The organism is Butyricicoccus sp. AM32-19 (genome assembly GCF_003480365.1).
Taxonomy (GTDB): Bacteria; Bacillota; Clostridia; order Oscillospirales; family Butyricicoccaceae; genus Agathobaculum; species Agathobaculum butyriciproducens.
On the sequence record NZ_QUIX01000016.1, the window covers coordinates 1 to 48,786 of the forward strand.

At 46.0% G+C, this 48,786-nt stretch carries 59 protein-coding genes and 1 pseudogene; 33 read left to right on the top strand and 27 right to left on the bottom strand.

Going from position 1 to position 48,786, the window contains the following annotated elements:
• From mobQ to DW806_RS11910, 6 genes are all read right to left on the bottom strand, one after another.
• The coding region (gene mobQ, locus DW806_RS11885) for a MobQ family relaxase (RefSeq protein ID WP_147358102.1) at positions 1 to 824 on the bottom strand (824 nt) is incomplete at its 3' end.
• Positions 825 to 963: 139 nt separating this feature from the next.
• On the bottom strand, positions 964 to 1,380 hold the full coding sequence (locus tag DW806_RS11890; protein ID WP_117594166.1) for a hypothetical protein: 417 nt from the start codon (positions 1,378 to 1,380) through the stop codon (positions 964 to 966).
• Positions 1,381 to 1,382: 2 nt separating this feature from the next.
• The gene (locus DW806_RS11895) at positions 1,383 to 1,580 is read right to left on the bottom strand and encodes a helix-turn-helix transcriptional regulator (RefSeq protein WP_117888473.1); all 198 of its coding nucleotides are present in this window, start codon (positions 1,578 to 1,580) and stop codon (positions 1,383 to 1,385) included.
• Between the two features lie 318 nt (positions 1,581 to 1,898).
• Complete coding sequence (locus tag DW806_RS11900) at positions 1,899 to 2,195, bottom strand: DUF3847 domain-containing protein (protein WP_006859672.1); 297 nt, start codon at positions 2,193 to 2,195, stop codon at positions 1,899 to 1,901.
• Complete coding sequence (locus tag DW806_RS11905; protein ID WP_118730094.1) at positions 2,188 to 2,529, bottom strand: DeoR family transcriptional regulator; 342 nt, start codon at positions 2,527 to 2,529, stop codon at positions 2,188 to 2,190. Before DW806_RS11905 ends, DW806_RS11900 begins: the two co-directional genes overlap by 8 nt.
• Positions 2,526 to 2,714 carry a hypothetical protein gene (locus DW806_RS11910; RefSeq protein WP_005930722.1) on the bottom strand — a complete coding sequence of 63 codons (189 nt, stop codon included), beginning with the start codon at positions 2,712 to 2,714 and terminating at the stop codon, positions 2,526 to 2,528. Before DW806_RS11910 ends, DW806_RS11905 begins: the two co-directional genes overlap by 4 nt.
• A 483-nt stretch (positions 2,715 to 3,197) precedes the next feature.
• On the opposite strand from DW806_RS11910, the gene DW806_RS11920 reads away from it, so the two are divergent.
• Complete coding sequence (locus DW806_RS11920; protein ID WP_009296084.1) at positions 3,198 to 4,004, top strand: helix-turn-helix domain-containing protein; 807 nt, start codon at positions 3,198 to 3,200, stop codon at positions 4,002 to 4,004.
• 61 nt (positions 4,005 to 4,065) lie between these two features.
• Here the strand turns inward: DW806_RS11920 and DW806_RS11925 are convergent, their stop codons facing one another.
• From DW806_RS11925 to DW806_RS11985, 12 genes and pseudogenes are all read right to left on the bottom strand, one after another.
• Positions 4,066 to 5,028, bottom strand: a complete 963-nt coding sequence (locus tag DW806_RS11925; RefSeq protein ID WP_118730095.1) for a DUF3658 domain-containing protein — start codon at positions 5,026 to 5,028, stop codon at positions 4,066 to 4,068.
• Positions 5,029 to 5,044: 16 nt separating this feature from the next.
• Positions 5,045 to 5,434 (bottom strand): TnpV protein, encoded by a 390-nt coding sequence (locus DW806_RS11930; protein WP_066548966.1) that lies wholly within the window; start codon positions 5,432 to 5,434, stop codon positions 5,045 to 5,047.
• Entirely contained in the window at positions 5,394 to 5,756 is a 363-nt protein-coding gene (locus DW806_RS11935; protein WP_005335920.1) for a helix-turn-helix domain-containing protein, read from the bottom strand. The genes DW806_RS11930 and DW806_RS11935 overlap by 41 nt, the downstream gene beginning before the upstream one ends.
• 191 nt (positions 5,757 to 5,947) lie before the next feature.
• Positions 5,948 to 7,306 (bottom strand): annotated as a pseudogene (locus DW806_RS11940) (recombinase family protein); the annotation flags it as partial.
• A gap of 86 nt (positions 7,307 to 7,392) precedes the next feature.
• Positions 7,393 to 7,788: a recombinase family protein gene (locus DW806_RS11945; protein ID WP_118623771.1), complete on the bottom strand. Its 396-nt coding sequence runs from the start codon at positions 7,786 to 7,788 to the stop codon at positions 7,393 to 7,395.
• Complete coding sequence (locus DW806_RS11950; protein WP_118730096.1) at positions 7,785 to 9,392, bottom strand: recombinase family protein; 1,608 nt, start codon at positions 9,390 to 9,392, stop codon at positions 7,785 to 7,787. Before DW806_RS11950 ends, DW806_RS11945 begins: the two co-directional genes overlap by 4 nt.
• On the bottom strand, positions 9,393 to 11,099 hold the full coding sequence (locus DW806_RS11955; protein ID WP_118730097.1) for a recombinase family protein: 1,707 nt from the start codon (positions 11,097 to 11,099) through the stop codon (positions 9,393 to 9,395).
• 15 nt (positions 11,100 to 11,114) lie between these two features.
• Complete coding sequence (locus DW806_RS11960; protein ID WP_118730098.1) at positions 11,115 to 12,749, bottom strand: recombinase family protein; 1,635 nt, start codon at positions 12,747 to 12,749, stop codon at positions 11,115 to 11,117.
• 214 nt (positions 12,750 to 12,963) lie between these two features.
• Entirely contained in the window at positions 12,964 to 13,206 is a 243-nt protein-coding gene (locus DW806_RS11965) for a DUF6870 family protein (RefSeq protein WP_058967012.1), read from the bottom strand.
• A gap of 511 nt (positions 13,207 to 13,717) precedes the next feature.
• Positions 13,718 to 14,200, bottom strand: a complete 483-nt coding sequence (locus DW806_RS11970) for a hypothetical protein (RefSeq protein WP_118564829.1) — start codon at positions 14,198 to 14,200, stop codon at positions 13,718 to 13,720.
• A 450-nt stretch (positions 14,201 to 14,650) separates the two neighbouring features.
• Positions 14,651 to 15,379: an ImmA/IrrE family metallo-endopeptidase gene (locus DW806_RS11980; protein WP_008816141.1), complete on the bottom strand. Its 729-nt coding sequence runs from the start codon at positions 15,377 to 15,379 to the stop codon at positions 14,651 to 14,653.
• Positions 15,376 to 15,702, bottom strand: coding sequence for a hypothetical protein (locus tag DW806_RS11985; protein WP_005934743.1), 327 nt, complete (start codon positions 15,700 to 15,702; stop codon positions 15,376 to 15,378). Before DW806_RS11985 ends, DW806_RS11980 begins: the two co-directional genes overlap by 4 nt.
• A 203-nt stretch (positions 15,703 to 15,905) precedes the next feature.
• On the opposite strand from DW806_RS11985, the gene DW806_RS11990 reads away from it, so the two are divergent.
• The 14 genes from DW806_RS11990 (at position 15,906) to DW806_RS12055 (ending at position 24,260) form a co-directional block, all read left to right on the top strand.
• Positions 15,906 to 16,334, top strand: a complete 429-nt coding sequence (locus DW806_RS11990) for a helix-turn-helix domain-containing protein (RefSeq protein ID WP_005934745.1) — start codon at positions 15,906 to 15,908, stop codon at positions 16,332 to 16,334.
• 68 nt (positions 16,335 to 16,402) lie between these two features.
• On the top strand, positions 16,403 to 16,939 hold the full coding sequence (locus DW806_RS11995; protein WP_005934746.1) for an ImmA/IrrE family metallo-endopeptidase: 537 nt from the start codon (positions 16,403 to 16,405) through the stop codon (positions 16,937 to 16,939).
• 24 nt (positions 16,940 to 16,963) lie between these two features.
• Positions 16,964 to 17,788, top strand: coding sequence for a hypothetical protein (locus DW806_RS12000; RefSeq protein ID WP_118730099.1), 825 nt, complete (start codon positions 16,964 to 16,966; stop codon positions 17,786 to 17,788).
• Between the two features lie 33 nt (positions 17,789 to 17,821).
• Positions 17,822 to 18,130, top strand: coding sequence for a carboxylate--amine ligase (locus tag DW806_RS12005; protein WP_118730100.1), 309 nt, complete (start codon positions 17,822 to 17,824; stop codon positions 18,128 to 18,130).
• The gene (locus tag DW806_RS15915) at positions 18,127 to 19,116 is read left to right on the top strand and encodes a YecA family protein (protein ID WP_279220789.1); all 990 of its coding nucleotides are present in this window, start codon (positions 18,127 to 18,129) and stop codon (positions 19,114 to 19,116) included. The genes DW806_RS12005 and DW806_RS15915 overlap by 4 nt, the downstream gene beginning before the upstream one ends.
• Complete coding sequence (locus DW806_RS12015; RefSeq protein ID WP_118730101.1) at positions 19,113 to 19,538, top strand: UPF0158 family protein; 426 nt, start codon at positions 19,113 to 19,115, stop codon at positions 19,536 to 19,538. Before DW806_RS15915 ends, DW806_RS12015 begins: the two co-directional genes overlap by 4 nt.
• Positions 19,535 to 20,224, top strand: coding sequence for an AlkZ-related protein (locus tag DW806_RS12020; protein WP_118730102.1), 690 nt, complete (start codon positions 19,535 to 19,537; stop codon positions 20,222 to 20,224). Before DW806_RS12015 ends, DW806_RS12020 begins: the two co-directional genes overlap by 4 nt.
• A 4-nt stretch (positions 20,225 to 20,228) precedes the next feature.
• Positions 20,229 to 20,963, top strand: coding sequence for a hypothetical protein (locus DW806_RS12025; RefSeq protein ID WP_008982905.1), 735 nt, complete (start codon positions 20,229 to 20,231; stop codon positions 20,961 to 20,963).
• The gene (locus tag DW806_RS12030) at positions 20,953 to 21,432 is read left to right on the top strand and encodes a flavodoxin (RefSeq protein ID WP_008982904.1); all 480 of its coding nucleotides are present in this window, start codon (positions 20,953 to 20,955) and stop codon (positions 21,430 to 21,432) included. The genes DW806_RS12025 and DW806_RS12030 overlap by 11 nt, the downstream gene beginning before the upstream one ends.
• 34 nt (positions 21,433 to 21,466) lie before the next feature.
• Positions 21,467 to 21,886, top strand: coding sequence for a nuclear transport factor 2 family protein (locus DW806_RS12035; RefSeq protein WP_118564777.1), 420 nt, complete (start codon positions 21,467 to 21,469; stop codon positions 21,884 to 21,886).
• 62 nt (positions 21,887 to 21,948) lie between these two features.
• Complete coding sequence (locus DW806_RS12040) at positions 21,949 to 22,551, top strand: alpha/beta fold hydrolase (RefSeq protein ID WP_118730103.1); 603 nt, start codon at positions 21,949 to 21,951, stop codon at positions 22,549 to 22,551.
• Positions 22,552 to 22,756: 205 nt separating this feature from the next.
• Complete coding sequence (locus DW806_RS12045) at positions 22,757 to 23,284, top strand: hypothetical protein (protein ID WP_118564778.1); 528 nt, start codon at positions 22,757 to 22,759, stop codon at positions 23,282 to 23,284.
• Between the two features lie 65 nt (positions 23,285 to 23,349).
• Positions 23,350 to 23,727 (top strand): hypothetical protein, encoded by a 378-nt coding sequence (locus DW806_RS12050; protein ID WP_118564779.1) that lies wholly within the window; start codon positions 23,350 to 23,352, stop codon positions 23,725 to 23,727.
• A gap of 296 nt (positions 23,728 to 24,023) precedes the next feature.
• Positions 24,024 to 24,260: a DUF6061 family protein gene (locus tag DW806_RS12055; RefSeq protein WP_004843528.1), complete on the top strand. Its 237-nt coding sequence runs from the start codon at positions 24,024 to 24,026 to the stop codon at positions 24,258 to 24,260.
• Between the two features lie 151 nt (positions 24,261 to 24,411).
• Here DW806_RS12055 and DW806_RS12060 read toward each other — a convergent pair whose 3' ends face one another.
• The 8 genes from DW806_RS12060 to DW806_RS12100 form a co-directional block, all read right to left on the bottom strand.
• On the bottom strand, positions 24,412 to 25,020 hold the full coding sequence (locus DW806_RS12060) for an ATP-binding cassette domain-containing protein (RefSeq protein ID WP_005608342.1): 609 nt from the start codon (positions 25,018 to 25,020) through the stop codon (positions 24,412 to 24,414).
• Positions 25,017 to 26,957, bottom strand: a complete 1,941-nt coding sequence (locus DW806_RS12065) for a DUF1430 domain-containing protein (protein WP_005608344.1) — start codon at positions 26,955 to 26,957, stop codon at positions 25,017 to 25,019. Before DW806_RS12065 ends, DW806_RS12060 begins: the two co-directional genes overlap by 4 nt.
• Positions 26,958 to 27,407: a hypothetical protein gene (locus tag DW806_RS12070; RefSeq protein WP_004843525.1), complete on the bottom strand. Its 450-nt coding sequence runs from the start codon at positions 27,405 to 27,407 to the stop codon at positions 26,958 to 26,960.
• A 67-nt stretch (positions 27,408 to 27,474) separates the two neighbouring features.
• On the bottom strand, positions 27,475 to 27,819 hold the full coding sequence (mdcF, locus tag DW806_RS12075) for a broad-spectrum bacteriocin mediterrocin MdcF (protein WP_008402210.1): 345 nt from the start codon (positions 27,817 to 27,819) through the stop codon (positions 27,475 to 27,477).
• A 63-nt stretch (positions 27,820 to 27,882) separates the two neighbouring features.
• Positions 27,883 to 28,638 (bottom strand): DUF6040 family protein, encoded by a 756-nt coding sequence (locus tag DW806_RS12080; RefSeq protein WP_330378863.1) that lies wholly within the window; start codon positions 28,636 to 28,638, stop codon positions 27,883 to 27,885.
• Positions 28,556 to 30,277 (bottom strand): MobA/MobL family protein, encoded by a 1,722-nt coding sequence (locus DW806_RS12085; RefSeq protein WP_040893156.1) that lies wholly within the window; start codon positions 30,275 to 30,277, stop codon positions 28,556 to 28,558. Before DW806_RS12085 ends, DW806_RS12080 begins: the two co-directional genes overlap by 83 nt.
• 328 nt (positions 30,278 to 30,605) lie before the next feature.
• The gene (locus tag DW806_RS12095; protein WP_005608351.1) at positions 30,606 to 30,920 is read right to left on the bottom strand and encodes a hypothetical protein; all 315 of its coding nucleotides are present in this window, start codon (positions 30,918 to 30,920) and stop codon (positions 30,606 to 30,608) included.
• A gap of 140 nt (positions 30,921 to 31,060) precedes the next feature.
• The gene (locus DW806_RS12100) at positions 31,061 to 31,291 is read right to left on the bottom strand and encodes a helix-turn-helix domain-containing protein (protein ID WP_004843519.1); all 231 of its coding nucleotides are present in this window, start codon (positions 31,289 to 31,291) and stop codon (positions 31,061 to 31,063) included.
• Between the two features lie 171 nt (positions 31,292 to 31,462).
• On the opposite strand from DW806_RS12100, the gene DW806_RS12105 reads away from it, so the two are divergent.
• The 17 genes from DW806_RS12105 (at position 31,463) to DW806_RS12185 (ending at position 47,445) form a co-directional block, all read left to right on the top strand.
• The gene (locus tag DW806_RS12105) at positions 31,463 to 32,092 is read left to right on the top strand and encodes a helix-turn-helix domain-containing protein (protein WP_005608353.1); all 630 of its coding nucleotides are present in this window, start codon (positions 31,463 to 31,465) and stop codon (positions 32,090 to 32,092) included.
• An 86-nt stretch (positions 32,093 to 32,178) separates the two neighbouring features.
• Complete coding sequence (locus DW806_RS12110; protein WP_005608354.1) at positions 32,179 to 33,474, top strand: tyrosine-type recombinase/integrase; 1,296 nt, start codon at positions 32,179 to 32,181, stop codon at positions 33,472 to 33,474.
• 160 nt (positions 33,475 to 33,634) lie between these two features.
• Entirely contained in the window at positions 33,635 to 33,844 is a 210-nt protein-coding gene (locus DW806_RS12115; protein WP_008982901.1) for a hypothetical protein, read from the top strand.
• A 20-nt stretch (positions 33,845 to 33,864) separates the two neighbouring features.
• The gene (locus tag DW806_RS12120; RefSeq protein ID WP_110441594.1) at positions 33,865 to 34,386 is read left to right on the top strand and encodes an SRPBCC family protein; all 522 of its coding nucleotides are present in this window, start codon (positions 33,865 to 33,867) and stop codon (positions 34,384 to 34,386) included.
• A gap of 20 nt (positions 34,387 to 34,406) precedes the next feature.
• A complete protein-coding gene (locus tag DW806_RS12125) occupies positions 34,407 to 35,444 on the top strand; it encodes an O-acetyl-ADP-ribose deacetylase (protein WP_118730104.1) in 1,038 nt (345 codons plus the stop codon).
• A gap of 5 nt (positions 35,445 to 35,449) precedes the next feature.
• Complete coding sequence (locus tag DW806_RS12130; protein WP_118599744.1) at positions 35,450 to 36,982, top strand: hypothetical protein; 1,533 nt, start codon at positions 35,450 to 35,452, stop codon at positions 36,980 to 36,982.
• Positions 36,983 to 37,004: 22 nt separating this feature from the next.
• Entirely contained in the window at positions 37,005 to 38,513 is a 1,509-nt protein-coding gene (locus DW806_RS12135; RefSeq protein ID WP_118730105.1) for a Y-family DNA polymerase, read from the top strand.
• 30 nt (positions 38,514 to 38,543) lie between these two features.
• Entirely contained in the window at positions 38,544 to 39,062 is a 519-nt protein-coding gene (locus DW806_RS12140; RefSeq protein ID WP_110441591.1) for a ClbS/DfsB family four-helix bundle protein, read from the top strand.
• A gap of 36 nt (positions 39,063 to 39,098) precedes the next feature.
• Positions 39,099 to 39,521, top strand: coding sequence for a hypothetical protein (locus tag DW806_RS12145; RefSeq protein ID WP_118564765.1), 423 nt, complete (start codon positions 39,099 to 39,101; stop codon positions 39,519 to 39,521).
• A gap of 101 nt (positions 39,522 to 39,622) precedes the next feature.
• Positions 39,623 to 40,282, top strand: coding sequence for a vWA domain-containing protein (locus DW806_RS12150; protein ID WP_117570225.1), 660 nt, complete (start codon positions 39,623 to 39,625; stop codon positions 40,280 to 40,282).
• On the top strand, positions 40,279 to 40,938 hold the full coding sequence (locus tag DW806_RS12155) for an SIMPL domain-containing protein (RefSeq protein WP_118730106.1): 660 nt from the start codon (positions 40,279 to 40,281) through the stop codon (positions 40,936 to 40,938). Before DW806_RS12150 ends, DW806_RS12155 begins: the two co-directional genes overlap by 4 nt.
• A gap of 236 nt (positions 40,939 to 41,174) precedes the next feature.
• Positions 41,175 to 41,504, top strand: a complete 330-nt coding sequence (locus tag DW806_RS12160) for a plasmid mobilization protein (RefSeq protein WP_118730107.1) — start codon at positions 41,175 to 41,177, stop codon at positions 41,502 to 41,504.
• Positions 41,465 to 42,829 (top strand): relaxase/mobilization nuclease domain-containing protein, encoded by a 1,365-nt coding sequence (locus DW806_RS12165; protein ID WP_199677311.1) that lies wholly within the window; start codon positions 41,465 to 41,467, stop codon positions 42,827 to 42,829. The genes DW806_RS12160 and DW806_RS12165 overlap by 40 nt, the downstream gene beginning before the upstream one ends.
• A gap of 149 nt (positions 42,830 to 42,978) precedes the next feature.
• Positions 42,979 to 43,218: a helix-turn-helix domain-containing protein gene (locus DW806_RS12170; protein ID WP_118730109.1), complete on the top strand. Its 240-nt coding sequence runs from the start codon at positions 42,979 to 42,981 to the stop codon at positions 43,216 to 43,218.
• Positions 43,219 to 43,288: 70 nt separating this feature from the next.
• A complete protein-coding gene (locus DW806_RS12175; protein ID WP_118730110.1) occupies positions 43,289 to 44,680 on the top strand; it encodes an NYN domain-containing protein in 1,392 nt (463 codons plus the stop codon).
• A 29-nt stretch (positions 44,681 to 44,709) separates the two neighbouring features.
• Entirely contained in the window at positions 44,710 to 46,758 is a 2,049-nt protein-coding gene (locus DW806_RS12180) for an ATP-dependent DNA helicase (RefSeq protein WP_118730111.1), read from the top strand.
• A 75-nt stretch (positions 46,759 to 46,833) separates the two neighbouring features.
• The gene (locus DW806_RS12185; protein WP_118730112.1) at positions 46,834 to 47,445 is read left to right on the top strand and encodes a hypothetical protein; all 612 of its coding nucleotides are present in this window, start codon (positions 46,834 to 46,836) and stop codon (positions 47,443 to 47,445) included.
• A 276-nt stretch (positions 47,446 to 47,721) separates the two neighbouring features.
• On the opposite strand, the gene DW806_RS12190 is transcribed toward DW806_RS12185, so the two are convergent.
• Complete coding sequence (locus DW806_RS12190) at positions 47,722 to 48,297, bottom strand: SLOG family protein (RefSeq protein WP_117570213.1); 576 nt, start codon at positions 48,295 to 48,297, stop codon at positions 47,722 to 47,724.
• Between the two features lie 151 nt (positions 48,298 to 48,448).
• On the opposite strand from DW806_RS12190, the gene DW806_RS12195 reads away from it, so the two are divergent.
• Entirely contained in the window at positions 48,449 to 48,778 is a 330-nt protein-coding gene (locus DW806_RS12195; RefSeq protein ID WP_117570214.1) for a helix-turn-helix domain-containing protein, read from the top strand.
• The last annotated feature ends 8 nt before the right edge of the window (positions 48,779 to 48,786 follow it).

Sequence of the window (48,786 nt, forward strand, 5' to 3'; positions counted from 1 at the left end):
CCTTTGAGGTTTTGGATAAGCTGCCGGATGGACTTCATCAGATTGTTGGCAGCTCTGATTTCCCGGTTCAGGTTTCCGATATTCGTCTGGATACCTCGCTTTTCCATCTGCTGGACAGCAACTCCCTCATGGACAGTGGGGACTATATCAAGCCCCTGTCTGGCATAGGAACGTAAGTCCACACGCTCCGGGCGGTCATTGGCTTCCAGATAGCGGTTCTGGATGACCTCCCATTCATGCCGCCAGATTTCACAATACTTCTGGTCGTTCCAATCAACCGTATCCTCCTTGTGGCTTTTCCACCTGCCGGACGGAAGTTTTATCCGTTCTCCGCTTTCATCAAGGTCATAAACCTTGCGGCTCTTGGGAAGCCATTTCCCATGTTCGTCCATTGCCCTCATAGTGAGCAGGACATGGGCGTGGGGATTGTGTCCCGGCGGATGGGGGTCATGGATTGCAAAATCAGCAATCATGCCTTTGGAAACAAACTGCTGCTCACAAAACTCCCGTACAAGGACAGCGTACTGGTCAGGCAGTATCTCTCTGGGGATGGTAAGCACCCACCTCCTTGCAAGCTGGGAGTTCCATTGCTTCTCCACCGCTTCGGCGGCGTTCCATAAGGTATTGCGGTCTGCATATTCCTGTGGGGCATTTGCCGGGAGCAGGATTTCATTGTGGACGATGCCACGCTTTTCCGGGTAGTGCTTCACTTGCTGGTCGTATTCACAGAACAGCTTTTCGCCACTCTGGTAAGCAGCGGCGGCAACCGCAGACTGTCGCTGGCTGCGCTGAACAATCGTGATTTCGTTGTGTGGACAGGGCATTTCGTGTCCCTCCTTTCGGTAATTGGTGGATGGGGTGGCGTTTTACCACCTCATTTTGGGCAGAAAAAAAGCAGGAGAACTTTTTCAGATTCCCTGCTCGGTGTGCCGCTGTGTGGGCGGCGGGTATTTAGTAATACATTTACATAGTTTTGTGCAAGTACCAAAGTCGAACAATAAATACAACTTGTCCAATAGCATACGCCCCAATAATAGTGAAACATGGGACTACTGTCATATATCCAGTGAAAATCAAAACAAAAATAGAAACGGAAATCGTAACATTCATTACCTTGAAGCCACTTGCCATAGCAGCATTACTAAGCGAAATATTTCTCTCATCATTTTCCTCTATTTCCATTTCCTTGGTTTTCTTAACGAACAAATCGCACGCACCAGATGCAATCAGTAAAATTCCAATGAGAGATGTACCTACTACTATTAAGTCGGGGCGTGGAACAGGTATTATTTCATGTATTCCCAAACCGTACGTTAGCAATCCTCCCAGTAGAATAATCATTCCTGTAACTATCATTAAAATCAACAACCTTTTTTTCATAATCAATCCTCCTCGTAAATAAAAATTTCTTCGATACTCATGTCAAAATATCTGGCAATCTTAAACGCCAACTGAATAGATGGGTTGTAGCGTCCGTTTTCCAAAGAGCCGATGGTCTGTCGTGATACTTCCAATGCATTAGCTAAATCTTCTTGTTTTAATCCCCGTTGCTTTCGTAATTCTTCCAGCCGATTTTTCATGTCATCCTCCTTTCCAATGGAAAGTTTGCTTTCCGTGCTTTCATTATATCAAATAGCCTGTATATGTCAAGTGTACTTTCCATTTCTTTTTGAAATTTTATATACTTGTCGGCTGGGAACAGCTTGCAACGCAAGGTGTCCCCAGATGGCAAGTCCACAAAAGGGTAGCTGGCGGCAGCCAGCGCAGGGGAAGCGTAGCGTCCCCTGTTTGATTTGGCGCAGACCATGACTGCGGAAAATCACAGCCCTCCGGCGAGGAGCCTTCGGAGAACGCAATGCACCAACCTCTGGGTGGTGTATAATTGCGCCCTTAGTAAACTAAGGGGTTTCCGGCTTCTCCCGTTCCAGCAGTTTTTTCAATAGTTCCTGCGTGTCCTGCCTGTGAAAAATGAGTTTCAACAACAGCATGACATCATCATCTGTCAGGCGTTCCGGCTCTTGCAGAAAACTTTCCAGCATACCGCCACGAGTACAGAGCCGGTGCGTCCGTTCCTTTCGGGTAAGCTGCTTTAACTGGTGCTGCAATGCCTTTTCATCATTGATGGTTTTCCGCAGTTTCTTTTCGCTTTTCTCCAACTCCCGATTGAGTTTTTCCAGCTTTGAGGTATCAGGCAAGGGCAGCGTCCTCCTTTCCCGGTATCAGCACATAAATCCTGTTTGGTTCTCCAACGCCCTGACGCACCCGCATGATAAGTCCGGCGTTTTCCAGTTCATTCAAAGAACGCTTGACCGTCATAGAGCTGCGGGACAGGACTGCGGCAATGGCTGTGACAGGGAAGCAGACAAACAGGATTCCGTTCTCGTCCTCCTGCCCATTGGAGAGCATAGCGTCCAACATCCGGCAGTACATGATCTTTGCGGTGCTGCTGACTGGAAACCCTGTCAACGCTCTTGGAAAAGCCATACAGGGCGGCAATGGTGTGTCTATCGTCATAAATTCAAAATTCATTCGGTGTGTTCCTCCTTTTTCTTTGCTCGTTTGGATAAATAACGGGGGCAGTCAATCACAACCGCCCGGAAGCTCTGCCTGCACCCGTGCTGGCATTTCCGGCATAATTCGTTGTAAGTGACACGCCCCCGGTCATTGAGGTAAAAGGAAAGCTCATGCTTCCTCTTTTTGCTCATTCTCGGCATATTGCGCTTCCTCCCGTTTTCGTGTATGGTTTCGGGGCGATTTTCGGCAAAATTACAGCCATAGAGCCGCCTAAAATCTCCCGAAGTATCAGAGATAGGGTAGACTATCCCCCTATCAGATTGTCGTGTTTCGGTATCATTTCGGTGTCAGTTCGCCAGTTCTCCCCGGTGTCGTTCCTCCCCTGAATCTCACAGCGGCGTATCGCTCCCTTTGGTATGCTCGTTTCGGTCAGGGTTCCTCCACATCCCTGCCAAAAGTCATGGCACTACATCGCCGGGGAAGCATATCCCACACAGGCTGGTCATTCGATTGGAATAATCCATCGATGAACTACCTGTATCATAGAACATTTTTGTGCCCTGTGCCGTATGTCCACAAAGTAGGAATTCGGGGTAAAAATCAGAAATTTCCACGATTGCGGAAAGTGTGATATAATCCAGATAAGCGGCAGCAATGAAACCATTGGAAAGGAGCGTGCGCCCATGAAAGGAGCAACAAGCATACAGGAACGCCTTTGGGAACTCCGCAAGGACAAAGGCTTAAATCTGGAAGAACTATCAAAGCTGACAGGCATTTCCAAATCAGCTCTTGGAAGTTATGAAAAAGAGGATTTTAAGGAAATCAATCATGGCAACCTTATCACGCTGGCAGACTTCTATGGGGTCTCTGTTGATTATCTACTGTGCCGGACAGAGAACAGGGAGCAGATCAACACACCATTGACGGAGCTGCATTTGAATGATGAGATGGTGGCACTGCTGAAAAGCGGTCGGATTAACAACCGTCTGCTCTGTGAGCTTGCTACACATAAAGATTTCATCAAGTTTCTTGCAGACATTGAGATTTATGTGGACGGGATTGCTACCATGCAGATTCAAAACCTCAATGCACTTGTCGATACCGTCCGGCATGAAATCATTGAACGGTATCGCCCAGGCGAAGATGACCCGCATTTGAAAGTGCTGCAAGCCGCCCATATCAGTGATGATGAGTATTTCAGTCACATGGTTCTGGATGACCTCAACCTGATTATCCGGGATATTCGGGAAGCCCACAAAAAGGACAGTGAGAGTGCGCCCCAGACCACCGTTGCCGATGAATTGAAAGAAAATCTCGAAGCAGTCGAAAATTTCAAGGGCAGCCGGGATGAAAAGCTGGTTGTCCTTTACTGCAAGCAGCTCGGTATCAACTATAAAAATCTGTCAGACGAAGAATTTCGCTGGCTGATTCGGATTCTCAAAAAATCAAAGAAAATGGGAACGCCTATCAGCCAGAGGAAAAAACGGTAAAAAAAACCGCTGTTGCATGGTTGGGGTGCCTTCCATGTAGCAGCGGTTCTTGCTGTGGTTATTATTTCATTCGTTTTCTTAATATCCGGCGATAATTTGTTTCTCCCTTTGGTGCGTCCTGTATAATTTCCAACACACCATCTTCAAGCATTTTATCAATGCGATTAGAAATCCATACATCACTAATTCCAAGTTGATATTTTCCTAAAACATTACCTATAACAATAGCCATTTTGAATTGCTCTGGCTGTTCCGCAATTTCACGAAGAATGAAACTATCATATATATCTTCTGAAACACTTTGCAATTTACCATTTAGCATTGCACGCAAAGGTGCATTTTCATTTTGAAGTTGATTCCATTTCATAGCACAAGCTGAAAGAAATACAGGCTTAGCTTTTTCTTGTAGAGTTATATATTTTCCCCATTCGCCAGGAGAAACCTCACCCCATGCTATTTTGGATGTCATAGTATTTTCTTTTCCATATTCCCAGGCAGGTAACTTAACCAAATAAATTGTTGTCTGACAGTTTAATGGTCGAAGTTGTTTCATAAGCCAGTACATACCGCAAAGTTCATCCGGATTATAGCTATACCAAATACGAACTTCTTCCCCAGCTACATATCGTTCAATAACCGAAGACAATGTAGTTTTAATTTTCTGTATTTTTTCTTCAACCTGATAGTCTAAATCCTCTACAAACCAGACAGACAGCATTTTCTTGAGAACATTTTTCCGCTGTTCGCCAATTCCATTATCAGAAATATCTCCCACACTAAGAGCCATATCAAAACAATAAACATCACTGCTCTTGCCTCCCAATGGAATAGCATTCTCCCAATCAATATGTTCTTGTTCCTGTGCTTGAATTTGTGCTTCTTTCATTTCATCTGAAGATGGAACACTCCCATCTTCGTGCCTCATAAAGGCCGAAACTGCACTTCCTCTATACTTTCCCTTACCGTAAGTTTGGGCAATTTTCAAACTTCCACAGGCACTTTCACCAAATACAATTTCAATCATCTTATATACCTCCGATTTAATTACTCCCGTATGAATAAATTATATCATGCAAAACAATTTCTTCTGCCCGGTTGTGAATGTTATTACAACGCTGCACCCATTCCATTTGTTGAGTTCGCTTCAATTCCTCTGTCACGCCCTCGGTGGCTTTCATCTGCTCCATGATAGTGTCTAACCGTTCCTGTGCCTGTTCGTTCAGGTCTGCAAGATATGTCCACAATTCTCCGGTCAGTATCAATGTATTCAATCTGGCTGGGTGGACTTCTCTTAAATATTCCCGGTGCATCCGTCCGTACTTTCCGATAGGGCGGTGTTCCTCCGGCAGTTTCAAGTCCGGGATGTAGTAATCTCCGACAAGGATATAATCAATTCCGTTTTCCGTTATTCTTGGTTTCAATTCGCTCATGTTCCTTACCTCCTGTGGAAGCAGGCTCGTCTGGTACTAACTCAATCACATCGGTAATCTCACAATTCAGCGTTTCACAGATACGGGCTAATGTGTCCATGCTGATGTGCTTTCCCTCTTTGCTCATGTTGGCAATCATATTCGTTGTCATACCAGCGGCAAGCCTTAAATCCTCTTTCCTCATATCACGCTCTAACAGTGTGTGCCAGAGTGGTTTATAGCTGATGTGCATATTGTTTTCCTGCCTTTCTATCCATACCACCGGGGCGGTTGCCCCGGCAGGAACTTTTCTCTTATTATAACACCAATCTTGTGAAATCACAATTTATTCTTGTAGCCTGCCGCTGATACCGTCTGGATTGTGCTTTTCCTTTCTTTTTGTTACCTTTAATTAGCCATGAACTGCTTCATGCCCTGGGATTTTACTGATGTGCGATAAAGAAGTAATAGAAGTGTAAAAAATTTTGCCGTTCCTATCCGGCACTTGCGCATTGTGTCGGATAGGTCGGGCGGTTATTCGGGCAAGTCCACCTTGCCAACAAAAGAATAATAAATCTCAATGTCCTGTCTGCGGGTCTTGTTCTCGTCATAGCTGCACTCATGCACAACGATTTTCTCTACAAACTCCCGCAGCAGAGTAGGGGTAAGTTCTTCAAAGCTGGTATGCCGCCGGACAACATTCATAAACTTTTCTGCGTTCACGGTGGCTTCCTGTGCTTTGGAAAGCTCCGCTTGAATAGCAGCGGCTCTTTCTTTCAGCTCCCGTTGCTCTGCTTCATAGTCTGCCGACAGCTCTGTGAAACGCTCGTCTGATATGCGCCCGGTCACGCTGTCCTCATACAGCCGCTTGAAGATAGCGGATAACTCGGCTATGCGTTTCTCGGAGGCTTCCAGTTCCTTTTTCTTGGCGGCGTTCCTGCGTTTGCCCCCGTCCTCGTTCTGCTCAATCAAGAGTTTCATAAACCGGGCTTCATGCTTTGCCGCATAGCTGGTCACTTTCCGCAGATTGGAGAGTACACCAGCGGTCAAGAGGTCGGTGCGGATAAAGTGCGCCGTACAGTCATGGGTGCGTTTCTTGTAGTTGCCGCAGATATAACAGTCCTGCTTGCGCTTGTCCGTCTGGTATCGCTGCTGATACATCACGCTGCCGCAGTCCGCACAGAACAGTATGCCGGAGAACAAACCCACTTCATCATAGCGGTTTGGGCGTTTGCGCTGTTTGCGAAGCTCCTGCACCCGTTCCCATGTTTGGGTGTCTATGATAGGCTCGTGGTGGTTCTCGAAAATCACTTGCTTTTCCGGGGGATTTTCTACACTGTGCTTGACTTTGTAAGAAAGTTTTTCTGTCTTGAAATTTACCAGACAGCCTGTGTATTCCCGGTTTTCAAGGATATGCACTACGGTATTGGTCGCCCACTTGCACTCATAGCCGGGGTGGTAGCGGCGGGTGCTGCCCGTCCTGCGGTATTCAAGCGTTCCCGGCGTGGGGATTTGCTGCTCTGTGAGCATACGGGCTATCTTGGTCGGACCATTCCCGGCAAGACAGAGGTTGTATATCTGCTTGACTACGGGTGCAGCTTCCTCGTCAATAATGAAATTTTCATCCTCGTCCATGAGGTAGCCATACACAGGCTTGCTTGTGATGGGCTTGCCATTCATGCCTTTTGAGCGTTTTACTGCTTTGATTTTCTTGCTCGTATCTCTCACCAGCCATTCGTTAAAGATATTCCGCAGCGGGGCAAAGTCATTGTCGCCCTGTGCGCTGTCCACTCCGTCATTGATAGCGATGAAGCGGACACCTTTCTGTGGGAAAATCATTTCCGTGTACATTCCCACTTGCAGGTAGTTTCGCCCTAACCTCGACATATCTTCTTGTGTCAAGTAGGGACTAAAAAAATTTTGAGAATTTACAAGCCGTTCATAGGTGGACAACCACCCGTGAACGGCTTGCGTTTTCTCTATGCTCTTTTGCCGTTCTTTGTGCGACGTTTCTTATACGCCGTCTCAAACGCCTCCATCATTGGAGTGACCGGAAGCTCGTTGTCAGGCTTGGACAGATACTCGAACCGGATGCCGTTCTCCCGGAACTTTCGCTCAAACCTTATGAAAGAGGAAGTGTCCCGGCTAATCCGTGAGGTGTCACGGGTGAGGATCGTACCGATGTCCTGACGCTTGGCTTCGTTCAGCAGGAAGTTCATGATACCTTCCGTATGGACGCCGGAGATGCCGTCTGCCGCCACAGCAGCAGCCACCTCATAGCCTTTGTCCTTCGCATAGCGTTCCAGCTCTTCCCGCTGGTCTGCTGCCGCAAGCTGATCCGCACAGGCAACGCGGATATAAAGAAATACTTTCATTTGGCTTCTCCTTCTGATGTAGTGAGGAAGTCATTGAACTTCCAGACGATTTCTATGTTGTCAAGATCGTAAATGTAGACCGCAGAAATGAACGCGTGGGTCAGCTCATAGGTCAGAGCTTTGCAGTCGGCGTACTGTTCGCAGACCGCATCCAGCTTTTCATCTGAACAGGCGGTCTCGGAGTCAAGCTCCTTCATCCGCTCGTGACTGCGCTGGATTACTCCATCGTTTTCAGCAATCTTCACATCCGTTGCCGCCTTCTGCTGAATGTACGCCTCCTTCGTGATGCTTCCGGCTGCATACTTCTCGTAGAGCCTCAGCTTGGACGCCTTGTGCTGCTCGTTCTGCTTTTGCAGAGTGCGGATTTTATCAGCACATTCCTTGATGGCAGATTTCCGCAGATCACCGACTTCGCGGTTCTGTATTGCTTCCTTCTGTGCCAAAGCAAGAAACTGAGTAAGGGCATGGAAGACAACCTTCTCAATATCCATTTCCGGAAAGCTCCTGCCAACCGGACAGTCTGTGTTTCCGTTGTTGACCGAGTGAATGCACTGGAAGTATCGAATGCCAGCCTTGTTCTTTCGGCGTGTCATAGCACGTTTACAGTTACCGCAGCGGACGAGTCCCTTGAGCGGATAGTCATGCTGCTTGCGCGTGGGATTCCGTCCTCCGCCTCGAATGACCTTCTGAGCAAGCTCAAAGTCTTCCTTGCTGATAATCGCTTCATGCGTACCTTCTACGATAATCGGCTCATTGACAACACGCTTTTTTGAGCCGACACCGCAGGACTTCATTTTGCGGCTGACCAGTGTTCCGGTGTAAACAAGGTTTTTGAGGATGTTATAGACCATCACGGTTTCCCAACTGATTTTCTCGCTCATGTTACTGAACTTCTTCTTGTCGGGATGCTTGCTCTTGAAGTATTGCCCCGGCGTCGGGATGCCGTCATCATTCAGGCTGCGGGCGATCTGAGAGGTGTTGCTGCCTTCCAGCGCCTCGCGGAAAATACGACGGATCACATCAGCCGCCTCCGGGTCTACGGCAAGTTTGTTCCGAATGGTGGGATGCAGGACGTAGCCGTATGGGGCGTAGCCACCGACATACTTGCCCTGCTTCATCATCTGGATTTTTGCCGATGTGGTCTTTACGGAAAGGTCTTTGCTGTATGCGGCGTAGATGATGCTGCGCATAACCACTTCCAGACCGCCCGTTGTGCCTTTGTAATCGTCACTGTCATAGCCGTCGTTGATGGAAATAAAGCGGACGCCCATGAATGGAAAAGTGCATTCCAGATAGTTTCCCGTTTCAATGTAGTCACGAGAAAAGCGGGAAAAGTCTTTGACGCAGATCAGGTTAATCTCGCCGCGCTTGACCTTCTCCATCATCTGCGTGAACTGAGGACGGTGAAAATTCGTGCCGGTATAACCGTCATCCGCAAACTCAGACCGCTGACAGTGAGACAGCTCCGGATGATTGTCAAGAAAGCGGTTGATGAGCATACGCTGGTTGCCGATGCTGTCACTTTCCGCCTTGCTGCCATAGCCGGTATCCTCATCAGCCATTGAGAGGCGGATGTAGATGCCGATGTTGTATTCCTTGCTCATTTACATCGCCTCCTGTACTTCCTTGATACTCTGAACGGTCAGAGCATAAATATCGCCGTATTTCATGACCAGCTCGATTGATCCGTCCTCATGGACTTTCACAAGCTCTACGGACTCGTCAACCAACTCCTGAGAGAGCATCGTTGTACCGCTGACGGATTTCATCAGCGTGAGCCACTTGTTGTCCTCGGACATTGCCTCGGCAAATCTTACTTTCCGCTGAACCGCTTCATCCAACCGCCGGGAAAGGTCGGCATACTGCTCATCGTAGGCTTTCTTGGCAAAGGTGTATTCCTCTTCATCGAGAATGCCTTCCGTGAAGTCCTCATAGAGCCGGGTGCGTTTCTTGGAGATGCCGCTGAGTTTCAGATTCAGGCTTGTAATGAGCGCATTCTGTTGATCGCGGATGCTGCGTTCACCTTCGCTGTTTCTCAGCTTGGCAAGCAGCTTGTCGTAATTGAGAGCCGCCTTGACTTGAAGCTGGATCGCCGCAAGCACATCGGCTTCGAGTTTATCCTGCCGCGTATAGTGCGGCGTACAGAGATTGCCGCGCTTGACGGATGAACTGCACTCATAGAAGGCGTACCATGCTCCGTCCTTGCGCTTGTCAACGCGCTTGCGATGGAAATAGAGCTTCCTGCCGCAGTCTGCGCAGACGATTCTGTCTTCAAAAAGATTGACGAGTGTAGCGCGAATTTCCTCCGTGCGCTCCATCTTCTCAACCCTTGTCCTTGCAGCAGCGTTCCGCATTTCTCGTACCTTCTGGAAGTCCTCACGGGAGATAATCGCCTCGTGAGTATTGGGAAAAACAATCCATTCCTCGCGGTCGATATGCTGATTCTTGACGCCCTTATAGATGGCGTTCAGCGTCCGTCCGAGAACGGTATCTCCGACGTAATGGGGATTATCCAGAATGGTAGTCAGTGAAGATTTGTTCCAAATCTTCTTTGCCGTAGCATTGCCTGTGCGGACGCCGACCTGATACTTCTGAAACTCCGGATTGGGCGCGTTCATTGCATCAAGCCGGTCTGCAATCGCAGGAAGGGACAGCCCTTCAATCTTCCATTGGAAAATCTTCCGGACAATCGGTGCGGTTTCCTCATCGAAGACCATATTGCTGTGTTCTTCATCCCAGCGATAACCATACGGGAGATTGCGCTTCTTGAACTCTCCGCTTTCCATCTGTGCCTTGAGCGCGGTAGAAACCTTGCGGGAGATGTCCTTCGAGTAGAGTGTGTTGATCATGTTTTGCAGAGGGATGATGAGGCTTTCGCCGGAGCCGTCCGTATCAAAGTTGTCGTAGTTCTCTTTGATGGCGATAAACCGAAGCCCGATCTGCGGAAAGACCCGTTCCAGATAGGTTCCTGCCTCGATGTAGTCACGCCCGAACCGGCTGAGATCACGAACCACAAGGCACTTGATCCTGCCGGTGCGGATGTCGTTCATCAGACGGTTGAACTCCGGTCTGTCAAAAACCGTACCCGTTCGTCCGTTGTCCACATAGGTATCTATCAGATTCAGGTAGGGACGCTCTGCAATGTAGGACTTGCAAATCTCAATCTGATTTGCGATGACATCCACCTTTTCGGACTTGCCGCTGTTTTCAACGGAAAGACGGGCATAGATGGCTGTTGAGAAGACCTCGGAAGAGACAGATTCAACAACCGGCTCTTCGACTGCAATTTGTTTTCTGCTTTTTCTTGCCATTTGCTCATCCCTCCTTTATACGGCAATATCCAGTTCGTCGGCATAACCGAGAACGTATTCAATCGTCTGCTGGTATTCGTCCTTGTATTTGAAGACGATTTCGATTGCATGGTTTTCGTGAATCAGAATGCGGTCAACAAGGGACATCAGCACACGGCGGTTCAGCTCTTCGACGTTTTCATACTGCTTGAAAAGCGCTACCCAGTTCCGTTCGGTCGTGCCGGTTGTCACCGTCTGCTTCATTTCTTTTTTGACCCGCAGAAGTGCCTCCTGTTTGTCCTCAATGATTTTGGTGTAGCTGCTGCGGAACTCGAAGTATTCCGATTTATCAATGACGCCGCCGATGAAGTTCTCGTAAAGCCCCAGCTTGAGCTTTTGGTACCGTTCAATCTCTTCCTCGATTTTGGCGATCTGAGCTTCGTAATTGAAAGCCTTGCGACTCTGAGACGGAAGCCGCTCAATCATTGCAAGCGCGTGTTCCAGATTGATGACAAGCTCAATTTGGTCATGAATGGCACGGAAGACCTTTTCCTCAACCTCTTTTGCGGCGATGCTGTGCGGGCTGCACGTCCGGGTGTGCTTATTGGTGGAGCAGACGTAGTAGATATACTTTTTCGTCTTCGACGGGACGGTCTTGCGGATCATTGGCTGCTGACAGTCTCCGCAGAACAGGAAGCCGGAAAACAGATGCGCCTCGTCCTGATCGGGTGAACAGCGCATATCTCTCTGCATCATGACCTTGACTGCCATGAAGTCCTCGTAGGAGACAAGAGCTTCATGCGCATTTTCAACCTTGACCCATTCGGATTCATCCTTGCTTTTCACAACGCGGACTTTGTAGTTGGGAGTGCCGCGCTTGCCTTGCGCCAGAACGCCGATATAAACCTCGTTGGTGAGAATACGCTGGACGGCTTTGTATGTCCATTTTGCGGTATCGCCGGTTTTGAAGACGGTATCAAACTTCACACCGGCGGAATGCTTGTATTCCATTGGGGACAGGACGCCCATCTGGTTCAGACGCTTTGCAATGCGCCCAATGGATAAGCCGTCCTTGTACATGGAAAAGATCATCTGCACATATTCGCTGACCGCTTCATCCACGATGAGCTGGTTTTTGTTCTCCGGCGATTTCATGTAGCCGTAAGGGGCGAACGAACCGACGAACTCACCGCTCTTCTGCTTGACTTCCAAACTGCTTCGGATTTTCATGGAGATGTCCTTGCAGTAAGAATCGTTAATCAGGTTTTTGAACGGGATAACAAAGGAGTCGGACTGCGGATCACCGGTCAGACTGTCATACGCATCATTGATTGCGATGAAGCGAATGCCGAGCTGCGGGAAAATCTTTTCAATGTAGCGTCCGCCGTCGATGTAGTTTCTTGAGAAGCGGCTGAGATCCTTGACCACAATGCAGTCAAGCGCACCCTTGCGGATTGCCTCTTCCAGCTTTTTGAACTGAGGGCGATTGAAGGAAACGCCGCTGTAACCGTCATCCACAAACGGCTCACAGACAAGCTCCAAATCCTCATGTCTTGCGATATAGTCCTCGCAGATGGCTCTCTGGCTGGCGATGGAGTTGCTTTCTACTTTGTCTCCATCCTCACGGGACAGACGGCAGTAGATCGCCGTGCGGTAAACCTTGTCTGGCATAAAAATAACCTCCGTTTTTCTGTTTGGTGTGGTACATCAAATCAGAAAGACGAAGGCTTGCTTCAACTCTTATGAAGAGGAACACAAAAACGCCACATGACCATCAAGGCAAGCGGCTTAATCCGTATTCTTCTTTTTTTGACCGATTAAATTATACCACAGGCTCAATCGCTTGTCCATAGAACCGGGTGAAAAGATTCAGACTGTTCATAAATCAAAGACCTCTCAGATAGTGTTCCAGACAATCTTCCATTGTCGTGTCCGTCTCGGCAAAGCTGATCTTCACCACAGTTTTCCCGTCCAGATAACAATAGGGATTTCTGATCTGCTTGATGAACTCCCTCAGTCTGACTTCTTGCGGTGCCGCAGGATCAAGCCGGATGCTGCTTCTTTGAACGAGTGTGCTACGGTCAACCGTTTTCGGGCTGACGCTTTTCATTGTTTCAATGCCCATCATATTCTAAGCACCTCCTGTTTCGTGAAAATATTCAGGACAAAAGGATATGGCAGAGCATCTTGTGAAGATACCCTGCCACATAGTTTTCATCCTGAAACTATATAGTAAGTTTCTTTTGGGTTTGTTTCATTGTCCGGCATATTTGCAGCTCGCGCCCCTGCCAGAAGAACTTTGCAGTTCCGGGAATGCTGCGGACTACCAATGGTCAATCGGTATCATGGGACTCTCACCCCTCCGAGGATCGCTCCGAGCCGCCCCTTCAAAGAAAAGACGGAAGTATCATTATACCCGGCATCTGCATCGTCGCAAGCAGCCGCACCACACGACTGTTATAGCTCTCCGGAGGTCGCTCACTCCCTTTCGGGAGGTCTTGGCGTCGGAAGCTGTGTTGCTTCGCAGAAGCGGAAAGATCCGCAGCACTGAACTATTCAGTTTTCAAGGAGCAGTGAAGTGGTCTGATTGACCCTTTCACTTTACAACGGACATCTTTTTGCCGTTTGTTGAGTACCGCTCAAAAAAATCTTTGAAATTTTTTCTGCACCGCTGCTTTGAGGTCAAATGCAGCTCTGATGCCGATGCCTTTCCTCCGGGCAAACTCTCGAAGAGTCAGCCCCTCACGGGTCATCGCAAGATACAATTCGCGCTGCTTCTCGGTCAGAATAGAAAGAAGCTCCTTCTCTTTGAGGGCGGTGATCAGTTCCTCCATGCAGTCGCGGGAGTCTGCCAGCCATGCAGCGGACTTCACATCGTCCTCCGGTATAGCGTCAAGGGACAGCACGGTATCAGAAATTTTCTCTGCGCCGTCCTCATCCTCAGAGGTGTTGTCAGAGCCATACGAGCGTCTGATCCGCTTTTCCTCTGCGCGAAGGATTCTCATAACCTTGCGGTCAACCTCGGAAACTTCGCCGGTTCGTTTCACGCGAACCATGCACTTGCCGTCCTCCGTAGTCCAGAGGTCGTAATCGAACGCGATAGGGGTTTTAGGGATTTTCATTGTTCATCCTTTCCGCTGCGCGGGAGCAGCGGGAAGGGTGAAGACAGAAAAAGAGCCGCATGACGGTGAGGTTTGAATCCCATGCCGATAAAACAGAGTAATTACACTCTGTCTCATGCGGCATTAGGATGACTTCACCTATCAGGCGGCTCCACAGCTCAGCTATGACATATATTTTATTTTAGAACAGAGGCTTGTCCTCTGGTTCTTACTTGGTACGCGGTCGCAGTCTTCTCATATTCAGCACATCAAAGACTGTGATCCGCCCGCATTTCTTGCACTTTGATTCTACATGACCTCTCGTGTCTTCGTAGACAGCAATGGCATTATGCTGACAATAGGGACATTTCAGGTATCGGGGCTTCTGCTGGGAAATGGCAACTCTTGCCCTGCGGATTTTTTCGATCAGCTCCGGCGTCGGTTCCTGAACCCGAATGGATGCTCTCTTCATTACCACACCTCCAATGGGTCAACATACTCACTGAATGGACGATCTACCATGTAGCCGAGCTGACGAAGGCGGATAGACGCCGTTGTCTTGGAGACACCGAACAACCGGCAGAAAAGGCGCAGCGTTAAGTGATCACCATACGAATACCTCCCCTCGTAATTGATCAGCGGCGTTTCTGCAAACCGACGCATTGCCAGGTCAACCTCTTTTTGAGGAAGCAGGATCGCCGCGCCCAAGACATTTGCTTGCCACTCGTTCCAGTCCTCGCGGGTTTTCAGCTCTCGCGGCGTATAGGCTGTCCGTGCGGAATATTTCATTTCGCAGGAAGCCTTTACCTCTTCCGATTCCAGTTGGAAGAGAATCTGATGGGCGCACTCGTGGGCAAGGGTAAATCTGCGCTTGGCGCAGAGCCGCTGCACGTTGCCGGATCGAATGAAGCTCTCGTCCAAGATGACCTGATTACGCTTCAAAGCCAGTGTGCGCGTAATACCAAGTTCCGTGATCTTGTACTCAGTGTCGGCATAGGCAGTGACACCGCAGATGCTTCCGTCCGGCGAGAGACGGGCGAATGATACGCGAAGACCGAGATAGTTCTTTGCAAACTGATCAATGGGTGTTGGCAAAGCTGATCGGTCGGGCTTGTCCGCCTCATCCCCGAAAAAGAACCGGTTGAAGTCCTTCGTTGTTGATGCTGCAATTTCTTCAAGTTGGCGCTGGGATAAAATCATGAGCAGTTGTCCTCCTTTGCTTCGACGAACCACTTGTCTCCTTCGTGGAAAAGAAATGACTCCTTTCCGCGAATCTGAACTGTGTAACGGATGCCTCCGCCCCCAACCTTTTTGGATGTGGCGCGGCATTTGTATAGAATCTGGTCGATTTGAAAGATTACACCGTTGTCCCACCAGATAAGGCGAGGGAGGATTGCCCCCTCCTTGTCCACATCCAGCGTAACCGGGACGTATGCTTTTCTGTACTGTGTAGCCATTTCTGTTTTTCTCACTCCTGTTCCCTCATACCGGTGTATGCCGGTACGGATGATCTTCGGCAGCATAAATGCCTGTCCATTTGAACTGCTCAGAAGATGTAACTTTTTCGTGTACAACTACTCATGCCCCTTGACAGGATGAGCAATTCAGGATATACTGTGAGTAGTTGGATTGCTCAGTCATTATTATACGCACTTCAAGTGCCTTTGTCAATAGACTTGCGCAATTTGATGTCGCAAACTTTTTGTGAACAGGAGTGATTACCAAAATGACGTTTGGAGAGAAATTCAAGGCTGAACGGGAAAAGCGGAAGCTGACCCAGCAGGAAGTAGCCGATGCACTGGGGATCAACAGGCGTATGATTACCCGGTACGAGAACGGCATTTCCTTTCCCCGTACCAAGGACGCTTACAGAAAAATCGCGGAATACTTCAAGGTGGATGTGAACTATCTGCTGACCGAGGACGAAGAGTTTGTGGTTCAGGCATCCGAGCAGTACGGCTCCCGTGGCATGAAACAGGCAAAGGACCTGATTGAAGGGATGTCCGGCTTGTTTGCGGGCGGTACGCTGTCCGAGCAGGACAAGGATGCGGTGATGAAGGCGTTGCAGGATATATATTGGGAATCCAAAGCCCGGAATGTTGAGAAATACACGCCGAAGAAATACAAGAAGACCGGTACGGACGCAGAGGAATAACTGTCTACGTCTCGGTTTCTTGACGGATTTACTTTGACTGTTTTCAACATGAAAGGGGTGAAGGTCCCGTGATAATTCGCTCCGAGGAAATATACAAAAAGGCGAACAGCATTGTCAAAAGCTGTGGAACAAGAGATACCTTGAAGATTGCCCGTGAGCTGGGCATTCATCTCCATTTTCTTGACAATCTGAACGATCTGCTCGGAATGTACACCTACCGCCATAAAGAGCGGCATATTCTTCTGAACTCCAACATGGAGTATCTGATCATGCAAATGGTTTGCGGTCACGAGATCGGGCATGATACCTTTCACCGTGATCTTGCCAAAGGAAACGAACCGCTCCCGGAGTTCGTGCTGTTCGATATGCGCACAAAACACGAATATGAGGCGAATGCGTTTGCCTCACACCTGATCATTGACGATGATGAGCTGATTGACCTGATGAAGCAGGACTACGATGTGGTTCAGCTATCTGCTGCAATGGGGACAAACATCAACCTGATGCTGATCAAGCTCAACGAGCTGAACCGCATGGGCTGGCAGCTCAACTTGCCGTATGTACCGCACTCTGACTTCCTGAAAAATGTCAGACCGGAGGGATGAATGAGGATGAAGGATCGTAATTAGATGAACAACAACGACTACAAAGAAGTCCTTTTCTATGCCGCTTCAATCTTTAACGAGCGCATGGGAACGGAGTTCAGCGAGGACAATCTTGTGCTGCGCTGCTTTCAAACGGAAAATCAGCACGAATCGTTTGAGCAGTTCTGCCAGCAGTATTTCCCGGATCGCCTGACAGACCGATACAAAGAGGATGGCTATTTCGACTTTCACGCCTCCGCCTTCGTCGGCAAGGGAGACGGCGTTGACGGAATCCTGCTGCGGACAGACATTGCGCGTCATCCGGCAGTGTTGAAGCACATTCTTCTGCATGAGCTGGCGCATATTTTCTGCACCCGCAACGAGATTGACGGAGATAATTTCTTTGAGCGATACTGCATGGACGATACCATCAGCCGCGAAGAGGACGGAACCATAAACGCCGGTTATGCAGTCTGGCGGGAACTGATTGCGGAGCTGATTGCATTTGAGCTGGATGACAACTGCGATATGATTCCGCTTCGGCGCAAGAAAGACCTACTCAGCTATTACGAAGGAGAACTCCTGACCGGTAACGGGAAAATGGGCATCAGCATGATTCTCTGTGAGGCAATGACCAGTGCTGAGGGCGAAGCGTCTATGACATGGGACGCTGCCAAAAGCAAGTTTACGCGGTTCAAGCCCTTTGATGATCCACTGTACAGGGACTTGATGGAACTGGTTTTTACACACGTTAGAGAATACTTTATCGTAATCGACCGCGACTTTATCTATGAAATTGGAGTTTTGTATCTGAGCATTGCCGCGCAAGCGATGATTGCGTCCCTAAAGAACAGATTTCAGGAAGAATAGACAGACCGATAGAGAGAAAGGACGGGCAATGATATGAAATACAAGCTGTTTCGCTCCCCCGGTGATCTGGATAAGGCAGTCCGGAAGCATGAACTGGTTGCCGTGGAAACCGGCAAGAGCATTGATGATGTGGCGGACGCGCTTATCCGTGCCGTTCGGGATGATCTTGCGGAAATGCCGGAGTATGCGCACTGCGAGACTGCCGCCTATGCACCGGAGGCGGTTAAGTCGTTTCGCCGGGTGAGGCGTTATCGGTATGAGATGATGGGTATTGTCTGCCCGAAGTACGCCGAAGAGAACGTCCTGATTGACTACGGAATTATCGAGGAAGAAGAGGCATGAGCAAGGAACAGTACATCGAGTTTCCGGAGGAATACACACGCCGGGAGCTGAACGCCCGGTATCGGGAAATCCCGCTGAAGGACACGACCTCGCGCCTCCTGCGCAAATATTTCAATGCGATGGCAAACCTCTACGGTATCATTCCGCTGCACAAGGCAAAGGAGATTGTTTTCTCCCTCAGCCCGAAGCTGGTAACGGAAGATGAATTTCTTGCCTTTGCAGAGATCGCCCGTCATGAGTGCGAGGACTACTACATTCTGGGCGGAGATGAGCTTTACACAGATGTCAGGCACACAAAGCAGCTTGACCGCGAGATCATTGATGTCACACTGATTGGGGAGTCCATTGACCTTTTCATAGAGACGAAGCGCAGCCAGCGGGAAAAGCCTTACTATGTGCCTGACAAGAAGCATCTGCTGGAATACGACGATCCCTTCTACTGCGAGGACACTCCGGAAAAGACTGCGCTCCGCCGTTTTATGGAAGAGCGGCTTGGTCTGAGCGGCGACAAACTGGAAGATGCCTTTGACGATCTTCTCTACGGCGTCCGGTCTGTTTCGGGCAGTGTGGAGGGCGTTCTAAGTCACTTCGATAAAAGGAACATCCGCTTCCGGTCTGATCGGGACATGAATCGGTTTGTTGAACTTTACAGCAAATTCAGCAATACGACGCGGATGCCCTGCAACCGTGGCTACACACCGGATGAGATGATGCAGATGACGCCTCCGGAGGAACGCTTCAAGTCGCTCTCTCTTGGTCCGAACATCCGAAAATCCCTCCAAACCGGCGAAATGGACATTGAAAACTTCCGCAAGCAGATCCTCACAATGGAGCTGCCCAGCGAGGCATTGCGCTTTGACCTTCTGAAACAGCTTGCAGACATCAAGCCCTCCGCTCCCCAGCCGGAGAAACAGAAGAAGGTCGGACGCAATGATCCCTGTCCGTGCGGCAGTGGCAAGAAATACAAGAGGTGCTGCGGAAAATGACGATCCCATTAAAACAGGTCATTCAGGCAATCGAAGAAGCAAATGAAGTCTTCACGAGCTTCTGGGACACAAAGACCGGCAAGACCGTTTATCTTGCCGATCCATTGATGACTGATATGACGGAGGAAGACAAAGCTCTTGCTGCTGAAATGGAAAATACGCCGGAGCGGTTTCTTCGCTTTCCGACCAAGTGTGAGATTCATCAATACCGCATCATGGAGGATTTCATTGACCGGCTCCCTCCCGGAAAGGCACAGGAGGAACTTGCCTATGCCATCCGGGGAAAAGGCGCATTCCGCCGCTTCAAACAGTCTGTGCGCTATCACGGGCTGGAACAGCGTTGGTATGATTATCTGGCGGAGGCGTATCGAGAGCTTGCGATCCGCTGGTGCGCAGAGGAAGGCTTGGAGTACACAGAATGAAAGAGAATGAACAAAAGGCATTGCTGCGGAGCAGTGATGATCTGATTGCCGCCGTCGAACAATACGGCTTTCTGCCCTTCTTTCGGAACGAGATTCACGGCTTCTCCATCGAGGAACTTTGCCCACCTGAGTTATGGTTTGCGGATGATGTAGATGGTCCGTGGGAATGGAAAGGACCGGCTGCGCGGAGCGGCAAATGTCTTTACGGCAAACTTTTCAACAAGAAGGCTGGATTTGTGAGTCGGGAGTGGATTCCGGACTTTGCGAACTTCCGGCGTGACGGCTATGACTTTGACGCCCGTTGGGATGACGGCTTGGCGTCCTACAAGGACAAGGAGCTTTATGAAGCCATAGCCGGTGAAGGCAGGATGCTTTCCAAACGGCTGAAAGAGGCTCTGAACTACCGCAAGGGCGGCAACACCGGTTTTGAGACGTGCATCACGCGGCTGCAAATGCAGAGCTATGTCTGCATCGCGGATTTCGTCTATATGCAGGACAGATACGGAAGACCTTATGGCTGGGGCGTCGCAGAGTATGCGACGCCGGAAGAACTTTTCGGGTACGACCTTATCACATCTGCCTATCAGCGAGACCCGCAGGAATCTAAAGAACGTATCCTAAAACATCTGCATTCACGTCTGCCTAACGCGACCGAAATGCAGCTTGAGAAAATCATAAAGGGGTAACGCAATGGACGATATTATCTTTGAGAAGGATTACCGGGAAACCGAGTCTGCCGAATACGATAAATGGTGCGATGAGGTGTTTGACCGCGCAGTTAATTGTGGTATGCTGAAAGCGTACTCCGAAGCAATGGACAAGATACCAAAGATCATTGTACCGGAGGACAAGAAGAACTACGAGTATCTTCTGGAACGCTGTGATGCGTTTGTCAAGCAACACCGCGGGTATATCAAGGGAATCGTGGACTATCATCGTTGGCACGCGGAAATCAATATGTTTCTTCCGTTTGCGGAGTTCGATGACTCAGAAGACCTTGCATTTTTGAAAGAAATTGCAGAAAAATCGCAAACCGTCTGCTTCTCCCCGGAGGAAGAAGGTGGCATCCGCGTTCATATTTTTATCAACTACTTTGAAGAATTGATGTCAGCCGAGCACAAGTCATACATCGAATACGATGCTATTATGCAGGACAAGAAACTATCTGAGCTACTTGGCATACCGGAGCTTTCTGACGAGGAAAAAGAACTCGCTCTGAAAATGAAGGGCATACTTGACCGCATTGATGAGGAAACAAGGATTGACCGTGCCACGGCTTTTCGAGCTGTACTTGATAAGATGGCAAAAGAGCCGGAAGAAAACTGGTCGCTTCACTATATGGCAACATTGCTGGAAGCGCTGCTATACTTCATGCTGAATGAAGGAAATGAAAAGATTGATGAGGAAGAACACAATGAGCAATAAACTTGTAGCATATTTTTCTGCGTCCGGCGTGACCGCGAAGGTAGCTGAGACGCTGGCAGAGGCAATCGGCGCGGACATCTTTGAGATTGAGCCGAAGGTGCCTTACACGGAAGCTGATCTGAACTGGATGGACAAGAAAGCCCGCAGCACGATTGAGATGAACGATCCTGCCTCCCGTCCTGAGATTGCCGTGAAGCGGGACAACATGAAGGACTACGACACAATCTTTGTGGGTTTTCCGATCTGGTGGTACGTTGCGCCGACGATTATCAATACGTTCCTTGAGAGCTATGACCTGACCGGCAAGACGATCATCCCGTTTGCAACCTCTGGCGGAAGCGGCATTGGCAAGACGAACGAGCGCCTTGCGCCGAGCTGCAAAGGCGCAAAGCTGATGGACGGCAAGGTCTTCAAGAGCAGCGTCGGGCATCAGGAGCTTGCGGCGTGGGTTGAAGGACTTGGACTTTAAGGGGCAGACAAATCGGGAGTTGTGGAGGTGCTTTATGAACGAGAGAGAAAAAATTATCCGATTATGGTTTGATATGTGGATTAAGAAAGCAGATTTAGGAATTGACAATATTTTTACAGATGATGTTGTATATACTGAGAGTTGGAGTCCTAAATATGAAAACCGCAAAACGGTAAAGCACTGGTTTGACGAATGGAATACACGTGGAAGTGTTCTTGTCTGGGAGATTAAGCAATTTTTTCATCAAGGCAATCAAACAATCGTGGAGTGGTATTTTAAAGACAAAATGAATAATGGAAATGTTGAAGAATTTGACGGAATATCTTTAATTGTATGGACACAGGATAACAAAATAAAATCATTAAAAGAGTTTGGTTGCAATCTTCATAATTACAATCCATATCGAGATAGTGATATTCCCGTATTTCGAGAAGAAAAAGCAAATTGGTTTTGAGAGGACTATAAATTCCAGTTTGTTTGTGCATTGATGGTTATCTTGAGCTTAGGAGGCGTTTAATGAAAACTGTTTTTTTACATGGGTTGGGACAAACTGCACAGGACTGGAAAGAAGTAGTCCAACAACTATCAATTTCTGATGTCGATTGCCCAGAACTTTTTTCTTCAACAGAAGATGAAATATCCTATTCGCAGATTTTGGGTGATTTAGAACAGCGGTATTCAGAAGTAAAAGAGCCGCTTCGTATCTGCGGTCTTTCGTTAGGTGCGCTTCTTGCGATTGATTTTGCCATTCGACATGAGGAAAAAGTGGATTCGCTGGTTTTGATTGGCGCACAATATAAAGTTCCAAGTTTACTGATAGATTTTCAAAATCTTATCTTCCGTTGTATGCCAAACAAGGTTTTTGAAAGTATGGGACTATCAAAAAGCAGCACCATAAAATTGGCTCACTCTATGCGGTCATTGGATTTTACTTTGCAATTAAATAATATTCGTTGTCCAGTAACAATTTTGTGTGGCAAAAAGGATGCTGCCAATCTAAAGGCTTCTAAAAGGCTAAAAGAATTGCTACCCCAAGCTACTTTGCACATCGTTCCAAATGCAGGACATGAACTCAATAAATATGCACCAAACACGATTGCAGAGATATTAAATCAGTAAATTTATTGTGCAAAAAATATAGTAAGATAAATTGTCTGACAGGTAAGCGATCTCTCTCACTTTCATCACAACATCCCACTGTCCTTAGAGAGATGGACGAAGTACAATGTAAGCAACAATCGGAATTGACCGAGTTCTTTGAGTGAGATACACTTCTTGGACGAAGGGAAGGAAGAAGAAAAAAGTACTTTAGAGGTATTATGGAATGAGTAATAAATTGGTTAAGCACCAAGAATCAAAAGAAATATTAACTGGAAATCAAAAGAAAATTTTGTTTTGGATTTGTTTCATTATTTTAAGTATAGCGTTCATTACAGTCTGGATAAATATACTTTTGACATCTAAAGCATTTAATACACAAATGGAAGAGATGGTACTGGGAGAAGATTACTATATAGAGGATATTGTGATTACAGGTAAAAGGGTTGAAGATGCTTCGGCTGATACGATATCTCAGAATTATTTCTTCTACTACAACAATGGAAAAGTGAATGATTATCACAAGCGAATGCAAGTACCGGGATTTGTATATTCGGAATATAATGTAGGAGATTCCATAGCTGCATATACCACAGACCATGTTAGTTATTCTTATTACAAGTATGGGATTCTTCCGGATACAGAGTATACAAACAATGAATTAATGAAAGTGGCTGGCGTATTGCTTGGAATTGGAATATTTTTATTGGCTTTGTTTGGGGTATTAAGTAAGAAAATGAATTACAAGAAGTAACCAACTTCCCGTTTATTGGGAAGTCGCAGAGAATGAAAAATCGAAAGTTTTAAAGGAGAAATACTATGGGACTATTTGGTAAAAGCAAAAAAGAACGAGAAAAAGAATACATGAACAAATTAGATGTTCCGTCGTGTTTAAAAGAAAATTTTGAATTGATTATTGATGATGCATTTACAATTATGGGGATTGGAACAGTTGCCACAGGAAACATATTAATAGGGATGTGCAGAGAAGGGGAAAATGCGTGTATTTATAAAGCAAATGGAGATATCTTAGAATCCAGAATTACTACTGTCGATGTACATACAAAAGAACGAAAAGCAAATGGTTGTGGATATAAAACAGAGCATGTTGGACTTGGGTTACGAGGAATTTCCAAGGAACAATTAGAAAAAGGCGATAAAGTAATTGTAAAAAATGCCAATATGTATGGAATGTAATTACAAATACCAGTTGATATTTCACATATTTTAGGAAATTTAATAACTGTTATATTTAATTATCAAATTCTTCGCAAACCCTTGAAAATACTAAGTTTGTAGCAAGTGAGCTTTCCCTTACTCTTTCCCTTGTGTTATATTCTCACATTGGTTTTCATGAACCTTAATATGGGAAAAAATAAGGGAAAGAAAATTTCATAACACAGTATAACAATAACGACATGGTGAACTGATTGAAATGTTTTCGATATTTAACTCTATAACTGATTATTAAAAGAAAATGGAGATAAGATACGATGAGAACAATTTATGCAGAATACAACATAAATCACGATAGTATTGATGTTTACACAAGTGCCGGATATATGCTTCGCATTGATTGCTGGAAAGCTGAAAAAAATCTAAAAACCACATACGGATCAGAATGTGCGCTTACTTCATTGGCTGTGGATGAGCCTTTGGAATATGCAAGATTATATCTTGAGGGTAATTTACAGATGTGGGTAGATGCAGAAGACTCACTAGAGTTATAATCCTTATCCATATAAATAATATGCAAATATATATCCCATCAATATAGCGAATATACTGAAATAAAAGTATCTTTATAATCAATTTTAACCAAAAGAATATGTTCTTAGAGGAGGTGTCTCCCGAAAGAACATATTCTTCTATTATGGGTAATTATAAATATAGAACATGCTTTTCTTGTGCTACAATTTCTTCACTATGAGTTACAACAATAACTGTTTTTCCCTGTTCACTTAACTCATGCAATATATTCATAACAATCTCACTATTTTTTTTGTCTAAGGAACCAGTTGGTTCGTCTGCTAATACAATCGAACATTTCTTTAGCATTAAACGAGCTAACGCAACTCTCTGCTGTTCGCCACCAGATAATTGATAGACTTTTTTGTTAATTACTTTCTGTAAACCAACTTTTTCAAGAGCTTCATTTATTGAAATATCCGTTCTACCTGATTTTTTTATTATTTCTAGATTTTCTTTTACTGTTTTGTTTTCCAAAAGGGCAAAATTTTGAAATAAAAATCCAACAACTTCTTTGAAATATTTCTGCTTTTTTCCTTTTTTTGCCACATCAAAACCATTCACAATAATAGAACCTTTGTCAGGAGTTTCAATACCTCCAATCATATTAAGTAAAGTACTTTTTCCGCATCCACTTTCGCCACTAATTACCAAAAAACGGCTATCTGGAATTTCCAAATGAAAATTTTTGAACAAAATTTTATCATTATATGCTTTGCATAGATTTTCAATTGTTATCATAAGCAACCTCCTTTTAATGATTTCGGTATGTTTGTTTTTTCAACAATTGTGATATTAAAGAAAATAATTGTAAATTCTATTAGTGCCATAAATGAACTAACAAGAATGCTAATTCCTACTTCAGTCTGTACCGATAATAAAGAATAGATAAGCATACCTACTAATATCACAAAATTTTCCACTACAATCATTTTAAGAAGTGTTTTGTGCCGTTCAAATAAACTATATCCAAAGATTTTCATCAAGGAAATTTTCATTGCATTTTCTCGGAACTCTAGTCTACTTACTGTAACAATAATCATAATATTTAAAAGCAATACAATCGTACAAAGAGAACTTAAAAATCCCACGAGTTTTATTAAAAATGTGTGATTATATAAATACTGTTCATGTACGTTTGTAATTACTAGCTGATAATTTCCAAGCATATCTTCATACTTTTTGCTGATATTTCTTAGCTGTTTTTCATCACATTGAAATAAAACTGCTCCTGCTTTATAGCTTTCAAGATACCCACCATTGACTGCTAAATCTTTGTTTGCCTGATAAATAATTATCGGATTTTTGCTTTTTTCGATACCATTTATTCTACTTGTATCTAAATAGGAAAAGTATTCTGTTTCGCTATACTCTATGTACTGAATATTTAATTGTTGTAAATTATCATGATTTAAAACATGGCTCAAGGAGTCATAGGCTAATTGCTTGTTTTTAGCAAAATATCTATTCTTTGGAATGAAAATAATCAAATCAGAAGATTCATTCTCTACTGCATTTATCTGCTTCGTAAAACCTTGTAACATATCTTTTGCATGATTATTTACATATATCACATCATTTTTATCATTTAAAATATTCAAGCATATTACAGGCTTTAATGTGTTATATTCATTCTTGTATAGTTTATTCCAAAAAGCTTCTTCTTTTTCAGCATTAAAATCAGTAGTCTTTACGGTAAAATAATTTGCATCATAATATTCTTCTAACAAATGTTCATTTGTAAATAGGTTATTATGAATACTACTAATATTAGTGGTAATTGTAAAAACAGCGGCTACCCCTGCTATAAATTTTAACGAATAAATTAAAAAATCCACTCCTCTTTTGTGTGTTGCATTTGCGAATGCCTTTCTAATATCAAAAAAGCAAAAAGAACAATATGGAATAGTGGAAAGAATAATTCCAATGGAATATAAAATTGTGACGAGTCTATTCTCATATGCTCCCGATATATAATTTGACAGCAATATTTTTGCAACAATAAATAATGCAATGTCAAAAGTTACATCGAATAAAGCAGCCTTAAATGCTATGAAACCAGCACTTTCTCCTAAGGAAACTCGTACAACAACCTCTTTTTTTCGCCTAACCACTTCAATTACATTTAGAACAATCATCAATGCAATAATCATACCCCATATAATAAAAATCATGTCCTTTTCCGTAGAATTCCAATATTCTGGATAAGTTAAGCTATATTTTTCTGATAATTTCTGATATGCAGAGATAATATTGTCCTCATTTCCTATGTATGAGATAAAGTTTTCATAACCCACAGAGGTACTTTGCAATTCTGAGAGATTATGAAATTTTACTTTCGTAATTCCGGAAACTAAAGCGGTATATTCTGATTCTTCTATGTTTGCAGTATTTTTTAATGTTTGTCTGATTACTTTATCATCGCCATAAATATGAAGTGTTGAAAGGTATTTATTATTGATTTCATTGTACTGAGAAAAAATATGTACATCATTCTCCGTTGCAGTTTCTGATACATCTTTCAGAAACTGCGACATATCTTCACTAGCAACTTCATAGCGTGATGACGTAAAATATGCTGTAGAAAAGTTCCAAAGCTGATCTTGAAATATTTCAGATTGCATAAGTATTCCAAAAATCAGGAAACAAAACAAACATAAGTTTTTAATTGCTTTCATTTATTTCAACCCCAGATTCCATACTTTATTTGCTTTTTCAAATATCGTAGTCAATATTGTGCTATTTTCATCAACAATCCATTGATCTTCTTGATCTTCAGCTTTTTTGCTACTTGACAACATAATTTGAGTATTCAAATCCTTATAGTCATTAAATAGCACGCCTTGACTTATTCCTTGGTGAAATGGTTTTATCCAAATAATTAGTGCATATCGAACATCTGACTCAGCTATCGCAAGATTTCCATTCCAAAGCAAATAATCAGGGACAGACACACTATACTGGAATCCATCTTTATCTGTGTAAATTTTTACTCCAGATTCTTCTATTTCAGGGAAGTCTTTCTGAAATTCGTTATATGGTTTATAACTCCCGAAGTACCAAAATAAATTATAGCAACAGAACAAAATAACCAAAACAATTCCTATATATTTTATTTTTTTCTTCATTTATATACACTCCACAAAAAAGAGTGGTTGGAATTCCAACCACTCAGCCATTATCCCGAACCTTTGTTTAGTAGCTATTACCGTAGGTAATACTATTTCCTTTATGAGCAACCTCAATTTTAGACCAATTACCTTTACCAACATTTGAACCCGAAAAAGAACCATTTCCATTCTTGACATATGCGTAATGATCTTTAGTTGAATGATATGCGTGTGCATAATCTTCATTAATAGCAAGAGTATTATAACCATAAGTCAAAACACCTTTTCCGTCATCAGATGTAGTGCTCAATTCCCACTTTTTATCAAATGTCTTATTCCCGTTTGTAACAGAAAATGCCATTACTGGAATTGATGAAGAAATTAACATTGCACTAATAGCTACCCCTACAATCACTTTCTTTGCTCTCATAAGTTTTACCTCCTTTGATCTGCTGTATTTCTATTTATATTTTATCAAATATTTTGTATCAAGTCAATCAGTATCTTGACTTATATAGCGTCGAATTGTAAGATATATTCCTTGTAAAATTAACCAAAAGAACAACAGATTTATTGATAATGCTTTTTTAATTACTTCTCCAAAATAAATGATGACAGCCGCACTTGTCAGTATCATCAGTAGGGTAATAACATCCCAACAGTTTTTCTTATATAATTCTATAACCTTTATTTCTATCAGTATTGCCAGTATCCCTGTCCCTGCCACACATATTCCAACAACCAATATCATCAATAACCAATATATGATTCCGGCTATAATCTCATTTGGAATTTTTGTGCTGATTTGTGCCACAGATTGCCCGGCATCAATCGTCCAACCGATAAAAGTTTGTATGAATGATGCTGCATCATGGAAGAATGATTTGCAATCGGAAAGGAACACATCTGACTGTACTGCCTGAAAAAGAGTGGTTGTCAGCGAATACCATGCAAGAAGGAACAAGGTTGTTTGGAACATTACCGTTTTTGCTTTATATTGTCCTGCAAGTTGCTCTTTTTGTGTTTCGTATCTTGCTTTTGCATTCTGATAGGCTGTCCGGTCACAGGCTTCGCATTTTTTATAGAGTACCGGCTTTTCTACCGGTATCTCTACGATTTTCTGATGTGTCCGGGCATAATCCCGTTGTTGTGTTAAGCATCGTATTTTATCTTGACATTCCTCTATCGTGACGTTTGCGCTTCGCAGCTTCTCTTTCTCGCTCCGCAATGCTCTGTCTGCCAGCTTCAAGTCGTTCTTTAATGCTTGAATATTCCCGGCTCTGTTCTCTTTGTTTAATTTCTCGTTCAAGGTCAGAGATTCGTTGAGCTGCGTCTTCAGTTCCACGATAAGCTGGTCTTTCTGTTCCAACTCTTCTTGTATCTCCTCGGTCAAGAGCAGAAGTTCTTCCAACTGTTCGGCGTTCTTTAATTCTCTGGATTCGTTCATCTATATCACGTCCTTTCTCTACCTGCTGTTCCAGTTCAGCAATTCGGTGTTCTGTTTCAGTAATAAACTGTTTTCGCTGTTCAGCTTCTGTGCCAATATCTGCCATTGCTGATTTTCGTTTTCCAAAAGTTCTATCTTCGTTTTCTGTTCTTCCATCTTGGAAAGTAGTTCCTCGGTATTTGGCAAAATGTTGAGCAGCTCGGATAACTCGCTGTTTAATTTTTGCAATTTCTGATTCTGTTCCTGCATAAGAGAGAGTTGGGTGTCCCGGTTCTGCATTTCCAGAAGCATTTCTGCCATTAAGGTCTGCTGTTCTTCGATTTGCCCAATCATGGACTCCATTAAGGGTATAATTTCCCGGCTTTCTTCTAATGTCATTTAATCGCTCCTTCCATAATGATAATGCACCTGATACTTTCCCAAAGGTGTCCAGTATCTTTTGCAATAACGTGTTTTGTTGTTTTATGATTTGATTTTCCGCTACTTTCCACGAACCTTTTATTTCCTGCCCGGCAAGAAACTTTTGTTCAATCTTTCTTGCGTCAGCACCTTCATGGATGGTAGGAATCTGGAGTTTTCCCTGCTTTTCGTAAGAACGGTGATCGACCTGATTATGCAAAGGCAGATGTTCATTACACACCTTTGCCCACTCGCTCCGCCACAGTTCACAGTTTTTTGGATTGTTCCATCCCGTAGCATCGGTCAGTACCCGTTTCCATTGCAGGCGGTTTCTTGCACCAATCTTCTGGATTCCGTTTTCATCTAATACAGGGATACGGATTCCATGACGGTCAGGGTTTTTCTTATCCTGCCACCAGTTCGGATGGGATTCATCAATCACGATATTTCCGCTTTTATCTCTGACAAAATCCCAATCTTTGACTTCTTTCTTCCCCCAAGAATGATCCGGGTTAAAAGGGCGCATTGTCAGAAGCAGATGGACATGAGGATTGCCATCCCCTTTGTCGTGGATACTCCAATCAGCACACATTCCCTTATCCACAAATGTTTTTTTGATATAGTCGGCTGTATATTGAATCTGTTCCTGTCTGCTCCATTCTTTGGGGAGGGCAAATTCAAATGACCTGCCAAGTTGGGCATCTGCACTTTTTTCAATCTTCAATACCTCATTCCATAACCGTTGTTTCTGAAATGTGATTTTAAATTTTTCTAAAGCAGCTTCTTTATCTTCTGACCTTTTGTATCGGACAGATTTTTGAAAGCGTTTTATATTTTCTTCTGGTACTATCTGCCATTCAGGAGGTGCGTTTTCGCACATCATCAGACTGGTGTAGACCACTTCTTTTTTAGAAGTGTAATAACTGATTCGCCCGGTTTCCTCGTTTTTCATCACATCCCCATTGAGATATGCGGAAGCGGAGATAACAGATTTCCCTTTACTTCGTCCGACTATTTTGATTGTGTAATGAAAAATCGCCATGTCTGGATTCCCCCTTTCTGCACATCCGGCATAGATTTCCGGCAACATTGCTTTCAGTTTTAGAAAAAGCAGTATTGCCGGAACGCCCTCTGCGTAAGAGTGCCCTGCGCATAGCAGCCTGCATGGAATGCGCCCCTCTGGCGAAGAGTGCCTCCTGCGGCATGAGCAGGTCTGGCTGAAAGCCCCGCCGACGGAACGAGCCCGGCAAGCGTGAGCGAAGACCGGTTGCCACTTGTGGCAAACTTATTGGGACGACCTCTGGTTGTCCATAAGTGCGCCCTTCATGAAAAAGCAATGAAGGGAATGAAAAACTCATCCCCCCCCGCCATTACACTTCCTCCATATCGGTATGTGTTTCTTTCTGCATTGCCTTTGAAAAAAATTTCCCATTGGCTTCCTGCTTTTTCAGAAAACCAATCAGCTTTGGGATGTCCTCTTCCTCGATAGGCGCACCGAGAACGGATTCCACCGCACCGCCAACCTGACAGAGCCTATGGGTTCGTTTTTTACTTTCTTCGGCTTTCTTTCGTTTCAGAAGTTCTTTCTTCTGTGCTGCATATCGTTTTGCTTTTTCAAGGCTTTCCTGTTCCTTCTTTTCCATTTCAAGCATTCGTTCTTCATAACTTTTTGTTGATTTTGCCATGATTACATTCCCCTTTCTTTTACAAACATAAGTTCTCGGTTGCGTATCAGAAGAAGCACATGGTATAATCTTCTTGCGTGTAGGTATATCATGGCTTCGGTCTGATAGAACCTTTGGCGGTTTCTTTGGAAGCCGCCTTTTTAATTTGCCGCAGTTCTTGTTACGGCTTTTACATTTCCTCTATCCCTCAAATCACGACCTTCATTCGCTTCCATAAACATTTCCAGAATATCGGTTTTAATCAGGACTTTGCGACCAACCTTTAATACTGGAAGTTTCTTCCATTCTACAAGCTGTCTTAAGGTGTTTCTGCCGATTCCCGTATAGTCAGCAGCTTCTTCGATGGATAATGCAATTTTTCTTTGCGTCATATAATCACCTCCTTATAAATTGCATTATGCAATTCTTGTGATGTAAGTATATCCTTTTCATATCTTTTTGTCAAGCGTTACGAAATATTAAAAATAATTTTTAAGTTGCATATTGCAATTACAGAAAAACAATGCTATAATTCATACATACCGAAAAAGGAGGCAGTCAGCATGAAAGATAAAGAACTACGCAAGCTGATAGGCAGCAGAGTAAAACAGCGCCGTCTGGAATTGAATCTGACACAGCCTTATGTCGCAGAAAAGATGGGTGTTACCGCTTCTACAATCCTGCGTTATGAGAATGGTTCGATTGACAATACGAAAAAAATGGTGCTGGAAGGTCTTTCGGAAGCACTCCATGTATCTGTGGAATGGCTCAAAGGGGAAACAGATGAATATGAAACCGACATTACGGATAAGAGAGAGTTACAGATTCGTGATGCGATGGGAGATATTCTGGAACAGTTACCGCTTGCCCTTACCAAAGAAGAAGATGCTTTTTCAAAAGATTTATTACTGCTGATGTTAAAACAATATGGTCTGTTTTTGGATTCCTTCCAGTTCGCCTGCAAAAACTTCAAGGGGAATGCTGGTCAGACGGATATTGCCAAAACAATAGGGTTTGAATCGAATGATGAATATAATGAGATTATGTTCTTAAGGGAAATCACTCACACCATCAATGCTTTTAATGAGATGGCAGACGTTGTAAGGCTCTATTCCAAGAAACCAAAAACAGCAGAACAAAGGCTTGCAAATCTTTTATCAGAAGTCTTATACGAAGATTCCGAATCGGTATAGTAAGACAACCGGAGTTATGATATACTTACACGCACGAAGCATTTCATCAGTTCCGATTGTCTAATATCGAAAGGAGACATACGATTATGGCAAAAGGATCTGTAAGAAAAAAAGGAAAGAAATGGTACTACCGCTTCTATGTAGAGGACGCAAGCGGCAATCTTGTTCAGAAAGAATGCGTTGGAACAGAAAGCAAAAGTGAAACTGAAAAGCTGCTCCGTCAGGCAATGGATGATTATGAGAAAAAGAAATTTGTTGCCAAAGCGGAAAATCTCACAGTCGGACAGCTTTTGGATGTGTGGGCAGAGGAGGAATTAAAAACAGGTACGCTCAGCAATGGTACGGTGGAGAATTACCTCGGAACAATCCGAAATATCAAGAAACACCCATTGGCAGAACGGAAACTGAAAAATGTAACCTCTGAACATTTGCAATCCTTCTTCGATTTGCTTTCCTTCGGGGGAGTTCATCCCGACGGAAAAGAGAGAAAGGGTTACAGCAAAGATTATATCCATTCTTTTTCCGCAGTCATGCAGCAGTCCTTCCGTTTTGCAGTATTTCCAAAGCAGTATATTACGTTCAATCCCATGCAGTATATTAAACTGCGGTATCAGACGGATGAAGTGGATTTGTTTTCCGATGAGGATATGGACGGAAATGTCCAACCAATTTCACGAGAAGATTATGAAAGATTGCTTGCTTATCTGCAAAAAAAGAACCCAGCCGCAATACTTCCAATCCAGATAGCCTATTATGCCGGGCTTCGTATTGGAGAAGCCTGCGGTTTGGCATGGCAGGACGTAAATCTGGAAGAACAATGCCTTACCATAAGACGCAGCATCCGATATGATGGCTCAAAGCGCAAATATATCATCGGACCAACCAAGCGGAAAAAAGTAAGGGTTGTTGATTTTGGAGATACACTGGTAGAGATTTTCCGTAATGCCCGGAAAGAGCAGTTAAAAAATCGAATGCAGTACGGAGAACTTTATCACACGAACTACTACAAAGAGGTCAAAGAGAAAAACAGAGTGTACTACGAATATTATTGTTTAGACAGAACAGAGGAAGTCCCGACAGATTATAAAGAAATTTCTTTCGTCTGTTTAAGACCGGATGGTTGTTTGGAACTTCCAACTACTTTGGGGACTGTTTGCAGAAAGGTGGCAAAAACATTAGAGGGATTTGAAGGCTTTCATTTCCACCAGTTACGTCACACCTATACAAGCAACCTTTTAGCAAATGGAGCTGCCCCAAAAGATGTGCAGGAATTGTTGGGACACTCAGATGTCAGTACCACAATGAACGTCTATGCTCACTCCACAAGAGATGCGAAACGAAAATCAGTTCGGCTTCTTGATAAAGTGGTGGGCAATGACTAAAAAATTTCCCTTATTTCCCTTGTGATTATCTCATAAGGGCAAAAATAAGGGAAACTACATATCATTTCACTAATGGACAGGCGGGAAAGCCTATAAAATGGGGAAAGTTAGAGGAATAATTATATAAATTCCAGTTTAACGAACAGGAGATGATGAACGCATGAAAATCCTACATGAACTTTCTTGGCTATGGGAAACGCTGGGCATTGCGCTTTTGGCGGCGGCTATCTGCATAGCTTGCGCCGCGCTGATCTGCAAGGCAGCGAAGAAGAAACTCAGCAAAAAGGTATTGGCTGTCATAGGGGCTGCGGCATTTGTAGGGGCAATTCTGGCGATCATTCTGATCGCCCGGACACCGATGCCGCTTTGACAGAATAGGAGAAACTGACAATGATTGTTCTTACAGAGCAGATAGAGATTCCGGCTTCCTATGAAAAATTAAAGGCATGGACTGCTAACTTTGAGGAAGAGTTTGTGAAATGGAGTCCCTACCACATCGAATGCAATCTCTATAACGGAAACTATAACGCAGGAAGCAAGATCCGCTTCCGCGAGATCGTCATGGGGCTGGACTACGATGTGACCGGCACAATTACGGAATGCGAACAGGATGAGAACCACTTCCGCATTGTATTCCGGAGCGACAAGAAAACGGCGTTCATCACCTTTGAAGGGAAAAGAACCAAAACAGGATGCCATTTCTCTCACACCGAGGCTTTCGGCATGACCACGCCGGTAATTGGGGCGATCATGAATTTCCTGATCTTCAAGGTGTTTTTCAGGAAAAAGGCAAACTGGCAGCTTATCCGGGATGATATGATTCTGGATAACAGGTATTTATATGACATTCTGACCGAAGGAAAATACCCGGAAAGAATCCCGCTGGACAAACTGCTGACCGGCGCGAAGTAACCGAATGGGAGGGCTTGATCATGCCGCTTCAAATCGTCAGAAATGACATCACAAAAATGAAGGTGGACGCCATCGTCAACGCTGCCAACGAGTCGCTGCTGGGTGGCGGCGGTGTGGACGGCTGCATTCATCGTGCCGCAGGACCGGAGCTGCTGGCAGAATGTGAAACGCTCCACGGCTGCGAAACCGGGAGCGCAAAAATCACGAAGGGCTATAAGCTACCCTGCAAATATGTCATTCATGCAGTAGGTCCGCGCTGGCATGACGGACGGCATGGTGAGCGCGAACTACTGACATCCTGCTATCGGACATCGCTCATGCTGGCGAAGGAATACGGATGCGAGTCGGTTGCGTTCCCTCTGATTTCCTCCGGCATTTTTGGCTATCCGAAGGATCAAGCTCTCAAGGTTGCGATTGACACCATCAGCAGTTTCCTTCTTGAAAACGAAATGACGGTGTACATCGTCATCTTCGACCGCAAAGCCTATCAGATCAGCGGGAAGCTATTTGCTGATATTGCAGCGTACATAGATGACCGCTATGTGGACGAGCATACCGATAGTCGTTCTGAGCGTCTGCGCAGAATGAGTGCCTTCCGGATGGAAGAACCCATACCTTGCGAGTCATCCGTTTGTGATGAAGCTATTGAAAAGCTCGCAGCTCCTATGGCAGTCAGTTCTGAAAAGGCAGCAACTCTTGACGATGCACTGGGACAGATCGATGAGAGCTTTTCGGAGATGCTTCTGCAGAAGATTGACGAACGCGGCATGACGGACGCACAGTGCTACAAGAAGGCGAACATTGACCGGAAACTCTTCTCGAAGATCCGCTCGGACAAGTCCTACAAGCCTTCCAAGCCCACAGTCATTGCGTTTTCCATTGCCCTTGAGCTGCCCCTTGCGGAAATGAAGGATATGCTCATGAAGGCTGGTTTTGCACTCTCCCACTCCAACAAGTTTGACATCATCGTGGAGTATTTCGTGGAGCATGGGAACTATAACGTCTTTGAGATCAACGAGGCTCTGTTTGCCTTTGACCAGAGCTTGATAGGAGCATAAGGCTTATGGATAAAGTATTTCAGAAATTTTTGCGGAGTGGTATTGACCTTTCGCCCGTAGGGGTGGAGCGTCGTGAAGATAATAACCCCTACTTTTGCACGCCCAAAGGTGCATCTATTTTTGGCTGGGCGGGTGTGGATGGCATCCACTTCTGCTTTGTTCGAGGCTTTGGCGGCGTGGTTTTTTCCGTTAGTCCCATGAACTCGGCTCCTGATTATGTTCATCCGTTGGCAAACAATTTTGAAGACTTTTTGAGGCTGCTCCTTGCTTGCAGTGATTCGGCAGCGTTGGAACAGGCGTGGATGTTGGATAAGTCCCAATTTGAAGCCTTTTTGCGGGATAACCCTCCAACGCAGGATCAGCAAAGAACGCTATTAGAGCTTGCCGAGAAAATGAAATTGACGCCTATGGAACAGCCGTGGGCATACATCAAAAAACTGCAAGCATCTTTTGATTACAGCAAGATCAAGTACACCGAGGACTATTATGATGTTGATATGAACCCGGAAGCAGAACTGACCATGCCTGAGTGGAAGGTCTACTTTGAGGGAAACTTCTGGGGACATTCGGGAAAAGGCCGTGCCGGAACGGAAATCCGGTTGAATAAGCAATTTGACTGGGCTGGGCATCATTGGGTTATTCCTGCGGCGTATTCTTGCAGTAAGGGACTCGTCATGGACTTTTGTATGCGCACCCCAGATGAAGACATTCGTAAGTTCATGACTAAATGGGATTTACACCCCGAAAACGACTCCTGCGAATACTTCACACAGGAGCAGCAAATGCAGATAGATTTAGACAATCCACTTTGCCTTGACTTTATTCCTCGTTTGGAATTGAACGGGAAAACAATGCTGACCTCCCACGGCTGTTCGGTGGTCTTTAATCCATGTTTGCCGGACAGGATGATCAATGAAGCGGAAGCAAAGTGGGCATTAGAACACTATGGTTTGGATACATCCTATGGATGGATGATTTTTCGGGCAGCTTTTCCATGGACAAGCAAACGCCGTCCTGAAATAAAAGCCCTCTCCCTTACAATGGAACAGCAGTCACGCCGTGTCCCGGGACCGCATTTCAAGACACACGCTCCCGGCGATTCGTTTTCTTTTTCCCATCCGGTCAGCGGAACAAAATATACATTGACCGTTCAGGAAATGGAGCAGCAAACAATTTCTGAAAAGTTCGTTGGTTCCGACCGGTGGTTCTATCCCACGCATTTTACTGCTATGAGCTATACGCTTTCTCCTGAACCGGACAATGATATTTCGATCTGTGATTGCGCTGAGGGAGACAAGCCTTTAGAAATTGCCTCATGCTCTGACCGCTATGCACCAGAGGCACAAAACGATATTGCTTGTATCGGCATTATCGGCGGAGCGGACGGTCCAATCGCAATCGTGTGTGGAGGCAGCTCAAAAGAAAAACTCCATGCGGCTTGTTCCTCTCTACACTTTGAGCCGGTGGAGGGTGATATTGAATGGCGTGTCGTATTCAACATTAAAAACTCTAATGAAATGTCATTAGAGCTAATCTAAGAAGAAAGCGGAGGCAAAGAAGATGAAGCAACGCACTTACATCGCAATCGACCTGAAATCCTTCTATGCCTCCGTGGAGTGCAGGGAGCGCGGCTTAGATCCTCTGGACACAAACCTTGTTGTCGCGGACGAAAGCCGGACGGACAAGACCATCTGCCTTGCCGTCACGCCCTCCCTCAAGAGCTACGGCATCTCCGGACGCGGGCGGCTGTTTGAAGTCAAGCAGCGGGTGAAGGAAGCGAATGCCGGACGGCAGCACGACGCACCGGGACACAGACTGGACGGCACATCGCACTTCTTCTCGGAGCTGCAAGCAAACCCGTCTCTGGCGATTGACTTCATCATCGCGCCGCCTCGGATGGCGTACTACATGGAGTACAGCACCCGCATCTATCAGGTCTATCTCAAGTACATTGCGCCGGAGGACATCGTAGTCTACTCCATCGACGAGGTGTTCATGGACGTGACGGACTACCTGAATACCTACAAGCTCTCGGCACATGACCTCGCCATGAAGATCATCCTCGACGTACTTGAGACAACCGGCATCACAGCAACCGCCGGGATCGGTACGAATCTTTTCCTCTGCAAAGTGGCAATGGACATTGTGGCGAAGCACATCCCCGCCGACAAGAACGGCGTCCGCATTGCGGAGCTGGATGAGATGAAGTTCCGGCGTGAGCTTTGGACGCATCAGCCCCTCACGGACTTCTGGCGCGTAGGTCGAGGCATTGCCAAGAAACTTGAACAGAATGGAATGTTCACCATGGGCGATGTTGCCCTCTGTTCCGAGCGGAACGAGGACTTGCTTTACAAGCTCTTCGGCAAGAATGCGGAATTGCTCATCGACCATGCGTGGGGCTGGGAGCCAACTACCATTGAAGCAATCAAGGCATACCGTCCCAGCTCCAACAGCCTCAGCTCCGGTCAGGTATTGCACTGCCCCTATGAGCCGCAGAAGGCGAAGCTGGTTGTCCGGGAAATGACGGACTTGCTTGTGCTGGACTTGGTGGACAAGGGGCTTGTCACCGATCAGATGGTTCTTACCGTTGGCTATGACATTGAGAACCTGACCGATCCGGCGCGGCGGGCAAGGTATCACGGCGCGGTGGAGAAAGACCCCTATGGTCGGGAGATTCCCAAACAGGCGCACAGTTCTATCAACCTTGGCGAACACACATCATCCACGCGCAAAATAATGTGTGCTGTGTCAGAACTCTTCGACCGGATTGTGGACAAGAATCTTCTTGTCCGCCGTATGTATGTTGTGGCAAATCATGTCCTGCCGGAAGTGGACGCGCCGAAGAAAAATGACGGTGCTGTTCAGCTCGACCTCTTCACCGACTATGCCGCCGAAGAGGAAAAGCGGAAAGCCGAAGACGCTGCCTTGGAACGGGAACGAAAAATTCAGAAGGCTGCTCTCGCCATCAAGAAGAAGTACGGAAAGAACGCGATCCTCAAGGCGATGAATCTTGAAGAAGGCGCAACCGCAAAGGACCGAAATGCTCAGATCGGCGGGCATAAGGCGTGAACAGCAATTCAATTTCAAGGAGAAAATATTTTGAGAACATACAAGGATAAAGAGGAATTAAAAGCCGAAATCAGCAAAGGCTTTGAAAAATACATTGCTGAATTTGATTCTATTCCGGAAGCCCTAAAAGATATAAGAGTAGCCGAGGTGGACAGAACACCGGCTGAGAATCTTGCTTATCAGATCGGTTGGACAACGCTGCTTCTAAAATGGGAAAATGACGAGAAGCGCGGAGTTGAAGTGAAAACACCATCAGAACTGTTTAGGTGGAATCAGCTGGGCGATCTATACCAATGGTTCACAGATACATACTCTCATTCATCCTTAGTGGAATTGAAGGATCAGTTAAAAGGAAACGTTACTTCTATCCAGACAATGATTGATTCTATGAGTGAAGAAGAGTTATTTCAACCGCACATGAGAAAGTGGGCAGATGATGCTACCAAAACAGCGGTATGGGAGGTTTACAAGTTTATTCACGTCAATACCGTTGCTCCCTTTGGAACATTTAGAACGAAGATCAGGAAGTGGAAAAAGGCAACGCTGTAACTATTATTTGACTGTAAAAGGAGATGTGGGATGCACATGAAAAGCAAATATGATGAGATTATGGGGCGTCCTCACCACGTCTCCAAGACGCGACCACAGATGCCAATGTCAGATCGTGCGGCGCAGTTCGCTCCCTTCGCAGCACTCACCGGCTACGATGCTGCCATCAAAGAAACCGGGCGTCTAACCGATGATAAGATCGAGCTTGACGAGGAAGCATTGACTGCATTGGACATGAAGTATCAGCTTCTCATGGACGCCCTTGATGATGCACCGGAAGTCACCATTACCTACTTCCAGCCTGATGAGCGGAAGGCTGGCGGCAAATATATAATGGCAACCGGCGCGCTCAAAAAAGTCGATGATTTTGAGCGGCGAATCACCATGCAGGACGGCACGAAGATTCCGATGGATGACGTTATAAGCATTGACGGGGAGCTGTTCTCATCGCTGGAATAATGTCGCTTGCCATGCGACCAAACGAAGTGAATACCAAAGTACAATATGACTGTAAGGTGAGACACCAAGCAGTCATATTTTTATATGCGGAGGTACTGAACATGAGAAAGAACTTAACGGAGATCGTATTCATCCTTGACCGCAGCGGCTCAATGAGCGGACTGGAAGCAGACACCATCGGAGGCTTCAACTCCACGATTGAAAAGCAGAAAAGGGAGAATGGCGAGGCATTGATCTCTACCGTCCTCTTTGACAACGTGAGCGAGGTTATTCATGACCGTGTACCGGTTCAGAAGGTCGAGCCGATGACCGACAAGGACTATTACGTTCACGGCTGTACTGCCCTTCTGGATGCTATTGGCGGAGCAATTCATCACATTGGAAATATCCATAAGTACGCAAGAATTGAGGATGTGCCTGAACACACGCTGTTCGTCATCACAACGGATGGCATGGAGAATGCAAGCCGCCGTTATGATAGCGAGAAGGTCAAGAAGCTGATTGAGCGGCAGAAGGAAAAGTACGGCTGGGAGTTTCTATTCCTCGGCGCAAACATTGATGCAGTTGAGACGGCAAAGCATTTTGGAATCGGAGCAGACCGAGCGGTCAACTACCACTCTGACCGCGAGGGAACGCAGCTCAACTATGAAGTTCTGAGCGAAGCGGTTTCCGCTGTCCGTTGCAGCGTACCGCTAGGTACGGATTGGAAAAAGCGTATTGATGAGGACTTCAATTCCAGAAAGGACGGGAGAAAGCAATGAGAACGATCACTGTAAAAGGGACAGGCAATGCCTCCGCCAGACCGGATTACATCATCCTCTCCCTGAACATTGAAGTCTTATCCGAAACCTATGACCACGCAATGTTGGAAGCTTCCGTGAGGATTGAAAAATTGCAGGGTGTTGCTGTCCGCGTTGGGTATCGCAAAGAAGACTTGAAAACCACGAGCTTTGATGTCCAGACAAGGTACGAGAACGTCAAGGATCGGCAAGGAAATTACAAGCGGGAGTTTGTGGGATATGCTTGCACCTACCGCCTAAAACTCGCCTTTGACTTCGACAGCAAGCAACTTGCACAGGTTATTTCTGCGATTGCAGAATGCGGTGCGAAGCCGGAACTCAGCATTGCGTTTACGGTGAAAAACCCGGCAACGGTAAGCGAAGAGCTCCTGAACAGCGCGACGGAGAACGCCAGAGCGAAGGCGGAGATTCTTTGCAAGGCGTCTGGCAATGCGCTGGGACAGCTACTCAATATCGACTATAGCTGGGGCGAACTCAATGTGTATTCCAGAACGAGCTATGAGGTCGAAGACTGTATTCAGCCTCTTATGGCAATGAGCAAATGCGCTGCACCCGAAATCGAGCCGGATGATATTGACGTATCGGACACCGTGGCTTTCACATGGGAAATCCAATGAATTTTTGACTTTTCTGAAATCTGGTACTCAACAAACGCTCTTATTGTGTCCGTTGTAAAGTGAAGGGACATTTCACGGAGGAATCTTCGGGGAATACGATTTTGGGAGATTAGCAAGCAAATCCGGTGAGTACCCACCGGAGAAAAATCAGTTAAGGAGACCCTGCCCTTAACATCAGATTTTTGCTTGTTGGGATAGTCCCAAACCCTTCTAATCTTTACGACGGAGGGCGCAGCATGGTACGAAGAACGCGAGACATTCAGAAGAAGATTTGGCTGACACCACAGGAAGAACGAACGATTGCAAAGAAGATGGAAATGATCGGCACGGAGAACTTCGGTGCGTATGCAAGGAAGATGCTGATCGACGGTTACATCATCGTTGTAGACTACACGGAGCAGAAAAAGCTCGCCGCCGAAATCAACAAGATCGGCGTGAACATCAATACCGTCTGCCGCAGGATCAACTCGACGGGACGATTCTATCAGGACGATATTGACGAGCTGAAAGAAAAGATGGACGCGGTATGGCTGTTACTAAAATCAAAGCAATCCGAGGAACTTTGAGCAAGGCAATCGCGTACATTCTGAATCCCGAAAAGACAGACGAGAAGCTGCTGGTCTCGTCCTACGGCTGTGCCAGCGAGACCGCAGCGCGGGAATTTGAATGGACGCGGAAAATAGCCGAGCAAAAAGGGATGAATCCGGTCAGGATCATAGCCCGTCATGTGATCCAGTCCTTTGAAATCGGAGAGGTCACACCGGAGCTTGCCCACGAGATCGGCAAGCAGTTTGCAGATGAAATCCTCGGAGGAAAATATGAGTATGTGCTGACCACTCACATTGACAAAGACCATGTTCATAACCACCTGATTTTCAATGCGGTTGACTTCGTGGACTACCACGCATATAAGAGCTACAAGCGGATTTACTATGATATGCGCGAGGTCAGCGACCGGCTCTGTAAGGAAAACGGTCTCTCTGTTATCCCTCCCTCTCAGAACAAGGGCATGGGCTACAAGGAGTACACCGAAGCCAAACGCGGCACGAGCTGGAAGCAGAAACTCAAGCAGACCATCGACCGGATTGTCATTACAGCGAAGGATTACGATGATTTTTTGCGGCTCATGCAGGAAGCTGGTTATGAAATCAAGACCGGCAAATACATCTCCTTCCGCGCTAAAGGTCAGGAGCGGTTTACCCGGTCTAAAACCATCGGAGAGAACTATACCGAGGAACGCATCAAAGAGCGGATTGCCGGACGGACGCCCCGAAGAAGTCAGAGACAGACCACGCCAAAGGGCATCTCTCTCATCAGAGATATTCAGGAGCGGATCAGGCTCATCGACAGCAGGGGTTATGAGTATAAAGCCAAGCTCACAATCCTCAAGGAAGCGGCGCGGACGCTTAACTATCTCACGGAAAACAGCTTGCTCCAATACGCCGATCTTGAAAAGAAGGTCGAGGACGTTCACAGCTCCTATGACCGCACCGGCAAGGAACTGAAAGGCGTCGAAGCGCGACTACGGGAAGTCCAACCGCTTATCAAAAACATCTCCAACTACCAGCGCCTAAAACCCGTATATGACGCCTTCCAGAAGGCGAAAGACAAGCCGAGCTTCAAGGCAAAGCACGAAGCCGAACTTGTGATCTTTGAGGCGGCGCGGAGTACGCTGCTTGCCATGCAGGGCGATGAAAAACTGCCGAGCTTGAAGACACTGCAAGCGGAACAGCAGCGACTTCTTGAAGAGCAACAGCGGCTCTATGATGAACGTGCGAAGCTCAAAAAAGAAGTAAAGCAAATAGAGACGATCAAGTCTAATGTTGATACATTTCTCGCTTCCTCTGCTGACCATGACCGTGATCATCTGCGCAGCACACAGCGCGAATAATCTCGTCAAAAGCAGGGCATCTCCTGTTGATCGGAGGTGCCCTGCATCCTTGAGAGAAGGTTCGAGAAATTGAAACTTTTTCTTTAATTTCTGCATCAACGGATTGCTTTTGAGAATGAAATCCAGTATAATATTATAAGCGATGTTGAATGCAAGCAAGTGAAAGGATGGTTGCCGTGCACATAAGCTATAAGAAACTATGGATGCTTCTTCTGGAACGCGACATAAAGAAGGCTTCTCTACGACATGAAGTAGGGCTGTCTGCCGGAACATGGACAAAACTGAATAAGGGGGAAGAAGTGTCCCTCTCTATTTTGCTGCGCATTTGTGATTACTTGAACTGTGACATCGGAGATATATGTGAGGCTGTGCGAACGGACAAAAACTGAGTCCGGTTTTTCGTACAGCTCTTTTTGTTGAATAAAAATCGCTCAACTCTCCGCAGGAAAGGAGCAATTTATGGGCAATTCAGTCATGTTGAATGGTATCGAATATGCCGGAGAACAGATTGCCTACAAAGGCAGCACCTACGAGATTGTATCGAAGGTTGCCTACCTGATCGGCGTCCCGCTCCGTATTTTTCAAAATGAACACGAGCCGCCAAAGATAGAGATATACAGCCGGCTTGAACAGGATAAAAATGCCCGCATCATTCGTAATCTATGTATCATCCGCACCGCCATTGAGCGCAACTACCGGAAAATAAATGACATCATGCGAATGGAGTATCGAGGGCTGCTTTCAATGCCAGAGATCATCCCGGCTTCCAGTATGCAGCAGCTTTCAAATGACGGAATCAACTTTATCAAAAAGGCGAGTACAAAGCTCTGCCACCACATTATCGAGATCAACCGGCTGATTTCAGACCGCATTAACAACTGCAAAAGCCTCTTTCCAATCTGGATTAACTGGGCGTACATAAAAGAGCTGTTCATCATGCCAAACGGCTTGACAGAGGACGGAACGAAAGATGCTGCGGACATCTATTACGCAAGTCTCTCCTACTACCCCTATCAAATGTATATCAACTGGGTACCGATGGACGAGGGTAATGTCCTCTATAATGATAAAAAGTTTGCTACCCTGCTTTATCAATGGCATTGCGACGCCTTCACGGAATACAGTAAAGTCTCCGATGCAGGGGCTTTTGTAAAAAACAATATCTACGACTTCATAGATGACAGTGAGAAAACCGTATTGGTAGTGGACTGCGAAAACTCCGACCCGTACAAGCTGTGCGCCACGCTCAAAAATCTTGATTATGAGGTCATGCAGAAAATTACGGCGATCATTCTCTTTGATGACGTACATACTGCTACGGCGTGGCGGATTCTTGAAAACTACACCCGCATCCCCGTTGAACATATCATGATTGAGCGGATCAAGCAGAACAAATCACTGGTAGACATCAAGCTCACCGCAAGAGCCTGTCAGGAACACTACCAGAAGCAAGTGGATTCCTTCGTCATCGTCTCAAGTGATTCCGACTACTGGGGGCTTATCTCTTCCCTGCCGGACGCCAGATTCCTTGTCATGATTGAGCGGGAAAAATGCGGACCGGATATGAAGGCGGCACTTGCAGAATCCGGGATATTCTACTGCTATCTGGATGACTTCTACTCCGGCAACAGCGAGGACATCAAGAAAAACGCACTATTCAAGGAGATGTACCGCTGGATTGACAACTCCGTTCACCTGAATGTCAACGATATGTTTGATGCGGCTCTGCGAAACACGCGGATAGAAATGTCTCCCGCAGAGCGGCGGCAGTTCTATGAGAAGCACATCAGGCACATGACGCTGACCATCGACGAGAACGGAAACGTCAGCATTGAACTGAAACGCGGATAACCTTGGTTTCTATTCCGGGAGGAATGTGGATGGACAACAGATTCTATTTTGGATTCAATACATCGGAGGAACGGAAAAAGCGCAGAAAAGCAGAGCTGTACTCCATGAGTGAGCAAGTCAGCACCTTCTTTTGGGATGAAGCCCCGCAGCATGGATTGGAAACGCGTGAGGGGCAGCAGGATATGTCCTTTGAGATTGTGGACGCCCTCATAAATGATCAACATTTTGCGATTGAAGCTGGCGTGGGCATTGGCAAATCCTTTGGCTATCTTGTGCCGGTGCTGCTGTACAGCAAACGCATGAACAAGCCGGTTATCATCGCAACCTCGACCATCGCGCTTCAAGAACAGCTCTGGCGTGATGTCCACGCGGTAATGCCCCTTCTTGGGCTGAACAGAGATGTGATTCTGGCAAAAGGACAGACTCACTATCTCTGCAACAAACGCGCAGATGAGTATATGTGCGATCCGAAAGCAGCTCCACCGGACGCGCTTAAAGAAGGAATCCAGCAAGGGTATGAGGAACGCAAGGATTTCCCGGAGGTTTTGCCGCAAGGCGTCTGGGACAAGGTAAACGTGCAGCGGTTCAGCATGAAGAATTGCGGCTCCTGTGAAAAGAAGTGCAAATATTACAAGGTCCGTGCAGCATTGAAGTTTACGGATGGCGTTGTTCTGTGCAATCAGGACTTTCTTACCCAGCATCTCATGAAACTACGACGCGGGCAGGACGGACTGATTAACGCCGCCGCTGATCTGCTTGTCGTGGATGAAGCGCACAACTTGGATGATAAGGTGCGGAGTGCCACAACGGAGCGTTTCGGGCAAGGTATGCTCTTTGGAATGATTAAAAGCGCATTCTATGAACTGCGACCCTCTGACCAAAGCAGTGTGTCCGGTGAAAAGCGAGAGGCAGAGAGCGCAATCATCGCCTTCTATAACTGCCTGAAAGCACAAGTTCAAAAGCAGATCGACGATGCAGATCAGGATATGCGCTACGCTGACCGCTTTTTTTTTGACCAAAGCGGCAGTGCGATTGAACTGCTTACCGAGATGAACGCCGCCATACACAACCTTTCGTCCAGCATTCAGATTTATTCCAGCATGGATTTCAGAAACAACCGTTCCTTTGCTGCCTCTGATGATCTGGATGCCGTCAGCGAGTCCCTTTCAGAGCTTCTTGACCGGATAGATGATATGCTGATCTGGATTGAGCAGCACGGCAGCAACACGGAACTCGTCTATTGCCCTAAAAACACAAAAGAAATTGTGAGCCGCCTATACTTCAATGGTGATGAAAGAACCATCTTGACCTCTGCCACGCTGACGAACGCCACGAGCGGGTCTCTGGAAGAACAGTATTCTTACTTTATCAGCAATACCGGCTTTCCCGCTGGTGATCGCGGCTGCTTATCCGAGCCAAAGCCTTCCCCATATCCATACGATGAACACGCCATGATCTACTATTGCGACGATCTCCCGCACCCGACCAGAGAACATGAAGCCTTCATTGAAAAGGGTGTGGAGCGGCTGCTTGAGATCCTGAGCATTTCCAATGGAAAGGCACTCGTGCTGTTTACGGCAAAGACCGACATGGAAGAGGTCTACTCCATTCTCAGTGAGAAAAATCTTCCGTACAAAATCCTGATGCAGCAGCCGGGATCGTCGCAGGACAAGGTGCTGCTTGAGTTTAAGGAAGATACGAACTCCGTACTTCTGGGGACGGGTGCATATTGGGAAGGAATCAGCATTGAAGGAAAAAGCCTTTCCAATGTCATCATTTTCCGGCTTCCGTTCCCTGTCCCCGATCCAATTATCGAGTATAAGTGTTCCGTCGCAAAGGATGCCCTGATGGATGTCCGCGTTCCCGAAATGATTATCAAGCTCAAGCAAGGTATCGGGCGATTGATCCGCAATTTCACAGACACCGGCATTGTCTGCATTATCGACCGAAGACTGCGGGACGAGCCGCCGGAACGCTATCATGACATTACATGGGACTCCCTGCCTATCAAAAATCGGACAAGCAGTTTGGACGAACTTAGGAAGTTTTACGAAGGTCTGCCCTCAGCCAAGGAATGATGATACAAACGGCAGTCTCTTCGGAAACATAGAGCAGCCCCCCAAAAAACGACAATCAGAAAACGGAGGTGTATCATGTTGTACAATGAAAATCTGCACGAAGAAGAACAACATCTGATCCAGCAGATTGCCGAGCAAACAGAGAGAGGAAAAATCGACTGGGAACTGACAGAGTATAATCCGCTGTCATTTCTGAATGAGGACAAGATAGACAAAAACCCAGCAGTAATCTGTCAGTCCTTCTCCTTTGAAGCGATCATCGGCGGCTCCCGTTTCGAGCTTGATGTCATGGAGAATATTGATGTGCCGTCCGGTATGGGAGACTACACCATAACCTTGACGCGGGATGAAACCGAAAATTATCTTAAAATTGAGGATGCGCTTTCCTTTGACTGTGACCGCTATGAATGCACACCGGAGGAAGTCGCAGAGCGATTTGCGGACAGCCCCATTGTCCGTCTCTGCAACGCTATCATTCCTGCCACGCTTGGGCAGGAGGATTTAGAAGAGGTCTTCACATGGGCAAGGTTTTTCAACGAGACTGGCATTTCTGCAAAGCTAATGAATCATCCGCTGACCAAGCTCTGTGAAAAGCTGTTCGACGAACACCGTTTGATGGACTTCCATCGCTGCATCTTGGATGTGGACTATCGAAAGCTGCTCCTAAATGAACTGGCTCATAACTAAGACACGGAAAAACGCCCCCGACACTGTGCCAGACGCACAGTGCCGGGGGCGTTCCCGTTTCCAGCGATTTATTTTTCCCTCGGCAATGGACTGTCCATAAGGTGACACTTTCCGTTTTGCGATGCCGCGAAAATTCGATGTGTTCCATGGAGATGTTCACTGGGCAGCATACGCCGTACACGTTTCCAATAATCACTGAGCAGTGCAATGGGTATTCGCTATCGGGAAATACTTCACGGTTTTCACAACGCTTGATTCAGAAGGGATTTTTTTGCCTTATTCCCGCGTGACATCAAGGGAAACCGGATTGATGACGATGATGGTCTTGCCCTTTTTGTGGGCATATCTCACGGTATTCCCGGTACCGCTGGGGCATCCATTCCATACTGCGAGAATATAATCGGCGTGATCGACCATGTACCGATTTCTCTTGTCCATGCAGTCCGGCGTGTACTCCCGTTGCAGCATGGTCTCCTTGTCACACTTTGCCGCGATATTATAATACCGTTCCCGTGAAGCCACAGACCATTTGATCGCTTGTGTCTCACAAGGGATTGCGCTTTCCAGAGTAATGCGAGGGTATTTTGATTTCAAATCGAGTACAATTTCCGCAGCGTACATATCGACGCCAAGAGCCATGCCGGTAATAAAATGCGTGACGCCCTCGTTCTCGATGAGTGCTACAATCTGATCCCGCATAACAGACTTCAAAGAAGTACAACGCTTATCGGATTCATCAAAGCCGAACGGAAGACTCTGTGGTCTATGACCGGTAAACGCACAAGTCTTGCCTTGAACGGATTGCTTTTCAGCTTTTTGAGCAGACTTTCTAAACTCAATAATGCGCGACATGACACCCCTTCTTTCACTCTTTTGGTAGGTAACTCCATTCTATCACCCTCATCACGGACAGTCAACGCATTGTCGTTAGTAAAATCAACGACAGCGTGCCGTGGATAATGACACCGCCGTTAGGTACACTAAATGCAAAGGTGGTGAGGCTATGCGCGAGAAGAAGGACATCAATATTGAAATCGGCGGCAATATTCAAGTGGCAAGAGAACAGGCGGGCTATACGCAGGACACGCTCTCAGAAATGCTTGGCATGACGCCGAATCACCTGAGTGCTATTGAGCGTGGTGCTTCCGGTATCTCTCTCGAAGCCTTGCAGCGTCTTTGCCGTTTGCTCGGCGTCAGCGCAGACCGAATTATTTTTGGGACTGACGCGCCAGAAGCGGAAGCCCTTGCGCTTGCCAGACGTATTTCGGATATTAAGCCGGAATACCGGCAACAGGTTCAAGAGCTGCTGTCCGCTATTTTGAATATGTCGTAAAAAAAGAG

What these genes read in the sequence shown, in the direction of transcription:
- DW806_RS12015 (WP_118730101.1), top strand. Translation starts at nt 19,113, where the DNA reads ATGACGATCCCATTAAAACAGGTCATTCAGGCAATCGAAGAAGCAAAT.
- DW806_RS12095 (WP_005608351.1), bottom strand. Translation starts at nt 30,920, where the DNA reads ATGGCAAAATCAACAAAAAGTTATGAAGAACGAATGCTTGAAATGGAA.
- DW806_RS12175 (WP_118730110.1), top strand. Translation starts at nt 43,289, where the DNA reads ATGGGCAATTCAGTCATGTTGAATGGTATCGAATATGCCGGAGAACAG.
- DW806_RS12100 (WP_004843519.1), bottom strand. Translation starts at nt 31,291, where the DNA reads ATGACGCAAAGAAAAATTGCATTATCCATCGAAGAAGCTGCTGACTAT.
- DW806_RS12025 (WP_008982905.1), top strand. Translation starts at nt 20,229, where the DNA reads ATGGACGATATTATCTTTGAGAAGGATTACCGGGAAACCGAGTCTGCC.
- DW806_RS12070 (WP_004843525.1), bottom strand. Translation starts at nt 27,407, where the DNA reads ATGAAGAAAAAAATAAAATATATAGGAATTGTTTTGGTTATTTTGTTC.
- DW806_RS11905 (WP_118730094.1), bottom strand. Translation starts at nt 2,529, where the DNA reads ATGAATTTTGAATTTATGACGATAGACACACCATTGCCGCCCTGTATG.
- DW806_RS11970 (WP_118564829.1), bottom strand. Translation starts at nt 14,200, where the DNA reads ATGAAAATCCCTAAAACCCCTATCGCGTTCGATTACGACCTCTGGACT.
- DW806_RS11955 (WP_118730097.1), bottom strand. Translation starts at nt 11,099, where the DNA reads ATGGCAAGAAAAAGCAGAAAACAAATTGCAGTCGAAGAGCCGGTTGTT.
- DW806_RS12050 (WP_118564779.1), top strand. Translation starts at nt 23,350, where the DNA reads ATGGGACTATTTGGTAAAAGCAAAAAAGAACGAGAAAAAGAATACATG.
- DW806_RS11930 (WP_066548966.1), bottom strand. Translation starts at nt 5,434, where the DNA reads ATGAGCGAATTGAAACCAAGAATAACGGAAAACGGAATTGATTATATC.
- DW806_RS11910 (WP_005930722.1), bottom strand. Translation starts at nt 2,714, where the DNA reads ATGCCGAGAATGAGCAAAAAGAGGAAGCATGAGCTTTCCTTTTACCTC.
- DW806_RS12155 (WP_118730106.1), top strand. Translation starts at nt 40,279, where the DNA reads ATGAGAACGATCACTGTAAAAGGGACAGGCAATGCCTCCGCCAGACCG.
- DW806_RS12060 (WP_005608342.1), bottom strand. Translation starts at nt 25,020, where the DNA reads ATGATAACAATTGAAAATCTATGCAAAGCATATAATGATAAAATTTTG.
- DW806_RS12125 (WP_118730104.1), top strand. Translation starts at nt 34,407, where the DNA reads ATGCCGCTTCAAATCGTCAGAAATGACATCACAAAAATGAAGGTGGAC.
- DW806_RS11945 (WP_118623771.1), bottom strand. Translation starts at nt 7,788, where the DNA reads ATGAAAGTATTTCTTTATATCCGCGTTGCCTGTGCGGATCAGCTTGCG.
- DW806_RS12055 (WP_004843528.1), top strand. Translation starts at nt 24,024, where the DNA reads ATGAGAACAATTTATGCAGAATACAACATAAATCACGATAGTATTGAT.
- DW806_RS12105 (WP_005608353.1), top strand. Translation starts at nt 31,463, where the DNA reads ATGAAAGATAAAGAACTACGCAAGCTGATAGGCAGCAGAGTAAAACAG.
- DW806_RS11950 (WP_118730096.1), bottom strand. Translation starts at nt 9,392, where the DNA reads ATGAGCAAGGAATACAACATCGGCATCTACATCCGCCTCTCAATGGCT.
- DW806_RS12065 (WP_005608344.1), bottom strand. Translation starts at nt 26,957, where the DNA reads ATGAAAGCAATTAAAAACTTATGTTTGTTTTGTTTCCTGATTTTTGGA.
- DW806_RS12170 (WP_118730109.1), top strand. Translation starts at nt 42,979, where the DNA reads ATGCAAGCAAGTGAAAGGATGGTTGCCGTGCACATAAGCTATAAGAAA.
- DW806_RS11960 (WP_118730098.1), bottom strand. Translation starts at nt 12,749, where the DNA reads ATGCCAGACAAGGTTTACCGCACGGCGATCTACTGCCGTCTGTCCCGT.
- DW806_RS11895 (WP_117888473.1), bottom strand. Translation starts at nt 1,580, where the DNA reads ATGAAAAATCGGCTGGAAGAATTACGAAAGCAACGGGGATTAAAACAA.
- DW806_RS12165 (WP_199677311.1), top strand. Translation starts at nt 41,465, where the DNA reads ATGGCTGTTACTAAAATCAAAGCAATCCGAGGAACTTTGAGCAAGGCA.
- DW806_RS11920 (WP_009296084.1), top strand. Translation starts at nt 3,198, where the DNA reads ATGAAAGGAGCAACAAGCATACAGGAACGCCTTTGGGAACTCCGCAAG.
- DW806_RS11925 (WP_118730095.1), bottom strand. Translation starts at nt 5,028, where the DNA reads ATGATTGAAATTGTATTTGGTGAAAGTGCCTGTGGAAGTTTGAAAATT.
- DW806_RS11890 (WP_117594166.1), bottom strand. Translation starts at nt 1,380, where the DNA reads ATGAAAAAAAGGTTGTTGATTTTAATGATAGTTACAGGAATGATTATT.
- DW806_RS15915 (WP_279220789.1), top strand. Translation starts at nt 18,127, where the DNA reads ATGAGCAAGGAACAGTACATCGAGTTTCCGGAGGAATACACACGCCGG.
- DW806_RS12000 (WP_118730099.1), top strand. Translation starts at nt 16,964, where the DNA reads ATGAACAACAACGACTACAAAGAAGTCCTTTTCTATGCCGCTTCAATC.
- DW806_RS12145 (WP_118564765.1), top strand. Translation starts at nt 39,099, where the DNA reads ATGAAAAGCAAATATGATGAGATTATGGGGCGTCCTCACCACGTCTCC.
- DW806_RS12115 (WP_008982901.1), top strand. Translation starts at nt 33,635, where the DNA reads ATGAAAATCCTACATGAACTTTCTTGGCTATGGGAAACGCTGGGCATT.
- mdcF (WP_008402210.1), bottom strand. Translation starts at nt 27,819, where the DNA reads ATGAGAGCAAAGAAAGTGATTGTAGGGGTAGCTATTAGTGCAATGTTA.
- DW806_RS12045 (WP_118564778.1), top strand. Translation starts at nt 22,757, where the DNA reads ATGAGTAATAAATTGGTTAAGCACCAAGAATCAAAAGAAATATTAACT.
- DW806_RS12040 (WP_118730103.1), top strand. Translation starts at nt 21,949, where the DNA reads ATGAAAACTGTTTTTTTACATGGGTTGGGACAAACTGCACAGGACTGG.
- DW806_RS12195 (WP_117570214.1), top strand. Translation starts at nt 48,449, where the DNA reads ATGCGCGAGAAGAAGGACATCAATATTGAAATCGGCGGCAATATTCAA.
- DW806_RS12150 (WP_117570225.1), top strand. Translation starts at nt 39,623, where the DNA reads ATGAGAAAGAACTTAACGGAGATCGTATTCATCCTTGACCGCAGCGGC.
- DW806_RS12160 (WP_118730107.1), top strand. Translation starts at nt 41,175, where the DNA reads ATGGTACGAAGAACGCGAGACATTCAGAAGAAGATTTGGCTGACACCA.
- DW806_RS12120 (WP_110441594.1), top strand. Translation starts at nt 33,865, where the DNA reads ATGATTGTTCTTACAGAGCAGATAGAGATTCCGGCTTCCTATGAAAAA.
- DW806_RS12030 (WP_008982904.1), top strand. Translation starts at nt 20,953, where the DNA reads ATGAGCAATAAACTTGTAGCATATTTTTCTGCGTCCGGCGTGACCGCG.
- DW806_RS12185 (WP_118730112.1), top strand. Translation starts at nt 46,834, where the DNA reads ATGTTGTACAATGAAAATCTGCACGAAGAAGAACAACATCTGATCCAG.
- DW806_RS12035 (WP_118564777.1), top strand. Translation starts at nt 21,467, where the DNA reads ATGAACGAGAGAGAAAAAATTATCCGATTATGGTTTGATATGTGGATT.
- DW806_RS12180 (WP_118730111.1), top strand. Translation starts at nt 44,710, where the DNA reads ATGGACAACAGATTCTATTTTGGATTCAATACATCGGAGGAACGGAAA.
- DW806_RS12135 (WP_118730105.1), top strand. Translation starts at nt 37,005, where the DNA reads ATGAAGCAACGCACTTACATCGCAATCGACCTGAAATCCTTCTATGCC.
- DW806_RS12130 (WP_118599744.1), top strand. Translation starts at nt 35,450, where the DNA reads ATGGATAAAGTATTTCAGAAATTTTTGCGGAGTGGTATTGACCTTTCG.
- DW806_RS12020 (WP_118730102.1), top strand. Translation starts at nt 19,535, where the DNA reads ATGAAAGAGAATGAACAAAAGGCATTGCTGCGGAGCAGTGATGATCTG.
- DW806_RS11985 (WP_005934743.1), bottom strand. Translation starts at nt 15,702, where the DNA reads ATGCTGCCGAAGATCATCCGTACCGGCATACACCGGTATGAGGGAACA.
- DW806_RS12005 (WP_118730100.1), top strand. Translation starts at nt 17,822, where the DNA reads ATGAAATACAAGCTGTTTCGCTCCCCCGGTGATCTGGATAAGGCAGTC.
- DW806_RS11990 (WP_005934745.1), top strand. Translation starts at nt 15,906, where the DNA reads ATGACGTTTGGAGAGAAATTCAAGGCTGAACGGGAAAAGCGGAAGCTG.
- DW806_RS11980 (WP_008816141.1), bottom strand. Translation starts at nt 15,379, where the DNA reads ATGATTTTATCCCAGCGCCAACTTGAAGAAATTGCAGCATCAACAACG.
- DW806_RS12085 (WP_040893156.1), bottom strand. Translation starts at nt 30,277, where the DNA reads ATGGCGATTTTTCATTACACAATCAAAATAGTCGGACGAAGTAAAGGG.
- DW806_RS12110 (WP_005608354.1), top strand. Translation starts at nt 32,179, where the DNA reads ATGGCAAAAGGATCTGTAAGAAAAAAAGGAAAGAAATGGTACTACCGC.
- DW806_RS12190 (WP_117570213.1), bottom strand. Translation starts at nt 48,297, where the DNA reads ATGTCGCGCATTATTGAGTTTAGAAAGTCTGCTCAAAAAGCTGAAAAG.
- DW806_RS11965 (WP_058967012.1), bottom strand. Translation starts at nt 13,206, where the DNA reads ATGATGGGCATTGAAACAATGAAAAGCGTCAGCCCGAAAACGGTTGAC.